The sequence below is a fragment of the Candidatus Enterovibrio escicola genome (assembly GCF_002464935.1).
Taxonomy (GTDB): domain Bacteria; phylum Pseudomonadota; class Gammaproteobacteria; order Enterobacterales; family Vibrionaceae; genus Enterovibrio; species Enterovibrio escicola.
On sequence record NZ_NBYY01000011.1, the window covers coordinates 115,343 to 173,013 of the forward strand.

Annotated in this window: 42 protein-coding genes and 18 pseudogenes (1 of these 60 cut by a window edge); 21 read left to right on the top strand and 39 right to left on the bottom strand. The window is 39.7% G+C overall.

All coding sequences use genetic code 11. From position 1 onward, the window contains the following. Positions 1–252: 252 nt before the first annotated feature. Positions 253–894 carry an orotate phosphoribosyltransferase gene (gene pyrE / locus BTN49_RS04625; RefSeq protein ID WP_097356206.1) on the top strand — a complete coding sequence of 214 codons (642 nt, stop codon included), beginning with the start codon at positions 253–255 and terminating at the stop codon, positions 892–894. Positions 895–1,075: 181 nt separating this feature from the next. Here the strand turns inward: pyrE and BTN49_RS04630 are convergent. The 5 genes and pseudogenes from BTN49_RS04630 to BTN49_RS17435 form a co-directional block, all read right to left on the bottom strand. Next, positions 1,076–1,949, bottom strand: a pseudogene (locus BTN49_RS04630) (IS5 family transposase); the annotation flags it as partial. Between the two features lie 422 nt (positions 1,950–2,371). Beyond that, positions 2,372–3,229, bottom strand: a pseudogene (locus tag BTN49_RS21985) (IS982 family transposase). Between the two features lie 722 nt (positions 3,230–3,951). After that, entirely contained in the window at positions 3,952–4,407 is a 456-nt protein-coding gene (gene dut / locus BTN49_RS04645) for a dUTP diphosphatase (RefSeq protein ID WP_097356208.1), read from the bottom strand. Positions 4,408–4,426: 19 nt separating this feature from the next. Further along, positions 4,427–5,653 carry a bifunctional phosphopantothenoylcysteine decarboxylase/phosphopantothenate--cysteine ligase CoaBC gene (gene coaBC / locus BTN49_RS04650; protein ID WP_097356209.1) on the bottom strand — a complete coding sequence of 409 codons (1,227 nt, stop codon included), beginning with the start codon at positions 5,651–5,653 and terminating at the stop codon, positions 4,427–4,429. A 323-nt stretch (positions 5,654–5,976) separates the two neighbouring features. Next, a pseudogene (locus tag BTN49_RS17435) lies at positions 5,977–6,311 on the bottom strand (IS5/IS1182 family transposase); the annotation flags it as partial. Between the two features lie 303 nt (positions 6,312–6,614). On the opposite strand from BTN49_RS17435, the pseudogene BTN49_RS15185 reads away from it, so the two are divergent. Further along, positions 6,615–6,904 (top strand): annotated as a pseudogene (locus BTN49_RS15185) (IS982 family transposase); the annotation flags it as partial. A 308-nt stretch (positions 6,905–7,212) separates the two neighbouring features. Here the strand turns inward: BTN49_RS15185 and rph are convergent. Then, positions 7,213–7,932, bottom strand: a complete 720-nt coding sequence (rph, locus tag BTN49_RS04665) for a ribonuclease PH (RefSeq protein WP_097356211.1) — start codon at positions 7,930–7,932, stop codon at positions 7,213–7,215. A gap of 178 nt (positions 7,933–8,110) precedes the next feature. On the opposite strand from rph, the gene BTN49_RS04670 reads away from it, so the two are divergent. After that, positions 8,111–8,974: a YicC/YloC family endoribonuclease gene (locus BTN49_RS04670; protein WP_097356212.1), complete on the top strand. Its 864-nt coding sequence runs from the start codon at positions 8,111–8,113 to the stop codon at positions 8,972–8,974. A 366-nt stretch (positions 8,975–9,340) separates the two neighbouring features. Beyond that, a pseudogene (locus BTN49_RS21990) lies at positions 9,341–10,221 on the top strand (IS982 family transposase). A 268-nt stretch (positions 10,222–10,489) separates the two neighbouring features. On the opposite strand, the gene nfuA reads toward BTN49_RS21990, so the two are convergent. Next, positions 10,490–11,074: a Fe-S biogenesis protein NfuA gene (nfuA, locus tag BTN49_RS04680; RefSeq protein ID WP_097356213.1), complete on the bottom strand. Its 585-nt coding sequence runs from the start codon at positions 11,072–11,074 to the stop codon at positions 10,490–10,492. 548 nt (positions 11,075–11,622) lie between these two features. On the opposite strand from nfuA, the gene BTN49_RS04685 reads away from it, so the two are divergent. The 4 genes and pseudogenes from BTN49_RS04685 (at position 11,623) to bioH (ending at position 14,520) form a co-directional block, all read left to right on the top strand. Then, positions 11,623–11,775 (top strand): transposase, encoded by a 153-nt coding sequence (locus BTN49_RS04685; RefSeq protein ID WP_097356214.1) that lies wholly within the window; start codon positions 11,623–11,625, stop codon positions 11,773–11,775. A gap of 352 nt (positions 11,776–12,127) precedes the next feature. Further along, a pseudogene (locus BTN49_RS21995) lies at positions 12,128–12,987 on the top strand (IS982 family transposase). A 182-nt stretch (positions 12,988–13,169) separates the two neighbouring features. Then, positions 13,170–13,382 carry a hypothetical protein gene (locus tag BTN49_RS04695; RefSeq protein WP_146679110.1) on the top strand — a complete coding sequence of 71 codons (213 nt, stop codon included), beginning with the start codon at positions 13,170–13,172 and terminating at the stop codon, positions 13,380–13,382. Positions 13,383–13,719: 337 nt separating this feature from the next. Continuing rightward, entirely contained in the window at positions 13,720–14,520 is an 801-nt protein-coding gene (gene bioH, locus BTN49_RS04700) for a pimeloyl-ACP methyl ester esterase BioH (protein ID WP_097356216.1), read from the top strand. A gap of 477 nt (positions 14,521–14,997) precedes the next feature. On the opposite strand, the pseudogene BTN49_RS17450 reads toward bioH, so the two are convergent. Continuing rightward, positions 14,998–15,093, bottom strand: a pseudogene (locus BTN49_RS17450) (IS5/IS1182 family transposase); the annotation flags it as partial. An 86-nt stretch (positions 15,094–15,179) separates the two neighbouring features. Here BTN49_RS17450 and BTN49_RS22000 point away from each other — a divergent pair. After that, positions 15,180–15,945, top strand: a pseudogene (locus BTN49_RS22000) (IS982 family transposase); the annotation flags it as partial. A 1,699-nt stretch (positions 15,946–17,644) separates the two neighbouring features. Here BTN49_RS22000 and BTN49_RS04715 read toward each other — a convergent pair. From BTN49_RS04715 to BTN49_RS04720, 3 genes are read right to left on the bottom strand one after another with little or no spacing between them, the layout of a single operon-like run. Continuing rightward, a complete protein-coding gene (locus BTN49_RS04715; RefSeq protein ID WP_146679114.1) occupies positions 17,645–17,908 on the bottom strand; it encodes a hypothetical protein in 264 nt (87 codons plus the stop codon). 51 nt (positions 17,909–17,959) lie between these two features. Continuing rightward, positions 17,960–18,226, bottom strand: a complete 267-nt coding sequence (locus BTN49_RS20425) for a transposase (protein ID WP_146679116.1) — start codon at positions 18,224–18,226, stop codon at positions 17,960–17,962. 36 nt (positions 18,227–18,262) lie between these two features. After that, complete coding sequence (locus tag BTN49_RS04720; protein ID WP_097356220.1) at positions 18,263–18,466, bottom strand: hypothetical protein; 204 nt, start codon at positions 18,464–18,466, stop codon at positions 18,263–18,265. 1,061 nt (positions 18,467–19,527) lie between these two features. On the opposite strand from BTN49_RS04720, the gene BTN49_RS18970 reads away from it, so the two are divergent. The 4 genes and pseudogenes from BTN49_RS18970 to envZ all read left to right on the top strand — a co-directional run bounded on the left by BTN49_RS18970 (position 19,528) and on the right by envZ (position 21,577). After that, positions 19,528–19,791, top strand: a complete 264-nt coding sequence (locus BTN49_RS18970) for a response regulator (protein ID WP_199399369.1) — start codon at positions 19,528–19,530, stop codon at positions 19,789–19,791. Then, positions 19,772–20,008, top strand: coding sequence for a response regulator transcription factor family protein (locus tag BTN49_RS18975; RefSeq protein ID WP_199399370.1), 237 nt, complete (start codon positions 19,772–19,774; stop codon positions 20,006–20,008). Before BTN49_RS18970 ends, BTN49_RS18975 begins: the two co-directional genes overlap by 20 nt. A 23-nt stretch (positions 20,009–20,031) precedes the next feature. Further along, complete coding sequence (locus tag BTN49_RS18980; RefSeq protein WP_274538467.1) at positions 20,032–20,247, top strand: winged helix-turn-helix domain-containing protein; 216 nt, start codon at positions 20,032–20,034, stop codon at positions 20,245–20,247. A 3-nt stretch (positions 20,248–20,250) separates the two neighbouring features. Next, positions 20,251–21,577 (top strand): annotated as a pseudogene (gene envZ, locus BTN49_RS04730) (two-component system sensor histidine kinase EnvZ). A 468-nt stretch (positions 21,578–22,045) separates the two neighbouring features. On the opposite strand, the gene BTN49_RS20430 reads toward envZ, so the two are convergent. The 6 genes and pseudogenes from BTN49_RS20430 to gmk form a co-directional block, all read right to left on the bottom strand. After that, positions 22,046–22,279: a hypothetical protein gene (locus BTN49_RS20430; RefSeq protein WP_146679120.1), complete on the bottom strand. Its 234-nt coding sequence runs from the start codon at positions 22,277–22,279 to the stop codon at positions 22,046–22,048. A gap of 47 nt (positions 22,280–22,326) precedes the next feature. After that, positions 22,327–22,469, bottom strand: a pseudogene (locus BTN49_RS20435) (transposase); the annotation flags it as partial. 603 nt (positions 22,470–23,072) lie between these two features. Then, positions 23,073–23,183 (bottom strand): IS1-like element transposase, encoded by a 111-nt coding sequence (locus BTN49_RS20440; RefSeq protein ID WP_369073694.1) that lies wholly within the window; start codon positions 23,181–23,183, stop codon positions 23,073–23,075. A 252-nt stretch (positions 23,184–23,435) separates the two neighbouring features. Further along, positions 23,436–25,547: a bifunctional GTP diphosphokinase/guanosine-3',5'-bis pyrophosphate 3'-pyrophosphohydrolase gene (gene spoT / locus BTN49_RS04735; RefSeq protein ID WP_097356221.1), complete on the bottom strand. Its 2,112-nt coding sequence runs from the start codon at positions 25,545–25,547 to the stop codon at positions 23,436–23,438. A 23-nt stretch (positions 25,548–25,570) separates the two neighbouring features. Beyond that, a complete protein-coding gene (gene rpoZ / locus BTN49_RS04740) occupies positions 25,571–25,846 on the bottom strand; it encodes a DNA-directed RNA polymerase subunit omega (protein WP_097356222.1) in 276 nt (91 codons plus the stop codon). Positions 25,847–25,901: 55 nt separating this feature from the next. Beyond that, positions 25,902–26,525, bottom strand: coding sequence for a guanylate kinase (gene gmk, locus BTN49_RS04745; RefSeq protein ID WP_097356223.1), 624 nt, complete (start codon positions 26,523–26,525; stop codon positions 25,902–25,904). Between the two features lie 670 nt (positions 26,526–27,195). Between gmk and BTN49_RS13865 the strand changes: the two genes are divergently transcribed. The 3 genes and pseudogenes from BTN49_RS13865 to BTN49_RS22005 all read left to right on the top strand — a co-directional run. Beyond that, positions 27,196–27,345, top strand: coding sequence for a hypothetical protein (locus BTN49_RS13865; RefSeq protein ID WP_158523620.1), 150 nt, complete (start codon positions 27,196–27,198; stop codon positions 27,343–27,345). A 382-nt stretch (positions 27,346–27,727) separates the two neighbouring features. Continuing rightward, positions 27,728–27,949 carry a transposase gene (locus BTN49_RS04750; RefSeq protein WP_097356224.1) on the top strand — a complete coding sequence of 74 codons (222 nt, stop codon included), beginning with the start codon at positions 27,728–27,730 and terminating at the stop codon, positions 27,947–27,949. A 615-nt stretch (positions 27,950–28,564) separates the two neighbouring features. Continuing rightward, positions 28,565–29,256 (top strand): annotated as a pseudogene (locus BTN49_RS22005) (IS982 family transposase); the annotation flags it as partial. 839 nt (positions 29,257–30,095) lie between these two features. Here the strand turns inward: BTN49_RS22005 and cyoE are convergent. The 12 genes and pseudogenes from cyoE to BTN49_RS04825 form a co-directional block, all read right to left on the bottom strand. Next, complete coding sequence (cyoE, locus tag BTN49_RS04775) at positions 30,096–30,971, bottom strand: heme o synthase (RefSeq protein WP_097356304.1); 876 nt, start codon at positions 30,969–30,971, stop codon at positions 30,096–30,098. A 40-nt stretch (positions 30,972–31,011) separates the two neighbouring features. Then, entirely contained in the window at positions 31,012–32,121 is a 1,110-nt protein-coding gene (locus BTN49_RS04780; RefSeq protein WP_097356228.1) for a COX15/CtaA family protein, read from the bottom strand. A 2-nt stretch (positions 32,122–32,123) separates the two neighbouring features. Further along, on the bottom strand, positions 32,124–32,648 hold the full coding sequence (locus BTN49_RS04785; protein WP_097356229.1) for a hypothetical protein: 525 nt from the start codon (positions 32,646–32,648) through the stop codon (positions 32,124–32,126). Next, positions 32,645–33,400, bottom strand: coding sequence for an SURF1 family protein (locus BTN49_RS04790; RefSeq protein ID WP_223823672.1), 756 nt, complete (start codon positions 33,398–33,400; stop codon positions 32,645–32,647). The genes BTN49_RS04785 and BTN49_RS04790 overlap by 4 nt, the downstream gene beginning before the upstream one ends. A gap of 276 nt (positions 33,401–33,676) precedes the next feature. After that, positions 33,677–34,573, bottom strand: coding sequence for a cytochrome c oxidase subunit 3 (locus tag BTN49_RS04795; protein ID WP_097356230.1), 897 nt, complete (start codon positions 34,571–34,573; stop codon positions 33,677–33,679). Between the two features lie 19 nt (positions 34,574–34,592). Then, positions 34,593–35,150 (bottom strand): cytochrome c oxidase assembly protein, encoded by a 558-nt coding sequence (locus BTN49_RS04800; RefSeq protein WP_097356231.1) that lies wholly within the window; start codon positions 35,148–35,150, stop codon positions 34,593–34,595. 9 nt (positions 35,151–35,159) lie between these two features. Beyond that, complete coding sequence (ctaD, locus tag BTN49_RS04805) at positions 35,160–36,737, bottom strand: cytochrome c oxidase subunit I (RefSeq protein WP_097356232.1); 1,578 nt, start codon at positions 36,735–36,737, stop codon at positions 35,160–35,162. A gap of 12 nt (positions 36,738–36,749) precedes the next feature. Beyond that, a complete protein-coding gene (coxB, locus tag BTN49_RS04810; protein WP_097356233.1) occupies positions 36,750–37,898 on the bottom strand; it encodes a cytochrome c oxidase subunit II in 1,149 nt (382 codons plus the stop codon). 267 nt (positions 37,899–38,165) lie between these two features. Then, the gene (locus BTN49_RS13870; RefSeq protein ID WP_158523622.1) at positions 38,166–38,318 is read right to left on the bottom strand and encodes a hypothetical protein; all 153 of its coding nucleotides are present in this window, start codon (positions 38,316–38,318) and stop codon (positions 38,166–38,168) included. 633 nt (positions 38,319–38,951) lie between these two features. Then, a complete protein-coding gene (locus BTN49_RS04815) occupies positions 38,952–39,203 on the bottom strand; it encodes a hypothetical protein (protein WP_097356234.1) in 252 nt (83 codons plus the stop codon). After that, positions 39,204–39,398, bottom strand: a pseudogene (locus BTN49_RS20445) (transposase); the annotation flags it as partial. A gap of 229 nt (positions 39,399–39,627) precedes the next feature. Then, positions 39,628–40,023 carry a transposase zinc-binding domain-containing protein gene (locus BTN49_RS04825; RefSeq protein WP_097356236.1) on the bottom strand — a complete coding sequence of 132 codons (396 nt, stop codon included), beginning with the start codon at positions 40,021–40,023 and terminating at the stop codon, positions 39,628–39,630. 225 nt (positions 40,024–40,248) lie between these two features. Between BTN49_RS04825 and BTN49_RS04830 the strand changes: the two are divergent. Beyond that, positions 40,249–40,483 (top strand): annotated as a pseudogene (locus BTN49_RS04830) (transposase); the annotation flags it as partial. 207 nt (positions 40,484–40,690) lie between these two features. On the opposite strand, the gene ubiA reads toward BTN49_RS04830, so the two are convergent. Together ubiA and BTN49_RS04840 are read right to left on the bottom strand one after the other, a co-directional pair. Further along, a complete protein-coding gene (ubiA, locus tag BTN49_RS04835) occupies positions 40,691–41,548 on the bottom strand; it encodes a 4-hydroxybenzoate octaprenyltransferase (RefSeq protein ID WP_097356238.1) in 858 nt (285 codons plus the stop codon). Then, entirely contained in the window at positions 41,549–42,085 is a 537-nt protein-coding gene (locus tag BTN49_RS04840) for a chorismate--pyruvate lyase family protein (protein ID WP_097356239.1), read from the bottom strand. Between the two features lie 152 nt (positions 42,086–42,237). On the opposite strand from BTN49_RS04840, the gene BTN49_RS04845 reads away from it, so the two are divergent. Then, positions 42,238–42,648 (top strand): flagellar basal body-associated FliL family protein, encoded by a 411-nt coding sequence (locus BTN49_RS04845; RefSeq protein WP_097356240.1) that lies wholly within the window; start codon positions 42,238–42,240, stop codon positions 42,646–42,648. A gap of 875 nt (positions 42,649–43,523) precedes the next feature. Here the strand turns inward: BTN49_RS04845 and BTN49_RS13875 are convergent. Continuing rightward, complete coding sequence (locus BTN49_RS13875; RefSeq protein WP_158523624.1) at positions 43,524–43,664, bottom strand: hypothetical protein; 141 nt, start codon at positions 43,662–43,664, stop codon at positions 43,524–43,526. Positions 43,665–43,707: 43 nt separating this feature from the next. Between BTN49_RS13875 and BTN49_RS17470 the strand changes: the two are divergent. Beyond that, a pseudogene (locus tag BTN49_RS17470) lies at positions 43,708–44,659 on the top strand (IS982 family transposase). On the opposite strand, the pseudogene BTN49_RS17475 reads toward BTN49_RS17470, so the two are convergent. The 4 genes and pseudogenes from BTN49_RS17475 to gorA form a co-directional block, all read right to left on the bottom strand. After that, positions 44,597–45,431 (bottom strand): annotated as a pseudogene (locus BTN49_RS17475) (IS5 family transposase); the annotation flags it as partial. The pseudogenes BTN49_RS17470 and BTN49_RS17475 sit on opposite strands and share 63 nt — an antisense overlap. Before the next feature lie 98 nt (positions 45,432–45,529). Beyond that, on the bottom strand, positions 45,530–47,593 hold the full coding sequence (gene glyS / locus BTN49_RS04865) for a glycine--tRNA ligase subunit beta (RefSeq protein ID WP_097356243.1): 2,064 nt from the start codon (positions 47,591–47,593) through the stop codon (positions 45,530–45,532). Between the two features lies 1 nt (position 47,594). Then, complete coding sequence (gene glyQ, locus BTN49_RS04870; RefSeq protein ID WP_394336639.1) at positions 47,595–48,530, bottom strand: glycine--tRNA ligase subunit alpha; 936 nt, start codon at positions 48,528–48,530, stop codon at positions 47,595–47,597. Between the two features lie 837 nt (positions 48,531–49,367). Beyond that, positions 49,368–50,726 carry a glutathione-disulfide reductase gene (gene gorA, locus BTN49_RS04875; protein ID WP_097356244.1) on the bottom strand — a complete coding sequence of 453 codons (1,359 nt, stop codon included), beginning with the start codon at positions 50,724–50,726 and terminating at the stop codon, positions 49,368–49,370. Between the two features lie 823 nt (positions 50,727–51,549). Between gorA and BTN49_RS22010 the strand changes: the two are divergent. Together BTN49_RS22010 and prlC are read left to right on the top strand one after the other, a co-directional pair. Continuing rightward, positions 51,550–52,017 (top strand): annotated as a pseudogene (locus BTN49_RS22010) (transposase); the annotation flags it as partial. A gap of 847 nt (positions 52,018–52,864) precedes the next feature. Next, the gene (prlC, locus tag BTN49_RS04890) at positions 52,865–54,910 is read left to right on the top strand and encodes an oligopeptidase A (protein ID WP_097356247.1); all 2,046 of its coding nucleotides are present in this window, start codon (positions 52,865–52,867) and stop codon (positions 54,908–54,910) included. 694 nt (positions 54,911–55,604) lie between these two features. Here prlC and BTN49_RS20450 read toward each other — a convergent pair. From BTN49_RS20450 to rhlB, 3 genes and pseudogenes are all read right to left on the bottom strand, one after another. Further along, positions 55,605–55,989, bottom strand: a pseudogene (locus tag BTN49_RS20450) (transposase); the annotation flags it as partial. A gap of 20 nt (positions 55,990–56,009) precedes the next feature. Beyond that, positions 56,010–56,872, bottom strand: a pseudogene (locus tag BTN49_RS22015) (IS982 family transposase). 359 nt (positions 56,873–57,231) lie between these two features. Continuing rightward, positions 57,232–57,671: the final stretch of an ATP-dependent RNA helicase RhlB gene (rhlB, locus tag BTN49_RS04900; protein ID WP_097356248.1), read on the bottom strand. Its footprint extends 814 nt past the window's final position; 440 of the gene's 1,254 nt are visible here — the last part of the coding sequence; its start codon lies beyond the right edge, outside the window; it ends in the stop codon at positions 57,232–57,234.

Genomic DNA, 57,671 nt, shown 5'->3' on the forward strand with positions numbered 1-57,671 from the left:
AAAAAATTTTTTGAGAAATAACTAAAGGAGAGGGAAACTTTTAATTCTTAAACGGGCTTAAAACGATTTAATTGGAGAGTGAACGAATATTTGAAATCGATGGAAATATGTGACAAGTTTATCGCTACTTGCATAAAAAGTAAGTATTCCTTTGAAAGTAACCTATTGAACAAATGATTAATTCGAGAGAGAAAGGATGCCTAAATACGTGGTGTGATTAGCAATCAACCGATTGAGAACGACAGGAGAATAATGAAAGCCTATCAGCGTCAATTTATTGAATTTGCATTGGAAAAACAGGTTCTGAAGTTCGGGGAGTTCACCCTGAAGTCTGGTCGCAAAAGCCCATACTTTTTTAATGCGGGTTTGTTTAATACGGGGCGGGAATTATCACGTTTAGGGCATTTCTATGCTGAAGCGTTGATAAATTCAAAAATTGATTATGATTTGCTGTTTGGTCCAGCATATAAGGGAATCCCCATTGTGACTACTACCGCAGTGGTGTTAGCAGAGTACTACGATGTAGATAAACCATATTGTTTTAATCGTAAAGAAACCAAAGACCATGGTGAAGGTGGCAGTTTGGTGGGGAGTGCACTTAAAGGTCGTGTTATGCTGGTTGATGACGTGATTACTGTGGGCACAGCGATCCGTGAGGCGATGGCAATCATCCAAGCAAATGGTGCCGATTTGGTTGGTGTGTTGGTCGCAATTGATCGCCAAGAAAATACAAAGGGTGCATTATCGGCAATTCAAGAACTGGAACATGACTTTGGATGCAAGGTGATATCGATTGTGAGCCTTAGTGATTTGGTGGTCTACCTTCAAGAAATAGGCGGTAACCCTGAGCAGTTGGAGGCAATAAAGGTGTATCGTACAGCGTACGGTATATAAAATTGTCTAAACTTAGACGATGATTATAAAAATGACAGTGTTGAATGTATGCTTATACCAAAATAACTTGAAGATGCAGGTCTCAGCTAATTTTGCTGATCTCCTTATCAAGGTATCATTTTAAGAGGCGTTGTTGATTAAATCAGGCCTATAACGCACTGATCCCAATATTTTTACAGTCTTAATTTGTCTGTTGGCGAATAGGCAGACCTTGTCTTAGAACTTTGTTCATTGCTTTCACATTTACCAGCGCTTCACCGACTTAGGCATTGTAATAACGAAAAGTGGGTTTAGGGCTGAGCAATTGTTTAGAGAAAAACATTGCTGTTTCTGCTAATGAGCGTTTATGATAACTCCTGTCTTTTTCCATTCCGCCAATTTATCTTCTTCTAACGCCTTTACAGCTTCATTTCTAGCATGCCCTTCCTCCTAGTACCCAGAATTACTTCGAAGTGGAATACTGGGCATTATTCCTTTGTTCTTTAGTACGTGGCGACATGCTCTTGTGTCATAAGATCCATCAGCACCAACTTGCTGTATCTTTCGTCATAATAGGTTAAGAAATATAGGTAAAACCTCAGTGTCACCCACAGAAGCCAGGTTAACTTCTGCAGCAATAACCTTATAAATAGATATATCAACGGCAAGATGAAGTTTACGCCAGATACACCCCGTCTCCTTACCGTATTTACGCGTTTTCCATTGATATTTGTCGTATACGTTTAGGTCTGTGGCATAAATAACGAAGTGGAAGACAGCTCCTTGATTCGGCAAACGGTACTTAACTTTTACGGTCTTCGAACGCATTACTAAGGTAGGTGTATGTAGAGGGATTTATCAGTGTAAAAACCGAATTGAGAAAGCTTTTTAATCTATGAAGTGGGCGTTTGAAAATACCTTTCACCATCAGTACCTTTTTAATTGAGGTATCCGAGAATATAAACTCATGGTCACGAGAACCGTGATATTGTAAACAAGGCCATTCGTTTAATAGAAGCAACGTCTATCTAACAAATAACTGATCCACGGTTTACTCATGCTTGATTATATTGTTTTCAGTTGCTGATCTTGTGCTTGATCGTTCTCATCATCACCTCCTCTAAACTCCATGATGATCTAATCGTAGAAATTGCGATTAATTTAGATATTTAGGAAACAACACTGCGTTAGTTTGGCAGGTAATAGTAAAGCATTGGTATCCACCCTTACAGGTACTCCTATTTTTAATATGGCTTATTTATATGAAATAAAAAGGAATTTTCATAAAAGCCTACTTATTGAATACAAAACCGTCATGAGACGTATCCGGGCGAGGATCCTTAACCAAATACTAAAAGTAGCTAAAGGTATAAGACGAAGTCGGATAGTGATATCTTTTTCTTCATTGAAGATACAGTTAATTCAGGTTATGAGAGATTTTTCTATAAACTCAATTAAACCTTCAACCATGTGTTCCTTACTTAAGAAATAGTTAACCTCAGATCTGCATAAGCGCTTGCTTATCAAACTTGGTCATCTTTATGCTCGGCTTCTTTGGTTGAAATAAATACGCTATAAGCCCCGCCAGCAAGTTAACCATAAAGCTGATACAACGGCGGTGTCGGAACTGCTTGATTTGTAATATATTTTTTAGTTGGTCAAAAACGGTTTCAATAATAAATCGTTTCCGGAGCATCAGGCAGTTCCAAAGTTTTATCACTTTAGGTTTCATATTTTTTTCATACCCGTTATCAGTGTCACTCCCTTGTTTGCACGTTCCCGCTACAATGGATCAGCGATATAGCCTTTATCTCCGTATAAACACCCTAAAGCTCGTCAACCATTTCCAATACAGGCTTTCTATCATCCACGTGATCCGTCATCAATTTGACTGAGATAATGCCACCTTGGTCATTAATAATAGGGTGTAATTTAAACCCGTAGAACAACCACATCGTTCCTTTTCCTCGCTTCTCGATATCTTTAAAAACCTGATGTTTGAGAATGCGTAGGTTGTGACAAACCTGTAACTTGAACGAATCCACGAAGGCAATCCCTATCGGTGAGTGAGGTAAGAGCACAGCAGAACTAGAAGTTTTTGCATGAACGTGAGCATCCTCGTGTAGCTAACTAATTCAGGAAATTCGTTGGAGAGGTAACAACAAACAAAGTGGATGTAATAGGTTTTGAAGTTTCGACACTCCGATTGATGAAAAGTTATCACTTCGCTAACTGAGAGGTAAGAAGACTTATTTCTTTGTTTGATACCGGAGAAAATTAGGTGCTTTTTCCATGTAGGGAGGAAAGTCTGGCAGATGTCGTCGACATCGACGACAACAGCGTCTAAGTTATTCATACACAAGTCCTTGTGCAATCAATAGTTTATTTCAAACGATCGGATCGCGACTTAGGCATTTAGTTCATTTCTTATGCGCAGCTCAGGTTAGTTATATATTTAATAAATTAAATGGTGCATTAGTATAACTTGCCGCCTAGTTGTCTACTATTGCAGATATCATGTGTCTTAACAGGATTTGTAACTATAAAAGAATTTATTTCTTAGATAGAAATCAACTTATTGGACATACGACCTAGAAGATTTCGATACAGTGCAGCTTTAAAAACTCTTACTTGTGCTGCAAGTTTTACGGTGTTAATGTTTTGGTTGCCCTGTGTAGATTTTAATATTCGAACCAGTGCCTAGCGAATTGCCTCGCGTCGGTTATATTTTTTCCTGTTATGTACAGATAGTTGTTTTTTTGATCACCAACCAAAATATATTAACGATCCGCACCGTCTATTTTAATAAAAATTAACCAATCGTCAATCTTTGCTAACTAAAAATATCAAGCCATGAGTATGGCTGTAAGAAAAACACACTCTCAGGTGGCATCCTTATGGAGTATTATCACGTTAATGCCGTTATTGTAGATCATGTATTCAATAAGTTGAATTATTCGTTTAGTATGACGTGTAACCCTGTTGTCTATTACTGCAAATATCATGTTTCCTGACAGGATGTATAACTATTAAACAATTCATTCTTTAGACGGCAATTAACTTATTAAATGCAGGATCTTATTTTGTGCCTGAGTGCCCAAAACCACGAACACCACGTTCTGTGGTGTAAAAGTCCTCTACAATATTAAATTCAACTTGAATCACGGGAACAAAAACCATCTGAGCAATACGCTCGCCTGGTTCAATAACAAAGATGTCTTTGCCTCGGTTCCAGCAAGAAACCATTAATTGACCTTGATAGTCTGAATCAATTAGACCGACTAAGTTACCTAGAACAACACCATGTTTATGACCAAGGCCTGATCGAGGAAGAATGATAGCAGTTATTGAAGGGTCTTCAATATAGATTGCCAAACCCGTTGGAATTAATTGTGTTTCCCCTGGATTTAGCGTCTTGGTTTCATTCAAGCACGCGCAGAGATCGAGACCTGCAGATCCTTCGGTAGCATAGGCAGGTATAGGAAATTTGTTTCCGATCTGTGGGTTGATGACTTTTAGGTTGATTATTTTCATGGCGGGTTCTACTAACTTTTTATTTGTTTTTATTAAACAGCGTTACTATTTCGCTGACGAGTTGATGTCCGATGTCGATCTTACTCGCCAATGGCAGAAGTTTGTCGCCATTGGCCCAATATAGATGCAGGGCATTTTGGTCACTGTTGAAGCCTTGATTTTTGCGTGAAACATCATTAGCACAGATAAGATCAAGGTTCTTCTTAGTTAGTTTACTACGTGCATATTGTTCAATATCTTGCGTTTCAGCGGCAAAGCCGATAGTAAAGGGTCGATTATTTGTCATCGCGGTAACGGATGCTATAATATCTTTAGTTTTTACTAATGAAAGAGTTATTTTATCGCACCCAGTTTTCTTCTTGATTTTGTGATCGGCAACCTGTACTGGTGTAAAATCTGACACAGCTGCACAGGCAACAAAAATTTGATGTTGTCCTGCGTGTCTCTGTACTTCGTTATGCATGTCTTCAGCGCTTTGCACATTGATACGCTCAACGTTGGTAGGTGTCGCTAACTGTATAGGGCCACTCACCAATGTGACTTTTGCGCCTCGTTTTGCAGCGGCATCAGCAATAGCGTATCCCATTTTACCTGAACTTTTGTTGGTAAGGTATCGAATAGGATCAATTGCTTCTCGTGTTGGACCCGCGGTAATAAGAAACGACATACCGTCAAGGTCGTTATCTGAAAAATGTTCTTCAATCAACGCTACTAACTTCAGGGGTTCAAGCATACGTCCTAGGCCAATGTCACCACAGACTTGTTCCCCAGAGGCTGGACCCCAGATAAGGTGACCACGACGTGTCAGTGTGGCTAGATTTTCTTGTGTCACGGTCGCATGATACATTTGCTGATTCATGGCGGGGACTACAGCAATAGGCGCACCTGTAGCCAAGCTGACGGAAGTGAGTAAGTCGTTGCCCATGCCAGCAGTTACACGTGCGATTAAATCCGCTGTTGCAGGGGCAAGAAGCATTAAATCAGCCCATTTTGCTATTTTTATATGCCCCATTGAAGCTTCGGCTGTTGGATCGAGCAAACTGTCGAAAACGGGGTGCCTTGATATGGCTTGCATTGTTAATGGGGTGATAAATTTTTTTGCAGCCTCTGTCATCACAACTTTCACTTCCGCTCCGCGCTCAATCAATCGACGAGTGAGATCTGCACACTTATAGGCAGCGATACCACCACCGATCCCCAACACAATACGTTTTCCAGATAAAGCTTGCACATTTTTTTGAACCATAATCACATTACACAATGGGTGACGGAGTCAAAATATATCATAAATACAAATCAATCACCTGCTATGCGCAACTGTATTGTGATAATGGATGTATCACTACAAGCGATATAATAAAGCAATTGCTCAATTTTGTTACTTTACTGGAAGATGTTTCGAGTAGTGTGGATTATTCAGGTTGCATTTCTCCATGTTGGTATTTGGTTAGCTATTTTTTACAAGGGTTTGAATACCAATTAGATTAGCAGGTTATTTTCTTGACAATTTTAAATTGTATTATTGATTAAATCAGGCCTATAATGCAATGATCTCTATATTTTACAGTCTTAATTTATCTGCAGGTAAACAGGCATATCAAATCTTATAACTTTGTTTATCGCTTTCATATTTGCCATCGCTTCACCAACTTGAGCATTGTAATCACGAAGAGTGAGTTTAGGGCTTAGAAACTGTTTATAGCGAAACATTGCTGTCTCTGTTAATGGACGTTTGTGAGAACCCCTGTCCTTTTCCACTCCGTCCATTTATCTTTTTTCACCTCTTTTATAGCTTCATATCTAGGATGGCCTCCCTCCCAGTACCAAGAATTACTTCTAGGTAGAATACTGGGTGTTATTACTTTGTTTATCAGTGCGTGGTGACATGATCTTGTATCATAGGCTCATGTGTCTACTCATGAGGTTATTGCTGCAGAAGTTAGCCTAGTTTCTGTAAGTGATAATGAGATCTTACCTATATCCATTCACCTTCGCCGTATACCCTTAGGCCTGTGGCGTCAATAACGACGTGGGAACTTGAAAATACCTTTCACCATCAGTTCCGTTTCAATCTTGGTATCCAACAAGTGACTGGCCTTGGTTTATTAATGCTTGATTAACCTGATCTACGCATAAGAAATGAACTACATGCCCAAGTCGCGATCTGATTTTTTGAAACAAACTATTAACTGCATAATGACTTGGGCATGAATAACCTAGACACTGTTTTCGGCGATATCGACAACTTCTGCCAGACTTTCCCCCCTGCATGGGAAAAATACCTAATTTCTGTCGGTGTCAAACAAAGAAAAAAGCCTTCTCGCCTCTCAGTTAGCGAAGTAATGACAATAGTGATAACTTTCCATCAATCAGGGTATCGAGACTTCAAAACCTATTACATCCACTTTACTCTTACCTCACTCACCATCAGGCAAGGCCGACAGAGATTGCCTTCGTTGATTCATCCAAGCTATATGTTTATCACAATTTACGCATTTTCTGAGATCAGTTTCCCAGTTCTTGATGTGGCGTAAAACAGTTGTTTCATAGATGCGCAGTGCTTGAAAACTCATCGCAATATACCAACCTTCAGATACAATCTGTACCACTCTTATTGCGATCGCAGACTCAACCCTGCACGCGTTGTATCATGCAGGGTTGAGAGTGTTTATTTTTACTTCTTGGTAAAAAGCCCTGTCACAGTGCGTTGCTTGATCCTAATTTTATTAAAAATCAAGTCTCTTCAATGATCAGGGTTATAAAATGACGGAAGAGAGCAATCCACTCGGACTAGAAGCCCCTTATTTATCCATTTACTAATGATGCTTTCTGAATAAAGATGATATCTTCAATGCCTTTCATAGCCATAGACAACATCACATTTAATTCTTCTATCGTGAACGGTTTACCTTCGGCAGTGCCTTGAACTTCAACCATTCGACCATTTTCCAGCATCACCACATTCATGTCGGTTTCTGCTGCAGAATCTTCAACATATTCAAGATCACAGATTGGTGTACCATTAAGAATACCAACAGACACCGCAGCAACATGACCTTTCATTGGATTCATAGCCAGTTTTCCTTCTACAACTAGCTTGTTCAGTGCATCAGCCAATGCCACGCTAGCACCAGAAATAGACGCGGTGCGCGTACCTCCATCAGCTTGAATTACATCACAGTCAACAGTAATGGTGAAGTTTCCAAGTTTATCCAAATTGACCGCTGCGCGCAAACTACGTGCAATAAGACGTTGAATTTCTAGGGTACGGCCACCTTGTTTCCCGTTTACCGCTTCACGGCTGTTGCGGGTATGAGTAGCACGCGGTAACATGCCGTACTCAGCAGTTATCCAGCCTTGTCCTTTACCTTTAAGAAAGCGAGGTACACCCTCCTCAACGCTTGCAGTACAAATAATTTTAGTGTCTCCAAACCTAACTAGTACTGAACCTTCCGCATGAATGGTAAAATGACGGGTAATGATAACCGGTCGAATTTGATCAACTTCCCTTCCGCTTGGACGCATAGGATTCCTCCTGTCTTAAACTACTGAATTTCGTTAACCCAACATTATAGTTATTTTGATCAAATCACGCTAATACTAACCACCCCCTCCGTTTTTTCTTACAATTTGTACTAGGTGCTGACACACCGGCTAGTATCTGCGTATAATGAAAATCACTTTGATAAAAGAGTGTACATTAATGATCTACAGTATGACTGCCTATTCCAGACAGGAAATAAAGAACACATGGGGTTCCGCCATTTGGGAAATCCATTCGGTGAATCACCGTTACCTCGAAACCTGTATCCGAATGCCAGAACAGTTCCGTGGTCTTGAACACATCCTTCGTGAACGCTTACGTCAGCGGCTTTCTCGCGGTAAGGTAGAATGCAGTCTACGTTTTGAAGCCAATTCGTCTTCGAACACACAACTCTGTATCAATGAAGAATTAGCAAAGAAAGTGATTCATGCAGCTAAGTGGATAAAAAAACTATCAGGTGAAGGTAACATCGAGCCATTCCAAGTCCTGCAATGGCCAGGCGTGATGGAGGATATAGGACAAAACAGGGATTCTATAAACAAAGAGTTAATAGAGAACTTCGATGAAACCGTGGTCAACCTCATAGCAGCACGCGCCCGTGAAGGTAACAATATGAGAATACTAATTGAACAGCGCTTAATGGCGATCAATGTGGAAGTAATCAAAATCCGTACTAAAATACCAGAAATTCTAAACTGGCAACGCCAACGTCTAATCCAAAAATTGGAAGAGGTAAAACTAAAATTAGACGCGCATCGTATCGAACAGGAAATGATTCTTATGGCACAAAAAACGGATGTCGCAGAAGAGCTAGAGCGACTAGATTCACATGTATCGGAGACGAAGAAAATCTTGGCTCAAGGAGGAGCCTGTGGCCGACGTTTAGATTTCATGATGCAGGAATTAAACCGTGAATCAAACACATTGGCATCTAAATCCATCAGCACCGAGGTTACTACATCTGGGATCGAATTAAAAGTTCTTATCGAACAGATACGTGAACAAATCCAGAATATAGAATAATAAATTCCTGCCACCTCCATTATAAACACACATGAAGCGCATCATCAATGACTTTATTATATATGCCCCTATAACATCCAACCTTGTCAAGTAATATCCCAAACTATTTGTGTTGTGATATGGGAAGTATTCCAGATTATAAAATCTTAGTTAGAAATTGCAAATTTACACTTGATGTAAAAAACCTTGTATGGAACAACTAGGGAATGTTGATCTTTGATAAGTTATCTTTAAACAGCAGGGTTACACATTATAATCACTTTATCAGAAAGACCATAACCTGAGTTACACATAAGAAATGAACTAAATGACTAAGTCTCGATCTGATCGTTTGAAATAACCTATTGATTGTACAATGCCTTGGGCATGAATAACTTAGAGACTGTTTTCGTCGATGTCGACGACTTCTACCAGACTTTCTTCCCTACATGGAAAAAACACCTCATTTCTTCCGGTATCAAACAAAGAAACCATCCTTCTCACCTCTCAGTTAGCAAAGTCATGATGATAGTGATAACTTTCCATCAATCTTAGTATCTCGACTTCAAAACCTATTACATCCACTTTATTTGTCGCTACCTCACCAACGAATTTCCTAAATTAGTTAGCTACATGAGGATGCTTAAACTCATGCAAGGTGTTCTGATTCAGTTTTATTCTTACCTAACTCACCGTCATGCAAGGCTGACAGAGATTGCCTTCGTTGATTCGTCCAAGCTACAGGTCTATCACAACCTACGCATTCTCAGACATCAGTTTTTTAAATATACCGCGAAGCAAGGAAAATTAACTAGGGGGTGGATCTACGGTTTTAAATTACACCTTATTATCAATGACCGAGGTAGCATTATCTCAGTCAAAGTGACGACGGATTACGTGGATGATAGAAAGCCTATATCGGAAAGGGTTGACGAGCTTTGGGGTGTTTATACGGAGATAAAGGTTATATCGCTGATCCATTGGAACAGGAACTTGTAAACAAGGAAATGACAATGATAACGGGTGTCAAAAAACATTAAACCTAAAGTGATAAAACTTTGGAACCACCTGATGCTCCGGAATCTATTTATTATTGAACCCGTTTTTGACCAACTAAAAAATATATTCCAAATCGTACATCTCGGCACCGCCGTTGTATCAGCTTTATGATCAACTTTCTGGCGGGGCTTATCACGTATTCATTTCAACTAAAAAAGCAGAACATCAAGATGGATAAGTTTGATAAGCACGCGCTTATGCAGATCTGAGGTTAATTAAATCAGACCGTTTATCAGGTGTAATACGATATCATTTTCAATGGCTGCTACCTGTTATATTGTGGCTGTTAAACTGTTATGAGGGTTTGCAGGGGTAGTGATCTTTTCTACTGTCTCAATTACACTCAAACTGATTAGAGTTAATAGGTAAGAACTTAAACGAGTGCATACCTTAATAGTGGAAAGTCCATGTGGTTTTAGATACCTCCACTTATAATGTGATACGCGTTACAAAGAAGGAGTATCTAATATCAAGTAATCAGTAGAAGGAATGCTTACCGTGAGAGTGTTCTGTGATATCACGCACAGAGGTGAGTTCGTCTCGGAACTCTTCGAGTAGTTGCTTTTCAATACCATTTTTCAATGTTAAATCTACCATTGAGCAACCGTTACAACCGCCACCAAATTGGATCACAGCGATGCCTTCTTCAGTGATTTCTATCAGCTGAATGTTGCCTCCATGACCAACTAACTGCGGATTAATTAGCGTTTGAATGACATATTCAACACGCTCAATTAACAAGGCGTCATCAGCCAATTTGCGTATTTTGGCATTTGGCGCTTTAAGCGTCAACTGAGAGCCAATTTTATCGGTAACAAGATCAATCTCTGCTTCTTCCAGAAAGGGGAAACTAAGCTCGTCAACATATGCTAAGAATCCGTCAAGAATTAACTCAGTATCGCTAGCTTCAATTGCATCCTCTGGGCAATAAGAAACACCACACTCAGCATTTTGAGTGCCAGGATTAACTACGAATACGCGGATATTGGTACCTTGTGGTTGCTGCGCCAACAATTTTACGAAATGATTTTGCGCACTTTTTGTAATTGTAATTTTAAACATAACGTCCTACCTAAATAGTCCAGTACTGTTTTTATAGTTTACGCTTTCTTTTCTGTACTATCACCCCTATATAAACAAAGATACTTATTTCATGAATGTATCCTCAAAAAGGCGTGGAACAAACAGTTAACGCTAATGACTTGATCTCATTTGTTTAAGTAATAAGCCAAACCTTGTAAGATAGCATCTATAATGAACACATCATGGTTTAAAACTACAGGATCAGGAACAGGGTCAATTGGAATAAAAAATCTGGGAAATTGGACAGTCGGTACTGGAACATAATTCTCTGTTGCTGAAGGATGTAAATGTGTAGCTCGCCCTATTTACTTGTTGAGGATACGCGCTAATGCATCAACCAGATAAAAATGAGTCTTGGCTCTGCCACTTATGGAGTAAGATAGACGTTGTTTTAATAATATCTTAACTAATCGCAATTCCTATGATCAGATCATCCCAGAGTTAAGCGGGAGGTTATAATGGGAAAGGGAAAGCACAAGATCAGCAACTGGAAACAATATAATTAAGCATTAGTAAACCGTGGCTCAGTGATTCTTTGGATAGACGTCGCTTCTATTAAGGCATGGCCTTGTCTAAAACATCACGGTTCTCGTGATTGTGGGTTTATATTCTCGGATACCTCAATTGAAACGGCACTGATGGTGAAAGGTATTTTTAAACTCCCCCTTCGTAGATTATAAAGTTTTCTCAATTCAGTTTTTATGTTGATGAATATCTCGCTGCCCCCCTACATACACCTGCATTAGTAATGCGTTCGAAGACCGTAAAAGTTAAGTACTGTTTGCCGAGTTGAGGAACTCTCGACCACGTCATTATTGATGCCACAAACCTAAAGGTACACGACGAAGATCAATGGAAAACGCATAAACACGATAAGGTGAAGTGATGTATCTAGCGCAAACTTCATCTTGCCGTTGATGTGTCTAGTCATGAAGTTTTACCTAACCTAAGCTGCGCTTAAAAAATGAACTAAATATCAAAGTCTCGATCTGATCGTTTGAAATAAACTATTGACTGCACAAAGACTTGAGCATGAATAACTTAGATGCTGTTTTCGTGGATGTCGACGACATCTACCAGACTTTCCTCCCTACATGGAAAAAACACCTAATTTCTTCCGGTATCAAACAATGAAATAAGTCCTCTCGCCTCTCAGTTAGCGAAGTGATAACTTTCCATCAATTGGGGTATCAAAACTTCAAAACCTATTACATCCACTTTGTTTGTCGCTACCTCACCAATAAATTTCCTGAATTAGTTAGCTACACGAGGATGCTCACGCTCATGCAAGATATTCTGGTTCAGCTTTGCTCTTACTTCACTCATAGACAGGGATTGCCTTCGTTGATTCGTTCAAGTTACAGATTTGTCATAACCTACGCATTCTCAAACTTCAGGTTTTTAAAGATACCGATAAGCGAGGAGAAGGAACGATGTGATTGTTCTACGATTCCAAATTACACTTTATTATCAATGAGTAAGGTAGTATGATCTCAGTCAAAGTGAGGACGGATAACGTGGATGATAGAAAGCCTGTATTGGAAATAGTTAACAAGCTTTTGGGGTGGTTCTACGGAGATAAAAGTTATATGTCTGGTCCATTGGAGCGGAAACTTATAGATAAGGGAGTGAAACTGATAACGAGTATGAAAAAAACATGAAACCCAAAGTTATGAAACTTTGGAACCACCTGATGCTCCGGAATCGATTTATTATTAAAACCGTTTTTGACCAACTAAAAAAAATATCCTACATCGCACATCTCGGCACCGCCGTTGTATCAGCTTTATGATCAAATTGCTGGCGGGGGGCTTATCGCATATTCATTTCAACTCAAGGAGCCGAACATCAAGATGACTAGGTTTGATAAGCAAGCGCTTATGCAGATCTGAGGTTACCTATATTGCTTAATCCATTACAACGAAAGATATAGCAAGTCAGTGCTGATGGAGCCTATGACACAAGATCATGTCACCACGTACTGAAGAACAAAAGAATAACGCCTACTATTCCATCTCTAAGCACCGCGGAATACTGGGAGGAAGGCTATCCTAGAAATCAAGCCGTGAAGGCGTTGAAAAAAGACAAACTGGCGGAGTTGGAAAAGGACTGGGGTTATCACAAACACTTATTAGCAAAGACAGCAATGTTTCGCTATAAACAGTTGCTCGACCCTAAACGCACGCTTCGTAATTACAATGATCAAGTTAGTGAGGCGCTAATAAATGTGAAAGAGATAAACAAAGTTGTAAGACTCAGTATGCCTGTTCGACAGAAGACAAATTAAGACTGTAAAAATATTGTGATCCGTGCATTATAGGCCTCATTTAATCAGTAACACCAGTAAGATATAGTAAGGAAAGATATAATCACCAAAGCAGTTCCAATTATCCCATGGCTATAAATTTTTCAGGCTACAGCATAATTATTTATTGGATGGGGTGTTTACAATCTGTACGGCATACAGCGATGAGTAGAGAAAAATATTTATGGCACATATTGAACTCAAGACAATAATGATCTCTATGCTGTGAAACACATAGCGACACATCAGTATAAGAACACGTAAGATAGTGCAGAAAATAAAGGATACCATTGTCCAGTAATACGTTTAGGCAGTGTAAATGACCACTTCACTTCATTGGTATAGATCAGGCCAAGGTTCTGACATGATTTTTATTCATGGATGGGGGATGAATAGTGCCGTTTGGCAACATCTGCTCCCGTTTCTCACTGCACACTATCGTGTGCATTGTGTCGATCTGCCTGGCTACGGTTATAGTCAACCCTCAGATGCACTTTCTTTAAAGGATATGGTACAGTGCTTGTTGGAAAATTCAGACCAACCAGCTATTTGGGTTGGTTGGTCCCTAGGAGGGATAGTAGCCACACAGGTCGCACTTCTTGCACCTGAACGTGTCCAAGGTTTAGTTACCGTAGCAAGCTCCCCTAGATTTCTAGAAAAACAGGGATGGAGAGGAACAAAACTTCAAGTGCTAGAAGCATTCTTGCAGCAACTAAGCGAGGACTTTATAGGTACAGTTGAGAGATTTATAGAGTTTCAGGCAATGGGAACCCTAACGGCTCGTCAAGATATAGAATGGTTGAAGAAAGTGGTAGTAGCGCATCCACCACCTCAAACTGAATCTCTAAAAGCTGGATTCTATATCCTCGGTCACACTGATTTACGTCCACGATTACATGAATTATCAATGCCTTGGTTACAGATCTACGGCCTACTAGATGCCATAGTTCCAGTGAGGGTAGCGCAAGCAGTTAATATATTGGTACCTCAATCTCAACAGAAAATCTTTGATAATTCAGCACATGCGCCATTTATCTCTCATCCTGAAGATTTTTCACAGGTATTATTGTCATTCTGTGGGCAATGCTTACCGGATTTTCACGAGAAAGTATCACAATAAGGCAGAATGCTGTTAAATTGTAAACTTATACTGCTGATATTCCATATGCCTGTTATTTATGGGGATTATGAAAGACTCCATATGAATATAGGGGACTCTGGATCTTATTGGTATATTGTACACTAAACACATATCTAATGACTAATAAATATGCGTCTCAAACATAGCATTTAGAGAGTGAAAAACAGTCTTCTGCGTAATTAACAACCAAGAAAGAGTTAAATGGTGCTGTCATAAGGAAATGAAAAGAGTTGGAGGTAAGATACCATCTTCTGGTTGCGTTGAGGCATTCACTTACGATATTTTAGTATGGATTACCCCAATGCAGTAAAGACCAACGAAGATACTGCGTACACAGCTTGTCAGCTGATATCCAAGTGGGGTAGTACTGGTATGATGTTGTTATTTTGCTGTAGAGATAGGCGGTGTTGATTAAATTAGAACTGTAACACACTGATCTCAATCTTTTCTACAGTCTTAATTTATCTTCTGGCGAGCAAGCATACCCAGTCTTATAACTTTGTTCATCTCTTCCACATTTGCCAGCGCTTCACTCACTTGAGCATTGTAATTAACCTGAGTTGCGCATAAGAAATAAACTAAATACCTTAGTCGAGATCTGATCGTTAGAAAACTATTGCCTTTATAAGGACTTGAGCATGAATAACTTAGACGCTGTTTTCGTCGATGTCGACTACTTCTGCCAAATTTCTTCCCCTGCATAGAAAAAACACCTAATTTCTTCTGGGATCAAACGAAGAAACAGACCGTCTCGCCTCTTAGTTAGCAAAATAATGACGACAGTTATAACTTTTCATCAATCGGGGTATAGAAACCTCAAAACCTATTACATCCATTTTGTTTGCCTCTTCCTCACCAACGAATTTCCTGAACTAGTCAGCCACATGAGAATGCTCAAACTCATGTAAGGTGTTTTGGTTTCGATTTGCTCTTACCTCACTCATTGTCAGGCAAAACCAACAGGAATTACCTTCAGTGATTCGTTTACGATACAGATTTGTCACAATCTACGCATTGTTAGATATCAGGTTTTTAAAAGTACTTCGAAGCGAGAAAAAGGAACGATGGGGTGGTTCTATGGTTTCAAATTAAACCTTATTATCAATGACCAAAGTGGCATTATCTCAGTTAAAGTGACGACGACTAACGTGGATAATAGAAAACCTGTGGCAGAAAGGGCCAACGAGCTTTAGGGTGTTTATACGGAGATAAAGGTTATATATCTCTGGTCCATTGGAGCGAGAACTTGCAGAAAAGGGAGTGACACTTATAACGGGTGTGCAAAATAATATGCAACCAAGAGTGATGAAACGTTGGGACCTTCTGATGCTCCGGAAACGATTTATTATTAAAATCGTTCTTGAGCAACTAAAAAACATATCCCAAATCAAGCATTCTTGGCACTGAAATGGGGTAAGTTTTATTGTCACCCTTATTCCTAGAGTCATTGCTTATTATTGCTTATATAGATCTAAGGTTATATTAGCCTTGGTGGGATCCACCAAAACACACTGAGCACGTTGATATGACGACAAATCAACAAGAATTTAATAGCGAGAAATTTCACGCATATGACACCTTAAGTTACTTTCCATTTCTATTATCGGAAAAGTTATTATGCCCCGAGTAATGAAACTGGATATGCGATGCAAATTAGGTTTCTAAACGAAATCTACGATAAAATTGAAGAGCTGAAAAGCTCGAAGCGAACGGATTTTATGGTGACCATACGTTATCAGCAAACTACAGTGGTGAATGTACCTCCGAGGTTATGCCATACAAAAAATATATCCATACGATTACGGTAGATAATTGTCGAGAGTTAGCTCATAACGAAATGATAGAAAAAGATTTGGATGTTGAAATTTACTTTGCACGCCCTTATTCGTTCATCGAAACGATGAAAAAATAAAACATGGGTTTTTGAGACAATATGAAAAAAGATAAACTTAAAAATACTCACGGATGGAGATTACCTTTACTCAAATAAGTATTAATCACCGGCTTAAAAAGTATTTATGGGTTAAACAGCCGGCCGTTCTTTTTAACGAAATGGCATTAGTCACTTGATTGGAAAGTATCGCACTCCAGCCTTAAATTCAGATTCAATGATATATAAAAATAATTTGAAGATACGGTCATATATTCAATAAATCTTTCTTTATATAAAACACCTGCTTTTACAAGGTAATCCTCAACGCTATCGCTGCCAGTAATGTTACCGGATCTTCGACCTGCTATCTTGAAGATACAAACACGACTTATCAGGCGGGGATAAAAGAGCAGTTTGTTGAACTTACTATGAACAATGCGGATATCCTCAACTCCTTTCTAGGACTACACATCAGCATTAAATTAAGTTGTCTAGATTGTATAAAACTTACACCCATCTGTGTAACCATATTCCCTATTGATGAACAAAAAGTTATGCTTATCTGCGAAGTAGATGAGCACTAGTATTTCATGGGTAACAAAAATAACCAGCATTGCATAGTATGCTTAAGAGTCTTGATTGAAGAAAATCATTACGCATGTATTGGTTTGTCTTAGAAGAAAATATTCAATCTAATTTTCAATCAATTATCAACATTTAATGTTACGTTTTGGTACAAGGACTCTTTCAATGTATACAATATCTCTTCCCGAGAATAAAAAACATTTTTGAACAGTTCTATAACGCAACGCATTGAGAGGGAGAATTTTACCCTCCGTATACGATTGAAATGATTCATTCAGAAAACGATTAAATACTCAACTCAACGGAAATGCACGACAAAGTAATCGGTACATTCATTGAACGTGAGTATTATCTTTAAAGTATAATCAACTTATTGAATACATAACCTGCTGATGCAGGTTTCAACAAGCTTTACTAATGTCATGATCAAGGTATCCTTTTTAGGTGTAAAGATACCGTTGTTTCCAAAATATCTGAACTAATCGCAATTCCTACGATCAGATCATCATGGAGTTAAGCGGAGATAATGCTATGATCGTAGGAATTGCGATTAGTTCAGATATTTTGGAAACAACACCCTTCTTAATTACAATGCTCAAGTTAGTGAAGCGTTGGCAAATGTGAAAGCGATAAACAAAAACCATATCAATTAACCACTATAAGGAAGCAAATTAAATCGAAGAATATACCATGCTTTGAGTGGAAGAGCCGAACCAATTCCATCCCTCGCCCAAAAAACACACATTTTAAGGGATTACGACCTGCTACCTCTTCGAAAAGATCTACATAGCTATAGCTGATACGTTTGGTGTAACTCATCATTTCATCCACCAAATTTCCTACTGCCCTCGCTATTACTTCATACCACTTCCTAAAATTCGCTGTCGCTTGATGGCTATAATATCTCACTCGTTAAAATTCTTTAGGAAAAATGTGCTGAACCAGCCTGCCAACAAATACCTAAGCATCCACTGTCTCATACATTTTCAACTTCGTCTTATATGATTGATAGTAATACCTGACTTGATGACCATCATACCCCACTATCCTAGATAAGCCTATCGGCGAGGATGACAAATATTTGGTTAGGTATCGTATTAACCCTCGGTATCTTTTGCTTGCAACTTTATTTTTATGACCCTTGCTAGGGTAAGTATAGAAACCATCAGGATAATTAGCCCATAAGGTTCTTATCACATATTGACGAACCGCAAACTCAATCTCCATTAACTTTAGTAAATGTTTTTGCCAAAATTAGCGTAGCTAAGATAACGATAAATTCTGAAATCTTTTCCAATCTTGGTTTGAAGGAAACAATGCACCTTCAACCAGTATCACTGGTAACTGCGGATTGTAGTTGCCATTACGACTATGGGTATGGATGAAAACAATGACGGCGATTTCACACGCATCAGACTTAAAGTGCGCCTGAATCAACTCTAATAAGCAGGTTTCCGCCAAGACCATAAACTCAAAATATAAACGCTTCTGATTGAAGTTATAATAGAAAGGAATACGAAGTTATTCAGGAAATGTTGAGACAACTTGCCCGATAACTCACCCTAGGAAATAACCGGACGCCTCTTTTGACCATACTCTCCCGTGCATAACGCTTTCCACATTGCAGACACGCTTTTCCCTTATAACTAAAGTTAACTTTGTATTGCCCTTCAGCGCAAACAAAGTTTTAGTAAGTGGAAAAGCCATTTTCTGAGCTACCACACTTCAGCATCTTGGCGCTTTCTAAATCATCATAGTCTGTGTCATGGCGGGGATTACTGAATATAAATATAGCTCGATTCGTAGTAAAAATACGTTTAAAGCGAAGCAGCTTCGATTTGATACCTTTAAAATTCATTCATGCCTTTTATCTGTTCAATCGTGCTAAATGTTATCACAGAAAGGGACATGCCTTAAGCCATACCACATATAGTTTCTGAAGGGGGAATTTCTAGGTGAAAAAACAAAATTATAAGACTCGGTATGCCTGTTTACCAGAGGACTAATTAAGACTGTAAAAAAGATTGAGATCAGTTCATTGTAGACTTAATTTAATCAACAACACCTGTAAAGATCTCCATAAAAAGAGTTAATACTAAGCATGTCATCATCACATTCGCCCTACTGGAAGGGTATGGTTATACCTATTTTTTTGTTAAATCCCCGTAAAACAAACTACTTATTCCTATAAAATTACCTCGAACTGAACACCATGATGACTTCTAAAATCGAGTATCTTCAAATTGTTTTTATATAAGCTCTTTATAATTACCTTGAAGCATATAGAAAAAGAAATTCTCCCTCGGAGATTAAATGTCAGGAGAAATAGTTTGTCGTATCCTAAATTTGTGAACAAAAAACGGGAGAGTCGTAATACCTGTAACAGTTTTTCTCTCTCCAAAGCTGTACGTTGATGTTTCATATGCAAGTCAGGCTATACAATCTACGGGATATCTAAGTAACGTTATGGTCTTCTCGATCAGAGGTGGCTGATCAATATTACTACCACCGGAATAGAAAGGGGTGTTATGCAAGACAATTACAAAATCCTAGTCGTTGATGATGATATGAGATTGCGCGCGCTGCTTAAACGCTATTTATCTGAACAAGGTTTTCAAGTACGTAGTGTAGCCAATTCTGAACAGATGGATCGCTTGTTGTTTCGTGAAAATTTTCATCTTATGGTCTTGGATTTAATGCTACCTGGCGAGGATGGTTTATCTATTTGTCGTCGTTTGCGTCAAGCTAACAATAAGCTTCCAATCCTGATTGTTGACAGCAAAAATCGATGAAATCGATCGCATTGTAGGGTTGGAAGTGGGTGCAGATGATTATCTGCCGAAACCGTTCAATCCACGGGAACTGTTAGCGCGTATTCGTGCCGTGTTACGTCGACAGACAACTGAAGCACCTGGTGCACCCTCTAGTGAAGAAAAAATTATCACTTTTGGCCAATTCAAATTAAATTTAGGTACTCGAGAAATGTTCCGCACCGATGAGAACCCCTGACGCTGACATCTGGTGAATTTGCGGTGCTGAAAGCACTGGTAATAAATGCACGTGAGCCGATGTCTCGTGACAAACTAATGAATATGGCTCGGGGGCGTGAATACTCGGCAATGGAGCGCTCGATTGATGTACAAATCTCCCGTCTTCGTCGAATGATCGAAAAAGATCCGAGTAAACCTCGTTACATTCAGACAGTTTGGGGTTTTGGTTATGTATTCGTGCCCGAGGGAGAATCGTAAGTCATGCACTTTCTTCCCAGAAGAAAGTGTTCATACACACTCTTGGTATTGGTTTTCCTCTTGATTACCAGTCAGATTGTTTTTTACTTCACTCTCTTAAACTATGCATTACTACCTAGTGTAGAACAATTCAACAGCTTACTGGCACACAAAATTTCAGTAATACTGGGAAATGATGTTTTTCTAGATGACTATGAAACCTCCGACCTAGATAATCTTCTAAGGAGACCACTCTTAGCTGAGTTGGGTATGACGTTGCACGATAGGTCAGAGCCGGAAATAATGTATAAGTTTCATCGGGCTGCACCCATTCACTTTGTCGGTAAGGACATGTTTCATAAACTCAATGCAACGATAGAAACGCGGATTAGTCTTGAACCAACAAGCTCTGTGCTTTGGCTGTCAAGCGAAACGTTCTTCGGTTACGTGATGCAAATTCCGCTTTTGCGGCTAGAACGAGATGATTTCCAGTTGTTACTGACCTATGCGATGGTAATCACTTTATTGGTGATGAGTGGTGGATGGCTGTTTATTAAAATGCTAAATCGACCTCTTGTCATACTTGCAAAAGCGGCTATTGATGTTGACCAAGGTCGCTTTACACTGCCCTTACCAGAATGTGGTGTATCAGATATACGTGCCGTGACACGGGCGTTTAACCAAATGAGTGAAGGAATACGAAAGCTCGAAGAGGATCGAGCTTTACTCATGGCAGGCGTAAGTCACGATCTTCGTATACCACTAACCCGTATCCGGTTGGCAATTGAAATGATGTCTACAGAAGACAACAACTTAGTTGACAGCATGATTAAAGATACGGAAGAATGCAACGAAATTATTAATCAATTTATGGATTACTTACGCTCGGTACAGTTGCAGGACATGACGGATATTGAGCTCAACTCTCTGGTTGATGGTTTGTCGGTAGCGTATGGTGCAACTGGGCATAAATTCGATGTTGAAAAGGGCGAGTTAATTGGCCGTCTTGATGCGAACAAAGTGGCGATTCGTCGTGCTGTGACGAATTTAGTAGATAATGCAGTACGTTACGGTGGTGGTTGGGTAAAAATTAGCACGAGTAATACTGATGATCTTCGTTATCAGTGGATTATGGTAGAAGATAATGGTCTGGGTATTGCCCCTAATTAGGTGGAGACGGTGTTGCAACCGTTTACACGCGGTGATACATCACAAGGCAGTGGAAGCCACAGGGTTGGGTCTTACTATCGTTCAACGTATCATTGAACAACACAACGGGGTGCTTCATCTGACACCAAGATCTAGTAGTGGGTTGTGTGCGCAAATTTTATTACCAGTAGTCCTAAATTAACTTGTAACGAGCACCCTTAAGGTAAATGCTGATCTGTTGAAGCAATACAAAAAAGTTATCCATTGTTTGTGTCTTTTATTTTTTGAGCCTTCCTATCATCTTTCCTGTAACACTCATTTGTTATCTCTATTACTGTAATGATGTGTCAATACAGTAAGGATAGAAAAATGAAGATTTTTATTGATCCTCAAGATCTGTTGCCAGAATTTCGATAATTGCTGTCTCAGATCCACTGGAAAATTGTAGGTGGAGCGCTCCATCTAAGTGATCGAATTTTATTCGTCAGAAAGTTAGCCTCTGAATTAAATATCAATTTTTTGACAATTTCTCGCTGCTTTTAATTGATAAAAGACAAATGCTGATTAAAACAAAAATCATATCAATTAACCGGAGCAACGCACAAGAAATGAACTAAATTCCCTCCCTTCTAGTCTTCGCATTGCTTCTAGGTGAAATACTGGGCGTTATTCATTTATTTTTCAGTACGTGATGACATGCTCTTATGTCATAGGCTCCATTAGCACTAACTTTCTGTATCTTTTGTCGTAATGGGTTAAGCAATATAGGTAAAACCTCATTATCACCCACAGAAACTGTGGCTAACTTATGCAGCAATAATTTCATGATTAGACATACTAACAAGATGAAGTTTTCGCCAGATACGCCGTTTCTCCTTCCCGTGTTTACACGGTTTCCATTCACCTTCGTCGTTATTTATAGCTGTGGCCTAAATAACGACGTCGGAACTTAAAAATACCTTTCACTATCAGTTCCGTTGCAATCGCGGCATCCGAAAATATAAACCCACGGCCACGATGACCATGATGCTTTAGACAAAGCTAAGCCTTGATGGCAACATCGTCTATCCAAAAAGTGACTAGCCTCGGTTTATTAATGCTTGATTATATTATTTCCAGTTACTGATCATGTGTTTGGTGTTTGGCCTTTCCCTTTCCCATCATCATCTCCCGCCTAACTCCATGACGATCTAATTGTAGGAATTGCGATGAGTTCAGATATTTTGGAAACAACGCCATTTTGAACGGGTACCTGTTAGATTAGATTGGGATGAAATTACTTTCTACCCACTCTTTATATCATTAATTGATGTTTTAATCCTGCATAGGGCTTGTGCATTTCCGTTGATGTTTAGTATCCAATCATTTTCAGATTAAATCATTTCAAACGTGTACGAAAGACCAAATATCACCTCTTAATACGTTGGGTATCTAGTTTGATAATAATATGCTTATCCTATACAATGCTATCATACATATGAAAATCGACCGTGCACATAAATGCAATCTTGAATATATATAACAGATTGAAAAACAATTGAATGTCTTTCTTGCACGACGACTGAAATACTTTTCTTCAATCTAAGCTCGCACGTATACTAGAACCCGTGATGGCTATTTTTGTTATCCACGAAAAACCATTTCTAATCTGCGTCGTAGATAAATACTTATTCCTTTTATATTAAAAGTGAATAGAATTACACTGAGGGGTGTAAATTGTTTAAAACCCTGACAACCGAATTAATGGTGATGTGTAGCACTCGAGAGGAGTCGCGAATACTAGCCTTATTCATCGCAAGTTCAGCAATTTACTCTTTTATACCCCACCTGATAAACCGTGTTTGTAGATCTAAATTGGAAGATTCGGCAATATTACAGGTAACAATAATGTTGTTGGACAACACAGCCGATACCTTGATTGTTAACCATTTTTGTGTACTAGAAAAAAACATTTAACGTCAACAGTAGTTAATCTGAGCTACCTGAAAAAATAGGCTTATTACACGAAGAGAAACGCACCCTTAGGGTAGAAAATTATTCTTTTATTCTGCAATTGAGATTTAGTTCTTCTGACGACTTACCTTCACCATATGTTTCATGATGCGAATACGACGCATAATATTAGCCAAGTGGACGCGGTTCTTGGTGGTTAACTTGATATAAACAGTATATAAGCGACCATCACGGTCTTCTGTCGTTAACCCTAAAATATTTGAGCCAGTCGAAGCAATCGTGTGGGTCAGATCGGCCAACGCACCTTGATGGTTGAGCATGTCAACGCGAAGCCTAGAGAAAAACTCTTGATCAATATCCTCATCCCATTCTACAGGCATGTACTTATCCGGTTCTTGGCGGTAACCTCTAATATTGGCACACTCTTCACGGTGAATGACCAGACCTTTGCCAGGGCTAACGTGTGCAATCACAGGATCGCCTGGAATTGGGCGGCAACAGTTGGCGTAAGTTAGCAGAATACCGTCTGCGCCACGAATCGGCAAAAAGCCATTTTGTTGCTCAAGATCATCGGCATTACCTAACAGACGTTTGGCAATCACTACGCTCATTAACTCACCAAGACCAATTTCCGCTAATAGATCTTCCATTGACTCCAGTTTCAAATCATGCAGCACTTTGTCGAGATTGGTGCTATTAACATCTTGCATGTTGACATCGGCCAATGCATGTTTAAGTAGGCGCCGACCTAAAATTACAGACTCTTTACGACGCTTTGTTTTCAAAACCTGTCTAATTTTAGTACGTGCACGCGACGTTACGACATAGTTCAACCACGCTGCATTTGGATGAGCGCCCAATGCGGTAATAATTTCGATGGTTTGCCCATTTTCTAACGGTTGGCTTAGTGGATACGATTGTCGATTTACTCTTGCACCAACACAGGAGTTACCAATATTGGTGTGTACTGCGTAAGCAAAATCTACAGCAGTAGCAGCCACTGGTAACTCGACGATCCTACCTTTTGGTGTAAAAACGAAAAGCTCATCTGGAAATAAATCAGACTTGACGCTTTCGATGAATTCGAAGGAGTTTCCAGCACTTTGCTGTAGTTCAAGCAGACTCTGCATCCATCGATGTGCTCGAACTTGTGCTGTTGAGCCTCCTGTTCCTGGTGTGTGCACTTCACCCTCTTTACAAGCCCAATGTGCAGCGACACCTTTATCTGCCATCTGATCCATATCTTCAGTACGTATTTGTACCTCCACAGGCACGCCGCGTGGCCCAATCATCGATGTGTGCAAAGATTGATAGCCATTCGCTTTGGGTACGGCAATGTAATCTTTCATGCGTCCAGGACGAGGTTTATATAGATTGTGCATCTGTCCCAACACTCGGTAACAGGTATCTAAATCATCAACAATCACACGAAATGCATATAAATCCATAATGGTGTGGAAACGTTGTTCTTTGTTCTTCATCTTGTTGTAGATGGAATAGAGATTCTTTTCGCGACCCAGTACCATCGCTTTGATGCTCGCGTCTTCAAGACGGCCTTCAATCTCAGCGTGGATTTTTTCGATCATTTCTTTACGGTTACCACGTGCCTGCACCACTACTTTTCTCAATACACGATAACGGGTCGGATATAATGCTTCGAAGCCAAGTTCTTCCAGCTCAACCTTGATGTTGTGTATACCGAGACGATGTGCCAAAGGAGAGAAAATCTCAAGGGTTTCACTGGCAATACGTCGACGTTTGTCTGGACGAAGTGCGCCTAGTGTACGCATGTTGTGCGTGCGGTCTGCCAATTTAATCAGAATAACTCGAATGTCATGAGCCATTGCCATGATCATTTTTCGGAAGTTTTCTGCCTTGGCTTCTCTGCGGTCACGAAACTTAAGTTTATCGAGTTTAGATACGCCATCAACAAGATCGGCAACATTATCCCCAAATCGTTGTTGCAAGTCTTCTTTTGTTACTTCGGTGTCTTCAATCACGTCATGAAGCAAGGCTGCCATTAATGTTTCTTGATCAAGTCGCATTTCTGCAAGAATTTGAGCTACGGCAATAGGGTGGATAATGTACGGTTCACCACTAGATCTATTTTGTCCCTCGTGGGCATCACGTGCTACCAAATATGCCTGTCGGAGAGCTTCTAAGTGCGACTTAGGTAAGTATTGTGCAGCAATTCCTTTTAGATTATCAAATAGATACAAACACCTTCTTCCCTGAAGTTAGATTAACGAAGTGATCCAGGAATAGTGTTTACTGCAGCCATTTCAGCAGCTTCTTGTTCTTTTTGCTCTTGACGTTGACGAGCATCTAGAACTTCTCTGGTAATGAGTCCTTCTTCTATTTCTCGTAGAGCGATAACAGTTGGTTTGTCGTTTTCTTCCTGAACGAGTGAATCTTTTCCACCAGTTTGCATCTGGCGTGCACGCCGAGATGCGACTAATATTAGATCGAAACGATTGCCAATTTTTTCAACAGCATCTTGAATAGTTACTCGTGCCATGGAGGTCTCCAGTTAGTAAAAATCAGAATAAGTTTGAATTGTACAAAAGCAGAGGTTATTGTGCCAGCAATCTATTGATTGTATCGTGATATTTACTGGCCTGCTTGTCCTGTTTCATCCTCTCGGCGCGAAGAATGGCTTTAATATCCATTAAAGCCACGTCAAAATCATCATTCACAATAACGTAGTCATATTCATTAAAATGAGAAATTTCAGACTGAGCTTCTTCCATACGTTTGGTGAGCACTTCAGAGGAATCCTTGTCACGTACATTTAGGCGGCGCGCCAATTCCTCTCGGCTTAGTGGTAAAATGAATATGCTTTTTGCCTTTGGCATTTTCTGGCGAACTTGCTGAGCACCTTGCCAGTCAATTTCCAAAAAAATATCGATGCCTTTTTTTAAGGTATCTTCAATCCACTGACATGAAGTTCCGTAAAGATTCCCAAATACCCTCGCATGTTCTAAAAAAATATTTTTCTCGATTAGCGCCTTAAATTCATCAACAGATACGAAATGGTAGTGAACATTATTTTCTTCTCCTAAACGCATTGCGCGAGTTGTATGGGAAACAGACACGGTCATGTCGTAACGAGGGTTATTGTTCAACAGTGCCGAAATTAGACTTGACTTACCAGCACCACTTGGTGCTGAAACGATGTAAAGCGTACCTTGGTTCATGGTTTTGATCACCAACAGGTTATACGGCGCACAGCCTACTATATGACCGCACAGGAATTGAATTCGCCTTTTAATATAACTTAAAGGGTTCATATTCAGGATGAGTTTAAAAAGCCTGCGTTAAGATCATAACTACGACGCTTATGATCCCACATAGAATATACCAAAATTTAATCATGTATCCAATAGCAGGGTCTCCGTACAAAACGTATCTTTAATTCATGATACAATTTATGCTAATACACCTTGATGTCTGCATTGGTGGATACCTGAGCTACCGAGTTGTCTATTGTGCTGACCACCTTCTCACTTATATGAGATACATCATCTAAAGGCTTGGTAAGAAACACAATCTGTTACTACAGAAATAGACAAAAAGGTATGTGATATTTTTATCGAACTCGAGGTTTATTACTAAGGATTGTTGATCTTTGCTGTACAAAACTCGTTCAACAATACACCAACAGACACATTAACATAAATGCAAAGGATAAAATCCTAACGTAATTTACCTCAGATCTGTATAAGCTCGGCTTTTTCAAACCGAGTAATTTTAAAGTTAGTTTTTTAGTTGGAACGAATAAGCAATGAGTACAGCAACCAGGTTGATCATAAAACATACCCCCCCTACTTCGGTGCAAAGAATACTCTATTTGGGATATTTATGTAGTTGGTCAAAGAATATCTCGATGATAAACGCCCTCCATCAGGTGAAATGCACAAACTAGCGGAAAGTCAACCAGATCAAAGTACACCCACCGCATCCTCTTTTGGTTTCGAGATCTACATGGCTCATAAACAGTTAAATGACACTGACTGATTTTATATTGAGCAGCGATTGACTAAGGGTGCTTCCTTTAACCAAAGTGCCCGAACACTTGGCTGTAAACACTCTTCTATAAAGTCAAGAAATAAAACGCCATATCCCAAACAATTTTTACGGTATATACCGTTGTCTTTTTACATCAAACTAGGCTAAAGAAACCTGCTTCAACGCTCAGAACTGGCTGAATTATAATTGTATTTCAGAGATAACCAATACATTCATTCATGAGCGTATCAGCACAAATACCTCACTCGGTGTGATTAGTGACAAACTAGATCAAAAGCACGATTTATCGGTATATATGGGCGTTATTTCACAAATATTTGAACTAATCGCAATTCCTACGATCAGATCCTCATGGAGTTAAAAGGAGGTGATGATGGGAAAGACTCAGCACAAGATTAGTAACTGGAAACAATATAATCAAGCATTAGTAAACCGTGGCTCAGTGACTTTTTGGATAGACATCGCTGCCATTAAAGCATGCCATTATCTAAAGCATCACAGGCACCATTGCCGTGGGTTTATATTTCCGGATATCATGATTCAAACGGCACTGATGGTAAGAGGTATTTTAAGCTCCCACTTTGTGGATTAGCAGGCTTCTCAATTCAGTTTTTACGTTGATGAATATCCCGCTGAGATCTCATATATACACCTACATTAGTAATACGTTCGAAAACCGTAAAAGTTAAGTATCGTTTGCCGAGTTGAGGAGCGGTCACTCACGTCGCTATTGATGTCACAGGCATAAAAGTATACAATGAAGGTAAATGGAAAACGCGTAAACACGAACGGTGTCTCTAGCGCAAACTTCATATTGCCGTTGATGTATCTACTCATGAGGTTATTATTGCAGAAGTTAGCCTAGTTTTTGTGGGTGACAAAGAGGTCTTACCTATATTGCTTAACGCATTACGATGAAAGATATAGTAAGTCAGTACTGATGGGTTTTATGACACAAGATCATGTCCCCACGTACTGAAAAAATAAAGGAATAACGCCTAATATTTCACCTTGAAGCAACACGGAGTACTAGGGGAAAGGGCATTCTAAGAATAAAGCTGTGAAAGCATTACATGAGGACAAACTGATGGAGTAGAGAAATGACAGGGGTTATCACAAATGCTCATTAGCAGAGATAGCAATGTTTCGCTATAAACAGTTGATCAACCCTAAAGTAACTCTTCGTAATTAACCTAAGTTGCGCTTAAGAAATAAACCTTCACGCCTCTCCGTTAATGAAGTGATAACTTTCCATTAATAGGGATATCGAGACTTCAAAACCTATTACTTCCACTTTATTTGATTCTACCTCACCAACAAATTTCCTAAAGTAGTCAGCTACACGCGAATGCTCAATCTCATGCAAGGTGTTCTGGTTCCGTTTTGCTCTTAACTCACTCACCGTCAGGCAAGGCCTGACAGGGATTGCTTTCGTTGATTCGTCTAAGCTACTGGTTTGTCACAACCTACGCATTCTCAGATATCAGTTTTTTAAAGGTACAGTGAAACGAGGAAAAGGAACTATGAGGTAGTTCTACGGTTTCAAATTATACTTTATTATCAATGACCAAAGTGGCATTATCTCAGTCAAAGTGACGACAGCTAACGTAGCTGATAGAAAGTCTTTGGCGTAAATGGTTGACGAGCTTTGGGGTGTTTATACGGAAACAAAGGTTATATCTCTGATCCATTGGAGTAAGAACGTGAAGACAAGGGAGTGATACTGATAACGGGTGTGAAAAAAACATAAAATCTAAAGTGATGAAACTTTTGGACAGCTTGATACTCCGAAAACGATTTATTATCGAAACCATTTTTAACCAACTAAGAAATATATTCCAAATCGAGCATTCTCAGTACCGTAGTTATATCAACTGTATGGTCAACTTGCTGGCGGGACGCTACACAAGGATCTTCCACATTATGGCAAACCCTACAAAATTAAGATGAGCATCGGCGATAAGGCAATGATAAAGAACCGTGGTGGCATTGAGAAAAGGCCTTACATTGCAGACGCGAAGACCCAGTTTAGTCATTTCGAAATTGACTCTGTATCTGGACTGGGCACAAATATTTTCTTCTTCCATCTGTGGATAAAACCAATAAACTCTGCTGCATCAGAAAGATACAAATAAGCAGGTAGGTATAAGAAACGTTTTTTGATACTATAAATCCAACCTTCCATGACTTCAAAACTTTCGCATCAGAAAACGGTACAGCGTTAGCCGGTCATGAAAAGGTTGCTGAAATCATAGACGCTGATTTCTATTCAGCCAGACTTTATCGGTCAAGTAATTACAAACTGAATAAGTAGACCAATGATCTGATAAGATTATTTTTATCCAAGGTAACTGACTTCAACGAAATTAGTCATGAGGAAATCTTCAAGATAGAACACATCTTCAATACACGTGGTAGAGCGAGTTTTTAGTATCGCTTTCCTAACGATGTTTTTTAAAGTATGTTGTAACGGCTTAAAAGGTAACAGCTGTGCATTTCAGATGACGGAAGGTGTACACATTAACCAACATAAACAATTACCTCTATCCAAGATAGGTTTAACCTCAGGTGCTTCACATCTGAGTCAGAGTTGTTGTCACTCTAACAGTAAACAACTAAGCATATATTTCTAACAGAATTTAATAAAACAACAATAACCGTCGGTAACAACAACGCTGTAAAAGCTATGTAATCAATAAGGTATCCTTTTGTACTTAATAATTAATAAATCAATACCTTCATACTAATGAATACCAAGAATGATCAACTAACAAAGCCACAAATAAGCCAAAGATATACCAGATAGAATACTTAAACGTTTGCCTCGCTAAGCCTTTTTTATCCGAAAATTTTAACTTTAATGCATACCATACAAATCCTAAATTTAATACTAAACTACCTAGTAGATATATCACCCCGTTCATATCCACTAACCAAGGAAGCAAACTCACGATAACCAATAACATTGTATAAAAAACAATCATGGTCTTGGTTAATGCTATACCATGAGTTACTGGTAACATGGGTACGCCAGCCTTGGCATAATCTTTTTGGCGATGAATGGCAAGCGCCCAGAAATGTGGTGGTGTCCAAGTAAAAACTAACATCACCAACAACAAGGCATCTGGATCAAAATGACCCGTTACTGCCACCCAACCCAATAATGGAGGCATCGCACCAGCAAGGCCACCAATCACGATGTTTTGTGGTGTTGAATATTTCAACCAGACTGTGTAAATCAATGCATAACCAATCAAGCTAGCAAATGTTAACCATGCCACCAACGCGTTTAATATCCACAGCACACTGAATCCAGCCACCATTAACATCACACCAAATGCTAGCGCGTGATTGACCGTCACCCGACCTTTAGCAAGTGGTCGATGACTCGTACGTTGCATCTGACGATCAATACGTAGATCAATTACATGATTAAACACAGCCGCTGCGCCAGATTGCATACCAATTCCGAGTAAACCCAAGAGTACAGATTTCACCGGTGGAAGAGTTGGAACGGCTAAACACATACCCACCATAGCGGTCAACAATAACATCGCCACTACCTTCGGTTTCGTCAATTCAAGATAATCACACCACCTAGCTGTTTCAGCCATAATCAAGATGTCACTGCTCAGTGATGATATTGAAAATTTATTAGCCACGATTTAATCTCCCTGTTTTTTTCACAGAAACATGCACTGCTGATGTTGGAGCCATGAAAATCCTGACTGTTATTCTGAGCATCACCAGCAATAGTAACATTCCACAAAGGTTATGTGCCACGGCAACAGACAGTGGCAACTGTGCTACAACATTAGTAACACCCAGAAGAATCTGGAGTAATAATGATGCACTAAGTCCAAGTGCAGCTCTGATTCCAAGAGAATGACGAACAGCCATTGCTAATAGCAAAACGAGCATGGATACGATCATTGAACCGATGCAATGTGTGGCATGAATGGTAACCCGTTGTTCGAAATTCAGTACCCCATATTGATAAGTTTCCTTGGTGGGACTAACTGGGTGAAAGGCCGATATATCATATTTACTAACCCAGTCAACCTCACATACAGGTAATTGTGTGCACACACTTGACGCGTAATTAGCGGATGTCCAACCGCCTAATACAATTTGCAGTACCACAGCAATTAACGCCGAAATAGCCAATACTTTAATACTAAAGGTAGTAGTTAATTTACGAACAACATTTTCGATTGAAAAAGATTTCATAGTACTAACCGTCTTTAAATTGGTCATTGATAACAAGTACTGTGTAGTCTTACTGATACGCTGATTTTCCACAATAGCTAACAAGAAAAGTAAAGAGACAGTGATAAACCCACCCAATAAATGTCCCATCACCACGATGGGCATTAAATTCATGGTTACCGTCAACATACCTAATACTGCTTGGAGCAAAACAACAACCAAAAGTACACTTGGCAAGACTTTATTACGCTCAGATTTTCGCCAAGCAAGAAACGTTATCGCGGCAATCAACAACCCAAGCAGGCCTGCCATATAGCGGTGAACCATTTCATTCCACGCTTTTTGTATATCCACGAAAATATCAGGAAATACCACAGCTACCTGTGATAATCTTTCTTGTGATTGAGGAACGGTAAGAAAACCAAAGCACCCCGGCCAGTCTGGGCAGCCTAAGCCAGCTTCAGTTAGACGTGTGAAGACACCTAACCCTACCACCAAAACGGCGAGAATAAACACACTATAGATCAGTGTCTGATAATATTTATTTCTTGCCATACTCACCTTAACTTCGATAACTTCATAAGTACGCGAAGATCGGATAACAGCCCTTTTCCTTGGGTGATTTGTGCTACTTTTCCTTGAGGAACAGGATACGCCATAATTAAGTTATTGAATGGATCAACAATATAAATTGCATTCTCACTATAAGGGAGTGCCGACAGAAAAGCATGTTGCAGTGAACTTATGTTTTGGTAACCAATCTTGATATCGTCAATAGATTGCTCAGTAGGCATCAACACGATGCTAGAAACACGATCTCGCTCTGTTCCAACGGCTATTAGACTTTGGGTCAGCTGAAACAGTGCGCTTTCACATTGAGCATCACAAAATGATGGAAAAGTATATACCAATCGCCATTGCCCACTTTGTTGCAACCAGCCTACCTTCTCTGAGGGATACAATAGGATACCATTATTCATGACACCCTTGTTATACCAGCCAAATTCAAGTACCAACTGAGCCAACACCACAGGTAAAATAAAGAGAGTTCCTACCAGTATGAGTGTTTTTTTTCTGGTCATACCCACCCTCTGTTCCACCACACTAGAAAGCCAATTAATACAACAAAAGTCAACCCAAACCATTGCATTGCATAGGCATAATGTTTTTGTGGCGGTATTCCTACAGGTCGCCAAACAGGCACTGTATTCCATTCCACCCCCAAATATTCACCTTCATCATTGCTCACTGTATCTGCACGAACAATCCACGGTAGAAAGATCTTTCCTGTCACTTTCGCTATCTTATCGATATCCACAGCCTGTACCCGCCAAGGCCAACTCACTAATTCAATCTCATCGCTGAGTACCATGCGCCTAGATGGAAGGTCTAGCACACCCTTGACCTGATATAGTCCGTTAACTTCGGGTAGTACTGGTAATTCATCACGCCTAGCTGGCGCTGCAATCCACCCTAATTCAACCAATAACCATTGCCCATTCACCTGAAATGGCATTATCCATCGGTAACCAACACGTTTCTGATAGATTTGATTATCCAGCAATAAGCTGTTAACAACATCGAACTGCCCTAATACATCAATACGGTAGCCCTTTCTATCATCAGATAGATTAGCTAGTTTCTTAATGGTTTGCTGTTGACGAGACTGCAATTTTTCGAGCAAATCCTCTTTTTCCAAGGCACGTGAGATTTGCCACATCCCTAACTTGATTAATAACACCGTCATCACGAGAATAAAGAGTAGAAACCCAAATCGTCTTACTGAGTGATTAGGAGAAGAAGTAAATACTAATGCGTGTTTATAATTACCCATGGAATCACCGTTCTGATTCGATGGAGGCACTCTTTTGTTCAAAATAAACCTAGGTGGTCTGCTCATATTTATTTATTGTGTTCAACCTGTTTTAGGCACTCCAGATTATAGTGAGGGATGAATCCCAAACGCCTCTGTGGTGCCACATAGGCAGATGTTTATTATTGTCAGCGATAGTATATGTGATTTTATTGACTGCGATATCAACCGATGCAATCCGCAGAATAGTTGCCATTATATAATCCACTTTATAATTTACGTGACAACATCACTCCACTACAAAATGTACACGAACATGAACAAGAAAAGCCAAACTATATCCACAAAGTGCCAATACAAAGAACCGGCTTGAATTGCAAAATGGTGATTTGACGTCATGTGCCCTTTTAGCACCCTCAACCAGACAATAAATAAGATAATTGAGCCCAAAAACACATGTACACTATGGAAACCAGTTAGTAGAAAAAACGTACTTCCATAAATACCTGAATCGATTCGAAGATTGATCTCTTGGTAGGCATAAGTATATTCTTCCCCTTGAAAAAAAAGAAAAATCCAACCTAGTAATACTGTCAGCAATAGGAATACTATCAAATAATTACGATTACCTTTAACCAACGCCACTTGGGCGATATATATCGTAATAGATGAAGTTAAAAGAATAACTGTGTTCATTAGTGGCAATCCCCATGCAGATATCGCTGTCGTTTCATGACCATCAGGGGTTTTGATGAGGGGCCATTCTGGAATAAATTCTGGCCATAACACAGCTGCCGTCATTACATTGTTACTTGCTCCTCCTAGCCAAGGAACCGAAATAAATCTGGCATAGAACAACACACCAAAAAGAACAGCAAAAAACATAACTTCAGAGAAGATAAACCAGTTCATACCTTGTCGGAACGAACGATCCAACTGGTGCGAATACAATCCGCTCATAGATTCACTAATCACATCTCGAAACCAGCCTATAAGCATGAATATAATTAACCCAAATCCTACAAACAACAACCAAGTGCCATTCCTACTGGACAATCCTGATACCGTCAATCCTAATCCCATTGCAATGAGATAAAGTGCTAATGCTCCCATGATAGGCCACTTACTCTGAGCAGGAACGTAATAGCTTTCATACTCCTGAGGGACGTCATTATCGGTATGTGCTGTTGACATGATGAACTCACTGCGATTATTAAGTAACTGGTTTGGATTTGGCTTTGAACATGGTATAGGACAATGTCAGTGTTTTAATATCATTAGGGATCGCCGGATCGACGTAAAAGACCAGCGTTAATTCGGTATCTTTTCCAGCCGCTAGGTACTGATGATTAAAACAAAAGCACTCAGTTTTATTCAAATATTTCGCAGCAGAACCCGGTGTTACAGACGGAATAGCCTGACCAATAGAATCAACTGAAGTATTGTTTGTAGCCTTGTAGGTAATGGTGCGTGTTTCACCTGGATACACCGTCAACCGCTTTATCTCTGTATCAAATTTCCACCCGATCTTAGGATTAACATAAGTCACGAACTCCACCTTCACCGTACGATCTTCATCCACAAAAAAACTTTGGTGTGCAATTTTTTTGTCGGTTTTTCCATTGATACCTGTGATATCACAAAACACGTCGTAAAGAGGTACTAGTGCAAAAGTAAAACAAAACATTAAGATAGCCAATACTACCAGTTTGATCGCAGTGTAGGCAGACCTGTTTCTATGTTGATTTTGCCGGTGGTAAAAGTTTCTCATTTGCTACCCTCAGTCTATTTTCGGTGGCCTTGAAAAGGTGTGATATGGCGCTGGAGATGCAATTTCCCACTCTAACCCTTCTGCACCTTCCCACGGTTTTGCTAGTGCAGGCACACCACCACGGACACATTTAACGACAACCACCAAGAAAAATAATTGTGAAAAGCCAAAAAGAAAAGCACCAACACTAACAATGGCGTTAATATCTGCAAATTGCAACGCATAGTCAGGGATCCGACGTGGCATCCCAGCCAGTCCCAAAAAATGCATAGGGAAAAAAAGGATATTGACGGAAATCAGCGAACACCAGAAATGCCACGAAGCCAGATTGGTGTCATACATGTACCCAGTCCACTTGGGTATCCAGTAATAAACCGCCGCAATAATGGAAAAAACAGCGCCAGTTACCAGAACATAATGGAAATGAGCCACCACAAAATAGGTATCGTGGTATTGAAAATCTGCTGGAATTATTGCCAACATTAAGCCGGAAAAACCACCTATCGTAAACAGTATGATGAACGTAAGTGCAAACAACATTGGTGTTTCAAAGGTCAACGCACCTCGCCACATGGTTGCCACCCAGTTAAATATTTTCACACCCGTCGGTACCGAGATTAACATGGTACAATACATAAAGAACAATTCAGCGAACACTGGCATGCCTGTAGTAAACATATGGTGTGCCCACACGACAAAGCTCAACCCCGCAATGGATGCAGTGGCATATACCATTGATACGTACCCAAATAGTTTCTTACGAGAAAACGCAGGAACAATAGCAGATACAATACCAAAACTTGGCAAAATCATAATATATACTTCTGGATGACCAAAAAACCAAAAAATATGTTGAAACATCACTGGATCACCGCCACCAGCGGCCTCAAAAAATGAGGTATCAAAATATTTATCGGTTAAAACCATGGTAACGGTACCTGCCAACACTGGCATAACGGCAATCAGTAAAAATGCAGTAATAAACCAAGTCCAAACGAATAACGGCATTTTCATATACGTCAAACTAGGAGCTCGTAGGTTCATAATGGTCACAATAATATTGATTGCACCCATGATTGAACTCATCCCCATGATATGAATACTGAATACAAACAATGCGGTGCTGTCCGGTGAATATACAGTAGAAAGTGGCGCATAAAAGGTCCAACCGAAGTTGGGACCACCCCCTTCCATAAACAGAGAGCCCAAGAGTATCAGGAAGGCAAACGGTAGAATCCAAAAACTCCAGTTATTCATTCTCGGAAATGCCATATCAGGTGCACCGATCATCATTGGCACCATCCAGTTTGCTAGGCCAGTAAAAGCAGGCATCACCGCACCAAAGACCATGATAAGACCATGCACCGTTGTCATTTGGTTAAAGAAATTAGGTTCTATCAATTGTAATCCTGGCTGAAACAATTCAGCACGAATGATTAGAGCCATCACGCCACCAATTAGGAACATGACGAAACTGAAAACTAAATACAGAGTACCAATATCTTTATGGTTGGTGGTAAACAGCCAACGCACCCAGCCGTTGAACTTACAATCGTGTTCAACCTCAACTGGTATCACTTCTGTCATTAAAGTTTCTCCTTAAAGACCGCTACCCTTTAGAATTGCATTGATGTCAGCAATTTGAATTGTATCATTCGTGTTATTCCCCCAAGCATTTCGTTCATACGTGATCACAGCTGCCAATTCTTTCAATCCTAACTGTGAACCAAATGCTTGCATGGCTGTGCCCTCTTTACCGAATATGACAATATTAAGATGATCCATCAAGCGGTCTGGATTGACTACAATGTCTGAATTAGCTAACGCTGGGAACATACTTGATAAACCAAGACCGTTAACTTGGTGACATCCTGAACAATGGCTTTTATATACTTCTTCTCCTAACGCCATCAGTTCATTCATTCCCATGTCTATTCCCAGTGACTTTTGTTCTTCTTCACGAATCCTTGCTTGAACCGATACCGTTTCCTTCACCCAGACATCAAACTCTTCGGAAGACTTCGCAATTACTACAATCGGCATAAAACCATGAGCCTTCCCACACAATTCCGCGCACTGACCACGATAGATACCTGGCTTATCGATTTTGGTCCACGCTTCATTAATAAAGCCTGGGTTTGCATCTTTCTTTACAGCAAAGGCAGGAACCCACCACGAATGAATCACATCTTCAGATGTGATAAGGAAACGAATTTTTTTTCCAATAGGAAGTACCAGAGGACGATCAACTTCTAGCAAGTAATTTTCGCGTTTTTTATGTTTACCATAGATTTGCGCAGGAGAAGATGCTAACAGTGAAAAATAATTAATGTCCTGATCGAAATAGCGATAATGCCACTTCCACTGAGAACCCGTCACTTGCACTGTGATATCAGGCTCTGAGGTGTCTTCCATAGCCAACAATACTCGAGATGCAGGTATTGCCATCCCAACCAAGATAACAATCGGAATAAGCGTCCAAATAACTTCTACTTTGGTACTTTCGTGGAAGTTAGCGGCAACCGCACCTCTAGATTTTCTATGATAAATTATCACCCACAACATGGCACCAAACACCACAATACCGATGACAATACATATATAAAGAATCATCATGTGAAGATCATAAACTTGACCACTGATGTTAGTCACACCTTTGGTGAGATTTAATGACAATGAACTTTCTGATGCAAAACCAATGGAGGATGGAAATAAAACGAGTGTAAGTAGAAGTTTTCGAATTATCACCGGAACCCTCTCAAAATAACCACATATGACATTACGTCATATAAAAGCGATCAATAAGCAAATAGCAATTATCAGTTCGTACATACATAAAGCTAGGCAATGAATCCCAAAAGAACAAAAAATGTACAGTTAAATACGTCGAAACTTGGAACCCACCACGAAATCAGAGGTAAAATAAGAGTAGATTATAGGGTCAGTACAAAATAAAAAGAGATGCTACATTAGCATCAAGAGGTATGAATAGCGGGTTGATAGCACGATACTTGCCTACTTAACTTGGGTTGTACACAAGAAATGAACTAAATGCCAACGTCGCAATCTGAGAGCTATAGTGATTTCTAGTGTATGGGTAGGAAATAATGCGGTGTAGCCTGTTGATTGATCTTGCCAGATCAACAACCAACAAGGAATATACTGCATGAACAATAATCATAACGTTACTGAGCTTTATAAACTATAAAACCCGCTTAATGAACTGCTGAAACAAAGCGCACAGCAGTTGTTGCTTCAAGCTATAGAAGCCTAGGTTCAATCCTAGATTGATAATTTTACATCACTCCAAGCTAACGGAAAGCAGAGAGTGGTTCGCAATGGCTATTTGCCTGTGCGGTACCTACAAACTAGATTCGGCGACATTACCGTCAAAGTTCTAAAGGTTCGAGATATAAAATCAATCATATTTCCACTTCCACTGACCACGCGTTTTATAGCCATGAATGCTAGGATGACATCTTTAATATTCCACATCGAAATACAGTCGATTCGCGTCTATCACGTCAAGCATTTTTGATGCGAGTCGTTCCTTCGTTTTGTTGCTATAGTGAATTATAATGGCTTCTAAGGGGTGATTAGCGTATATCCAATCTCAAACACCCAAACCAATACCCGTGGTATCAATACCGATGTGCGTCACATTATATCGCATACAAACAGCATCTATCTAGCTCAATTGATATGGAAAATTGAGTCCTCACCAATAGTGTTTTTCTAGAATCCTAGAACAGTCAGATTCTGCAAAAAGCGGAGCGATAATAAGAACAAAAAACATATCAATTAACCCCTATCGGAAGCAAATAATTCGAAGAATACACCATGCTTGACGTGGGTGAACTGAACCAATGCCATCCCTCTCCCACAAAATACACATTTTAAGGGATTACGAGCTGCTACCTCTTCGAAAAGCTCTACATAACTAATACGTTTGGTCCCGCTAATCATTCCATCCACAAAGTCTCCTGCTGCCATCGCTATCACTTCATACCACTGATTAAAGCTCGCTGGCGCTTGAAGGCCATCATATCTCATTCATTGAAATCCTTTAGGAAAAATGTACCAAACTAACCTGCCAACAAATACCTGAGCATCCACTCTCTTATACGTTTTCAACTTCGTTTTATGTGATTGATAGTAATAGCTGACTTGATGACGGTCATACCCAACTATTCTAGATAAGCCTATCAGCGGGAATGACAAATAGTTGGTTAGGTATCGTATTAACCCTTGGTAGCTTTTACGTGGAACTTTATTTTACGACCATTGTCAAGATGGTCATAAAAACCATCAGGGTAATTAGCCCATAAGATTCTAATCACATATTGACTCGCCGAAAACTCCATCTCCATTAACTTCAGTAAGTATTTTTGCCAAAGTAATCGTAGCTGAGATAACAATAAATGTTGAAACCCTTTCCAGTCCTAGTTTGAAGGAAAAAATGCACCTTCAGCCAGTATCACATGTAAATGCGAGGATAGTTGCCATTACAACTATAGGTCTGGATGAAAACCATGCCGGTAATTTCACACGAATCTATCTTAAAGTGCGCCTGAATAAACTCTGATAAGCAGGCTTCCGCCAAGAGCATAAACCCAGAGTACAAACGTTTCTTATTGGAGTGATTATGGAAATGAATACGAAATTGCTTAGGAAATATTAAGACAACTTGCCGATAGCTCACTTTAAGCAACAAGCAGACATTTTTTTTGATCATACTCTCCCGTGCATAACTCTTTCCACATTGCAGACAAGCTTTCCCTTTACAACTAAAGTTAACTTTATGTTGCTCTTGACCGAAACTCAAGCATTGGTAAGTGCCAAAGCCATGTTCTGAGCTTCCACACTTTAGCATCTTAGCGATTTATAAATGATAATAATCAGTTTTATATCTGGGATGATCGGATACTAATATAGCCCAATGCGTAGTGAAAATACGTTTAAAGCGAAGCAGCTTCGATTTGATACCTTGAAATGCATTCATACCTTTTATTTGTTTAATCGTGCTCTGTATATCACAGAAAGGGAAATGCCTTAAACCCCTCCACATATAGTTTCTGGGAGGAAATTCCTAGGTAAAATGAAATCCAAAGTGATGAAACGTTGGGAGCTCTTGATGCTCCGAAAACGATTTATTATTAAAACTGTTTTTGACCAACTAGAAAATATATCCCAAATCAAGCATTCTCAGCACCGTAATTCTATCAGAATTATGGTCAACTTGTTGGCTAAACACTCATCGCGTATTCATTTCAACCAAAGAAATGAGTATTAAGATGACTCGGATTTATAAACAAGCTCTTACGCAGATCTGAGATTATCATAGGGATCTTCTTGGACTCGTTACAAAGCACTTCTCATATAAAGAATTCACGGTACCAAAATCTTATTGACTTTATGAGCAACCTGCTTGCAAGGGTTTTCCAGTTGATCCTTACTTTCTATTTCAATGTCTTGGGTTTCGACGATTAATTCTTCGATGAGATCTGTTGTAAATGCTCGGTTCCTTCACTACTCAAGCATCACAATAAAACACTTACACACACACCAATAGAAATCCACATACCAACATAGTTGTTGTTCAAGAAGGCTTGGAAACACACATCACGGTCTCGACTTCGAACCAACCATTGCTGGTAGACAAACAAAGAAGATACCATCAATAAGCAACAATAGTAGAAGATGGCCAGATCACTCAGGTACCCTACCAAGACAAGCAATAGTACCGTCACTAGCTGTAGTACCCCGATCGCCACTTTATCAAAACGCCCAAATAATATTGCCGAAGATTTAACACCAACTTTTACATCATCATCAGAATCGACCATAGCATAAAGAGTATCGTACGCGACAGTCCATGCCACATTGGCCAAGAATAAAATCCAAGAGACTGGTGATACTTCACCTGTTTGCGCGGCATACGCCATCGGGATTACCCAACTAAATGACATCCCAAGCATCAACTGTGGCATATGAGTATAGCGTTTCATGTAAGGATAGACAGCCACAAAGATAAGAGCAATGACTGAGAGCTGAATAGTTAGCGGATCCAGCGTCAATACCAGTAAGAATGAGCATAAAACCAAAAAGGAAAACAACCACAACGCCTCTTTAGTCGTCACTTTACCTGACGGAAATGGACGGGACTTAGTTCGTTTTACATGTTTATCGAAGTCACGGTCCGCAAAATCATTGATGACACAGCCAGCCGCTCGCATCATCACCACACCAAGTAAAAACACAACCAACACATGCGGATTAGGGAATCCATCTGCCGCGAAAAACAAAGCCCACATCGTAGGCCACAGCAGCAAAAAGCTGCCAATGGGTCGATCCATTCTCATCAATTGCCAAAACACTCTTACCTTCGCCATATCCATCTAGCAATTTCCATGATAGATTGGTGCCTGAGGTAAGAATAGTTCAGATACCAACATAGGTTTATTATTGGCCCAAAGTCTAGAGCGACGCGCCAGCAGTGTTTTTCCCTCAATCACTACGGTTGCTACTTCAATTTCATCACGACGCGCATTAGTCCGGCTAAAAACTCGCTGACCCAGTGGTACAGCACCCAAATACACAATGTCTTCTTCTTGTTCTGTCAGAGTTGACATAGGTACCAAGGTGCGAGCATATAACCATGGCATATTATCGCCAGAGAGCAAAACTTCACGCACAAAACACGCTTCATTGCCCAACAAACTACGTTCACTCTCCGTCAGTACATTCACTTCACATTGATGCAACCCCAGCACATTTACATCCAGTGTTACGCAGCAACATTTCAAACGATCAGTCATTGAATGAAGCTCCCGCAACCATTCACTTTGTGTTGTTGTTTCCAGTTGTTGCCGATCCAAGGCTTTCCAATTTGCACTCATCAAGGCTGACATGTGTAGTAGTCTGAAATTTAACATTTTTTCCTGACAAATAGCAGAAAATATAAAATTTCGTCAAACTTACGAATAATGAGTAAAATTACTAATGTGCTATTTTACAGAGTTGTTCATTATTACATGTAAGTAAACGAGCAGAAGAGATTTAATTAATCTGGAGTATATCAAGAATCATGCATAAAAATAGGATCGCACTTTTCACATTACTCATGGCACTGTTAGTCTCTTTTCCTTCTACAGCAAAGAGTGATGAAGAAGTTATACCATACAGCTACTTTACCCTTGAGCCTGAAATCACTACCAACTTTATTACAGGAAATCAGAAGCTCGGATTTATCAACGTGAGGATTAATCTGATGGTCGATGACCCTTCACTCATACAGTTACTTAAATACCACCAACCATTAATACGCGACACAATTATAGGCTTGCTAAGTCAAGAACATATGGCGCAAATACAATCTCTATCAGGACGTGAAGCAATTCGTAATAACTGTTTGGAAAAAGTTAACGCATTGCTATTAGCAGAAACAAATCAAAAGGTATTAATAGACTTACTTTTTACAAAATACTTGTACCAATAAGCACATCATTCTAAAAAAGCGTACTCTTGTATTTGTACGCCTTTTCCTGTTTTCGTATCTCAATCACTCTAACTCTATACTTATACATTGAGCTTATCTATTCAGTAATTTCTGTATAATGCATTTGAATACACCACGTTGCCACTTTTAGCACAGTTAAAGCCACAAAATAATTATAGATACATAGAAAACTCTTCATCTAAATCCAATATTCCTTGGTCACCAAATATTCAACTGCTCCTTGCATCAAACCTGTATCAAAGTCATGACTGAAGTAGGTATATACATTGGGATACGCAAGCCATATTCTGTTCATTTACCATAGATCGGCACTATACCTAATCAACCTGAAGACTAAGGTTTAAATGTCTGAAATTTATCGTTTATTCGAGATATCAAAGAGTTTCCAATATCTGAAAAAAGTACAGTGTAAAATTGATCAAGGGCTTCTTTCAGATTGCGTTTATTGTTAAAGTAGACACCATTCATCACCTTCCCCTGAATTCAGATAATAACTTCGACACCTATCATCTCGTTTAGAAGAGGAAACAAAACACTGAAAACGATACGCTCTTCTCTTCCAAGAAACAAGCAAGACTACCCTGAATTATAAACAGTTTACCACTGGTGGAAGAGATTTCATTGTGATCAATTTGGAACAAATAATTCCAGTATCAAATATCGCAGAGACAATTAAGTTCCATTTTTCCTCAGTCTAACTAAGACTGAGATGATACCATCATAACAGCGCTTATTACCCTAAAATTGCTTAAGATCTATCGACGGATAATCGCAAGCAAGCAAAAACAAGATACCAACGATATTATTGATTAAATCAGGCCTATCACGCACTGATACCAAGCTTCTTTACAGTCTTAATTTGTCTGCTGGTAAACAGGAATACCAAGTCTTATAACTTTGTTCATCGATTTTTCATTTGCCCACGCTTCACTAATTTGAGCATTGTAATTAACCTGAGCTACGCATAAGAAAAAAACTAAATCCCAAAGTTGCAATCTGATCGTTTAAAAAAACTATTGATTGCACAAGGACTTGTGCATGAATAACTTAGACGTTGTTTTCAGCGATGTCTACAACTTCTGTCAGACTTTCCTCTTTGTATGGGAAAACAGTTGATTTCTTCTGGTATCAAACAAAGAAACAAGCCTTCTCGCCTCTCAGTTAGCGAAGTGATGACGATAGTGATAGCTTTCCATCAATCGGGGTATCGAGACTGCAAAACCTATTAAATCCACTTTGTTTATCGCTATCTTACCAACGAATTTCCTGAATTATTTTGCTATACGAGGGTGCTGAAGCTCATACAAGATGTTCTGGTTTCGCTTTGCTCTTACCTCACTCATCATCAGGCAATGCTGACAGAGATTTACCTTCGTTGATTCGTCCAAGCTACAGGCTTGTCACAACCTACGCATTCTCAGACATCAGGTGTTTAAAGGTACCGCGAAGCGAGGAAAAGGAACGATGGGGTGGTTCATACGGTTACAAATTAGACCTTATTATCAATGATCAAGGTAGCATTATCTCAGTCAAAGTGACGACGGCTAACGTGGATGATAGAAAGCCTATATCGTAAATGGTTGATGAGATTTTTGGGTGTTTATACTGAGATAAAGGTTATATCTCTAATCCATTGGAATGGGAGCTTGTAGACAAGGGAGTGACACTGATAACGGGTATAAAAAACATGAAACCCAAAGTGATGAAACTTTGGAACCACCCGATACTCCCGAAACAATTTATTATTGAAACCGTTTTTGACCAACTAAAAAACATATCCCAAATCAAGCATTCTCGGCACCGTAATTATATCAGCTTTATGGTTAACTTGCTGGCGGGGCTTATTGCGTATTGATTTCAACCAAAGAAACCGAGCTTGAAGATGACTAGGTTTGATAAGCAAGCGTTTATGCAGATCTGGAGGTTAATTACGAAGAGTGAGTTTAGAGCTGAGCAACTGTTTATAGCAAAACATTGCTGTTTCTGCTAATGAGAGTGTATTATAATCACTGTTCTTTTTCCACTCCGATAGTCTATCCTCTTTCAACGCCTTTACAGCATCCATTTCTAGGATGCCCTTCCGCCCTTCCTACCAGTACTCCGCTTTACTTCTCGGTGGAATAGTAGGCGTTATTCATTTGTTCTTCAATACGTGGTGACATGCTCTTGTATCATAAATTCCATCAGCACTGACTTGCTGTATCTTTCGTCGTAATGGGTTAAGCAATACAGGTAAGACCTTATTATCACCCACAAAAACTAGGCTAACTTCTGCAGCAATAAGTTCATAAGTAGACAAATCAACGGCAAGATGAAGTTTGTGCCAGATACGCCGCTTCTCCTTACAGTGTTTACAAATTTTCCAGTCACCTTCGTCGTATACCTTTAGGCTTGTGGCATCAATAACGACATGAGCGACAGCTTCTCAACTCGGAAAACGGTACTTAACTTTTACGGTCTTCGAATACATTACTCATGCAGGTGTATGTAGGAGATTTCAGTGGAACATTCATCAACGGAAAAAACGAATTGAGAAAATCTTCTAATCCATGAAGAGGGAGCTTAAAAATACCTCTTACCATCAGTGCCGTTTCAATCATGATATCCGGAAATATAAACCCAAGGCCATGATGACCATGATGCTTTAGACAATACCATGCCTTAATGGCCACGTCGTTTATCCAAACAGTTACTGAGCCTCAGTTTACTAATACTTGATTATATCGTTTCCAGTTGCTAATCTTGTGCTTGGCCTTTCCCATCATCACCTCCCGCTTAACTCCATGCTGATATGAATCGTAGGAATTGCAATTAATTTAGATATTTGGAAAACAACGCCCTTCGTAAATATAAATCAGTTTTATTTTTGGAGCAGAGAAATATCAGCGACATTCATAAATTGGCTACGCAGGAGATGTAGAAGTGCGAGGCGGTTTGCCTTTAATGTTTCATCTTCAACCATAACCATGACATTATTAAAGAATGTATCGACAGGCTCACGCAAACCAGCTAATTGTATTAGTATCGTTTTGTAATCGCCTGCTACAAGTAGAGGTGCAAGTCTTTCGACTAGTGCCGTCACTTTTCCAGCTAGAGCTATTTCAGCATCTTCTATTAGCAGTGATGTATTGATATATACTGGGAGTATACCGTCGAATTTAGCTAGAATATTAGCGACTCGTTTATTGGCAGCGGCTAGAGATTTAGCTGCATCTAATGAACGGAAGTGTGAAACTGCTTGTACTCGTTGGTTAAAATCTGCCGGTTTGGTAGGGCGACGCGCTAGCACCGCTTGAATGACATCGACACTGTGCCCTTCATCCTGATGCCAAGCAAGGAAGCGACCTAGTATAAACTCGATAACATCAGGCTCAATGTTGTTTGTCAAACGGTCACCAAACAAAGATTGAGATTTCGCAACCAAAGAAACCAAGTCTAAGTCATAACCATATTCAACGATGATACGAAGCACACCTAAAGATGCCCGACGCAATGCGAAGGGATCGGAACCTTTAGGGGCTTGTCCAATACCAAAAATACCTACGATCGTGTCCAGTTTATCAGCTAATGCTATAACCGCTGAAACACCCTTGCTTGGTAACTTGTCACCTGAGAAACGTGGCATATATTGCTCGCTTAAAGCAAGGCTGACTTCTTTGTCTTCGCCATCACGACGTGCATAATGCATACCCATAATACCTTGGGTATCTGTAAACTCAAATACCATTGATGTCATCAGGTCGCATTTAGAAAGCAGAGCGGCACGTTTTGATTTCTCGACGTCTGCTTCAATTTTATCAGCGATATAGCCTGCCAATTGAGTAATGCGATCGGTTTTGTCTTTAATGGTACCTAGCTGTTCATGAAATATAGCTGTTTCCAGTTGGGGTAAGCGATCAACTAAGGGACATGTCAAGTCTGTATTAAAAAAGAATTCTGCATCGGCAAAACGTGCACGTACAACTTTTTCATTACCTTCAATAACGTGGCATGGTTCTTTAGACTCAATATTTGATACAAAAATGAAGTTAGGAAGTAGTCGCTTGTCCTCACTATAAATAGGGAAGCACTTCTGATCCCCCTTCATGGTATAAACAAGGGCTTCTGAAGGTACTTTTAAAAATTTTTCTTCAAAGGTTGCAGTTAGTATAACTGGCCATTCAACCAATGAGGTGACTTCTTCGACTAAAATATCATCTATATCGGCGATGCCGTTAACTAGGAATGCCGCTCTCTGTATAGCTGCGATGATTAACGTTTTACGCTCATCATAATCTGCTATAACTTTACCTCGTTCTTTTAAAATAGAGGGATATTGATCGGCATGGTCGATGATAAATTCGGCTTCACCCATAAAGCGGTGACCACGGATAGTGCGGCTTGAAGCAGCACCTAAAATACTACCTTTAATAAGCTCTTCACCCATAAGTACGGTCAAAGTTTTTACTGGACGGATAAATAGGATGTCTTTATCACCCCACCGCATTGGTTTTGTAATTGGAAGATTAACTAATGCATTATTAGCTAGAGAAACTATTATGTTTTTGGTTATTTTGCCTTTTACTTCCTGCTTGAAGAACAACCATTTTCCTTGGTCTGTTACAAGACGTTCCGCTTGTTCAATAGTAATACCGTTCATGAGTGCCCAGCTTTTTGCCGCCTTAGTCGGTTTGTCATTAGCATCAAATGCAATAATTATTGAGGGACCACGCTTCTCAACCAACTTGTCTGGTTGCTGTTCAGCCAATGCTATTACCTTTAATGCGAGACGGCGAGGTGTTGCATACCAAGTAATATATTCATGCGTAAGTTCTGCATTTATTAATTCTTGTTTGAAGTTTGCTGCGAACGATTCTGCCAGAGTACGCAGATGTTTTGGTGGTAGTTCTTCCGTACCTAACTCTATCAGAAAATTCTTAGCCATCTTACTTATTTTCATCCTTTTTAGGTACGCGGTTCTTCAACATTGGGAAACCAAGGGCTTCACGTGATGCATAGTAGGCTTCAGCAACTAACTTGGTCAGTTTACGAATACGCAAAATATAGCGTTGACGCTCAGTCGTAGAGACAGCTTTACGTGCTGTCAAAAGGTTAAAAGCATGACTCGCTTTTAGAATGCGTTCATAGGCGGGCAATGGGAGCCTATTTTCAAGGTTAAGTAGATATATACATTCTTTCTCACACTGATCGAAATAGCTGAACAAAAAGTTCACGTCAGCATGCTTGAAGTTGTACATCGAGTGTTCAACCTCATTTTGGTGGAAGATGTCACCATAGGTAATTTTACCTAATACACCATCAGACCACACCAGATCATATACAGAGTCAACTCCCTGGATGTATAGAGCCAGACGTTCAAGACCGTAGGTTATTTCTCCAGTTATTGGGTTACATTCAATACCACCAACTTGTTGGAAATAAGTGAACTGGGTCACTTCCATTCCATTCAACCACACTTCCCAACCAAGACCCCAAGCACCAAGTGTTGGATTTTCCCAGTTATCTTCTACGAAGCGTACATCATGTACTTTTGGATCGATACCCAATACCAACAGTGAATTCAGATACAATTCTTGAATGTTGTCTGGTGATGGCTTGATAATAGTTTGGAACTGGTAGTAATGTTGCAGCCGATTAGGGTTTTCTCCATAACGCCCATCAGTCGGGCGACGTGACGGTTGAACATAAGCTACTGCGATTGGCTCAGGGCCGATTGCTCGCAAACACGTCATAGGGTGAGATGTGCCAGCCCCTACCTCCATGTCAAGCGGTTGTACGATAGCGCAACCTTGTTGCGCCCAGTAATCCTGTAGTGAGATGATTATATCCTGAAACGTTCTAACGTTAACTTTATGTATCATTGGGTTCGTGCGATCTTTTTATGTAAAATGGTTGACGATTATAACGCGCTAGACGAGGGATAAGTAGTGCTGGTAGCTGTTATCTGTTTATTGAGATAAAAGGAGAGCTAACATTGTTATTATAATATTCATAAAGGGTATGAATTCTAATATGTATTCAGGAAAAATGAATCGTATCAGGGGAGTAGATGATGCGTCATCGAGTATATTATCAACGTAATTGTTACTTAATTTTATCAAATATCTGTAAACATAACTTCATAGAAAGGATGACTTATATTTAGGGGAGTTATCGAATCCAGTGACACATCCAGTGACACATTAAACTTTGAATTCAGATAATAACTGCCAAGACTATTAGTCTAATGTATAAAATGAAGAAAACTACCTAAAATAGTAGGCTCTTCTCTCCAAAGGAACAAGTAGTACTACCATTAATTATCAGTGCTTGCTATCTGGAAGATAGCTACCAAATTGCAACTATTTTAGAATGTGTAATTCCATATTTTTAATATTACAAAAGATAATCAATTTTCATCATTTTTTAGTTTGTAGGAACTGAAAAGTATTGCAATACTGGTATTATTACCCTAAAGTTGCTTAAGCTCTATCGACGAATAATCACAAGAAAGCAAGCAGATATAAGATACCTACAGATCAAATATCTTTGGTTTATTTCTTGTGTGCAGCTCAAGTTAAATTACATAGAATAAAGAATGCCCAAAACTTAGAATAAAGTTATAAGACTCTATATAACTATTCGACAGAAGACAAATTAAGATCATAAAAAGATTTAGATCAGTGCGTTATGGGAATGATTTGATTAACCATGCCATACTAACACGTAAGAGTCACGAATTCCTCGGAGCCTGTTGGATGAATCGCAACGACACTGTCGAAGTCTGCTTTTTTTGCACCCATCTTCATGGCAACGCCAAAGCCTTGGATCATCTCATCGACTGCAAAACCTATACCATGTAGACCTACTATGATCTCTTCTCTACCTATGCAAACCAGCTTCATTCTGCAGGGCTGGCGATGCCTAGTGATAGCAGTATACATAGCGGTAAAGTCTGTTGTATATACAGTCACATTCTTATCACCATATTGCACTTTAGCTTCTGGCTCAGTCATGCCAATGGTGCCGATAGGCGGGTGGCTGAATACAACCGTTGGAATAAGGCTATAATCCATTTTCGCATTAGTTTTTCCGTTGAATAAACGCTCAGATAATTGCCGACCCGCTTTCACGGCTACAGGCGTAAGTTCAACACCGCCTGCCATGCTATCACCGATACAGTAAATGCCCACTACATTAGTGTTCTGAAATTCATCGACTTTGATGTAATCGCGATCCGTTGTTTCGACACCCGTTGCTTCTAAATTGATTTTTAGGGTGCTTGGCTTACGCCCAATCGCCCATATGAGTATGTCAGTGTTGTGAGTTTCACGGTTTTTAAAGTGTAGGGTCACGCTTCCGTCCTTCTCTTTCAGCACTTTCTTAGGGGTTGAATGTGTGTGTAACTGAGGACCTTCTTTTTTCATTACTTCAACTAGGGTATTAATTATCATTGGGTCGAAGTTGCGGATCGGTGAATCTTTACGCACGAATAGGTGTGTTTCAGTTCCAAGGGCATTGAGAACCCCAGCAATTTCAGTCGCAATGTATCCAGCGCCCACAACAGCTACACGCTTAGGTTGCTCATTCAGCGCAAAAAAACCGTTTGAATCGATACCGTTCTTTGCACCGAGAATTGACGGAATTATGGGTTCACCTCCAACCGCGATTAAAATGTGATCAGCAGTAAATATTTCACCGTTAACTTCAACACTTTTGGCATCAACGAAAGTAGCGAAACCTTGAATCACTTCGATGTTGTTTTTGTTGAATATATTTTTGTAAGAGGTATGGATCCGCTTAATATAGGCTTCTCTATTTGTAACCAGTTTCGCCCAATCAAATTTATTAATTGTAAGGTCAAAGCCGTAATCAGAGCTATATAGCTTGATTGCTTCTGCGACTTGTGCCCCATACCACATTATTTTCTTCGGTACACAGCCTACGTTGACACAGGTTCCACCAAGATGGCGAGCCTCAATAATTGCTACCTTTACGCCATACATTGCAGCGCGGTTTGCTGATGCAATACCGCCGCTTCCCGCACCAATACAAATATAATCAAAGTGCTTTGCCATTTTTTCTCCTGTAACCTATATAATGCATAGTCAAGGCTCTTATCAGATCCGACATATTTTGCCTCCTATCTTCAGTTTTTCGTATTTAATAGATTGTTATTCTCGTAGCATGTTTATTGTTACAGAGTGTATCATTATAGCTATCTTTGATGTTAAACGTTCTTTTTTATCACACAAAAACGGTCAAAATCAAGGTATCAGCTTGGGTGGACACCTAAGCTACCGTTGCAGATCATGTTGACGAACCTTCCAGCTTGAATATACCTACACGACTTATTAGGAGGGAAGAACAAAAGCCATATCAATTAACCACTATTGGAAGCAAATAAATCGAAGAATACACCATGCTTTGGGTCGGAGAGACGAACCAACTCCATCCCTCTCCCACAAAACACACATTTCAAGAAATTACGACCTGCTACCTCTTCGAAAAGTTTTACTATAGCTGATACGTTTGGTGTAGCTCATCATTGCATCCACCAAATCTCCTGCTGCCTTCGCTATCACTTCATACCACTTATTAAAGCTCGCTGTCTCTTGAATGCTATAACATCTAACTCATTGAAATATATTGTGAAAATCGTGATAAACTGACTTGACAATAAATACACAAGCATCCCCATTTCATACATTTTTAACTTAGTTTTATGTGATTGATAGTAATACCTGACTTGATGACCGTCATATCCAACTATCCTAGATAAGCCTATCTGGGGGATAAAAAAGATTTGCTTAATTTGAGCTGCGCATAAGAAATGAACTAAATGCCAAAGCCGCGATCTGATCGTTTGAAAAAAACTATTGCCTGCATAAGGACTTGGGCATGAATAACTTAGACGCTATTTTCATCGATGTTTATGACTTCTGCCAGATTTTCCTCCCTGCATGGGGAAAATCTCCTTTCTTCCGGTATCCCATAAAAAACAAGCCTTCTCGCCTCTCAGTTAGCGAAGTGATGACAATAGTGATCGCTTTCCATCAATCGATGGAATCGCGACTTTAAAACTTATTACATCCACTTTATTTGCCACTACCTCACCATCAGGTAAGGCCGACAGGGATTTCCTTCGTTGATTCGTCCAAACTACAGGTTTGTCACAACCTACGCATTCTCAAACATCAAGTTTTTAAAGGTACTGCGAAGCGAGGAAAAGGAAAGATGGAGTGGTTCTACGGCTTCAAATTATACCTTATTATCAATGACCAAGGTGGCATTATTTCAGTCAAAGTGACAACGGCTAACGTTGATGATAAACAGCCTGTTTCAGAAATGGCTGACGAGCTTTGGGGGTTATCGCTTATTCATTTCAACCAAAGAAGCCGAACATCAAGATGACTAGGTTTGATAAGTAAACACTTATGCATATCTGAGGTTAAAAAATGATCCCTATTAATGCATTATTCACCGAGCAAAATGGTGCATTTTTCTCAGGTGCAATGCCGAAGTGCAACCATGGCAAACTGTCTTACATTTCACTTTTTAATATCTACGGTAGGTTGATAAGAAACATGTCAAAGGGTGTTTATGCAACGCTTCTTCAGAATCTTGGCAACACCATCTCGCTTTGACGAATTTCACGAAAATCTAATGTAACCTTAGATCTTCATAAGAGAAATTTTTTCAAAAAGAATAATTCAAATTACCAGCTAGTGTGGTTGGGTGCATACCCAAACAACTTAAACATTCAGGTTTCAGAGAGCATTACTAATGTTATAATCAAGGTACCGATTTGTAGGGTGTAGTAAGCTTCTTAAAAGGGCGATCACTCCGAGCATGACGTTAGCAAACTCGCATTACAAGAGAGCATGGTTATGCCAATTCCGTCGTAAAGTCCCCATGAAATGGCCTGATTATCCCTATGAGCATTGACCTCGAACTGAATGTACTGATAGGCTCTGAAATTTAGTCGCTTGTATTGCTTAAGCCATTCAATGATCAAGTTTTAAACAATATTCTTGACGACATTAGCGTGGTTTCTAGTGTGAAATCTATACCGATAACTGAGCATGGTATGCTCTGATAAAAATAAAGAAAATAGCGAACATTATTGCGGATTGTGAGATAAAACACAGTATCAACCTTGAAAATCTATCTATTTGCCTTCATAAATAAAAGAAACAATGAAAGGATAAGTGTGATGTATAATCCACTGTTGTCGTGGAGTGATTTGCCGTCATTTTCTAAAATTAAGGCAGAGCATGTACAACCTGCGGTTGAAAAGACCATTCTTGCTTGCCGTACAGCAATTAAGGAGGTGTTAGAAAATAACATCGATCCAAGCTGGGATTCAGTTTGCGTACCTCTAGCAGAAAGTGATGATATTTTGAGCCGTATTTGGTCGCCAATCGAGCATATGAATGCGGTGGTTAATAGCAGAGTGTTACGTGATGCATATGAAGTATGTCTGTCACTGTTGTCAGATTACACTACATGGGTAGGCCAGTATAAGCCACTTTATGACGCATACAAAGCAATCAAAGTACGTGATGATTTCCAATCGTTGTCTGTTGCTCAGCAGAAAAGTGTTATTGACGCGTTACGGGACTTTGAGCTTTCTGGTATTACCCTAGGGTTGAAAGAACAACACCGTTTTGGAGAAGCCAGTAAGCGCTTATCGGAGCTTTCATCGACGTTCTCTAACAATGTACTCGATGCTACTATGGGCTGGAATAAACACATTACAGATAAAAATATGCTGGTTGGTATACCTGAATCGTCGTTATCGGCGTTAGCTGCCCAAGCAAAAACCAAAAAACTGGATGGTTGGTTACTAACGTTAGATTTTCCGTCTTATTTACCTGTAATGACCTATTGTGACAATCGTCAATTACGTAAAGAAATGTATAAAGCCTACTATACGAGGGCGTCTGATCGTGGTCCAAATGCGGGGAAGTGGGATAATACAGATCTCATCAATGAAATATTACAATTGTCGCATGAAATCGCTCACTTACTAGGTTATGCGAGCTATAGTGAACTGTCGTTGTCGACTAAAATGGCGTCGACAACTGATCAAGTACTGACATTCTTGAATGAAATGGTAGAAAAGGTACATCCACAAGGTGTTCAAGAATTCGAAGAGCTGCGACAGTTCGCCAACGATAACTTTGGTGTAAACAAACTTGAAATGTGGGATATGACGTTCTATTCAGAGAAACTCAAACAGCATCAATACACTATTTCTGACGAAGAGATACGACCCTATTTCCCTGAAAAGAAAGTGGTCGCCGGTCTATTTGAAGTGGTGAAGCGCGTGTTTGGTGTGGTAGTAAAACGTCGATATGGTGTGGAAGTGTGGAATGAATCAGTGTCTTTTTATGACATTTTTGATGATGCTGGCAGTCTACGTGGAAGTTTTTATCTTGATCTTTACGCACGTGAACATAAGCGGGGGGGAGCATGGATGAATGAGTGCCGTGTGCGTCGCGTGACGGCATCTGGGGATTTGCAAAAACCAGTTGCCTATCTAACCTGCAACTTCAACATACCCATTGATGGTAAACCTGCGCTATTTACCCATGATGAAGTGGTCACTTTATTCCATGAATTTGGTCATGGTCTTCACCACATACTGACACAAGTGGATGTGTCTTCGGTATCTGGTATCAATGGTGTCCCATGGGATGCGGTTGAGGTGCCAAGTCAGTTTCTTGAAAACTGGTGTTGGGAAAAAGACGCACTGGCGTTTATCTCTGGTCACTACGAGACAGGTGAGCCTTTACCGCAAGATATGCTGGATAATATGTTGTCGGCGAAGAACTTTCAATCTGCAATGGGCTTATTACATCAATTGGAATTAAGCTTGTTTGACTTTTCATTGTTTACCCAATTTGATCCAGAAGAAGGAGCAAACGTATTGGAAACATTGGCAAACGTGAGAAGTCGTGTAGCCGTGATGACTTCGCCTGAGTGGAAGCGCTTCCCACACTCGTTCAGCCATATATTCGCGGGTGGTTATAGCGCAGGCTATTACAGTTATCTATGGGCAGAAGTATTATCATCTGATGCATTTAATCGCTTCGAGGAAGAGGGTATCTTCAATACTGAAACAGGTCTGTCGTTTCTAGAAAACATTTTAGAACGTGGTGCCAGCGAAGAACCGATGGTGCTATTCCAACGTTTCCGTGGTCGAGAACCTTCACCTGATACACTACTTCGTCATCGTGGTATCACAGAGAAATAATCCGCGCTGCAATAAAAAATAGCAAGTAACATGTTGTTTTTTATTTATTAAAAAATATAACGCCCCGTTGAGTGGGCGTATCTCGACGTTGTGCTTATTAAAGCCAGCTCAGCGGTCATCAGTGGGTTTTCTAAGTATCCACCAGAGTGCGCCAAGTGTCATTTCTATAGAGGGCTTCATGCTTTCACGCAATTCTGCTTCTGTTCTAAGTATATATCCCTATTACAGACTAGGTAAACTAGGGAAAGATCACTAAGATTTACTGTGTCATTAAAACCTTAGTTTTTCATTCAAAAGACGATTCTGATCTTAGTACTATTATTGGTTAAAGTTGTTGCCAATGATCGTGATGATCATGTTTGAACACTTCTCTGTTATTAAGAACTTACGTAAAACATGAAAAATAAACTACAAATTCTCCTGTTAACCGTTTGTTGTATTATTAAGAGCAGTAAGGGTTGGAAAAAAATAAAAGAGTTCAGTGCCGATTATCTCGATCGGCCTCAAGAGGTATGGCGCTTTTCATTGTGGTAACCCTTTTCACGATATAATCGCACGTATTACTAGCCAAATACATCCTCGCCAGTTTTATGGCTGCCTTATCGATTGGATTGATGAGTTGTCAGGGCATTATTGGTTAAATTAGGCCTATAACGAACTGATCCCAACATTTATTACAGTCTTAATTTATTTGCTAGCGAACAGGCATACCGAATCTTATAACTTTGTTCCTAGCTTTCACATTTGCCAGCGCTTCACTAACTTGAGTATCCTAATTATGAAGAATGAGTTTAGGGTTGAGCAACTGTTTATAGCGAAATATTACTGTCTCTGCTAATTAGGATTTGTTATAACCCTTGCCCTTGCTCTTTTCCACTCCTCGAATTTATCCTCTTTCAACGCCAGCACAGCTTTATTTCTAGGATGCAATTCTTCCCAGTACCCCGCATTGCTTTGAGGTGGAATACTTGGCGTTATATTTTGTTTTTAAGTACGTGGTGACACGCTCTTGTATCATAGGCTATATCAGCACTCACTTGCTGTATCTTTCGTCGTAATGGGTTAAGCAAGGTAGGTAACCTCAGATCTGCATAAGCGCTTACTTATCAAACCTAATCATCTTGATGCTCAACTTCTTTGGTTGAAATCAATACGCGATGAGCTCAGCCAGCAAGTTGCCCATAAAGCGGATACAACTACGGTGCCGTAGAATGCTCTATTTGGGAGTATGTTTTTTAGTTGTTCAAAAACAGTTTAAATAATAAATCGTTTCCAGAAGATCAGGCGGTCCTAAAGTTTCATAACTTTGGGTTTCATATTCTTTTTCACACCCATTATCAGTATCACTCCCTTGTCTACGAGTTCCTGCTCTAATGGACTAAAGAGATAACCTTTGTCTCTGTGTAAACACCCCCAAAGATCGTCAGCCATTTCCGGTAAAATCTTTTATCATCCACGTTAGCCGTCATCACTTATGACTAAAATAATACCGATCATTGATAATAAGGTATAATTTGAAGCCATAGAACCAGCACATCGTTCCTTTTGCTCGTTTCTCGGCACCTTTAAAAAACGGATACCTGAGAATGCATAGGTTCTGTTAAATCTGTAGCGTGGACGAATAAATGAAGGCAATCCCTGTCGGCCTTGACTGACGGTGAGTGAGGTAAGAGCAAAGCGGAACCAGAACACATTGCATGCGTTTTAGCATTCTCGTGTAGCTGACTAATTCAGGAAATTTGTTGGTGAGGTAGCGGCAAATAAAGTGGATGTAATAGATTTTGAAGTCTTGATATTAAGATTGATGGAAAGCTATAACTATCGACATCACTTCGCTAACTGAGAGGCGATAAATCTTGTTTTTTATTTAATACCGGAAGGAATTAGGTATTTTTCCCATGCAGGAAGGTAAGTCTAGCAGAAATCGTCGACATCAACGAAAATAGCGTCTAAGTTATTCATGCCCAAGTCTTTCTGCAGTCAATAGTTTATTTCAAACAATCAGATCACGACTTTAGCGTTTAGTTCATTTCTTATGCGCAGCTCAGCTTAAATACATGACCGATGTTGAGTTCAACAATTCTCACATGCTGATTATTTTTTAAGTTGCGCTCAATGTGCAAATAGAGGTAACAATAAAACGCAATAAACACCGTATCGCAGATATGAAATAACAAATATCACCTAAGTCATGAGGTAATGCAATGTGGTTAGTATTGCTCAACCCTCTTTTAGCAGAGGGTTTGTAGTACAGTGGCAACATCCATATTATCGCATTCCTTAATGCTTTATTCGTTGTTGTCTGAGTTAATATAACGTGGTTATCTTCGAGTTTTACCTGTTGTGTTACGAGGACCATTTACTTTACGTGACCGATTTATTTTAAGTGGCGCCGGTAGTTCTGTGAGCAACGCCTTTTTATCATATTCTGATACTGGAATAGAGTGCTGAATGTACTCCTCAATGCTAGGCAGGTTTACCGCATAATCTTCACATGCAAGGCTGATGGAAGAGCCACTGGATCCTGCACGACCTGTACGGCCAATACGGTGTACATAGTCCTCAGAGTCCTCAGGCAAATCATAGTTGAATACGTGGGTTACTTTAGGAATATGTAGGCCACGTGCGGCGATGTCTGTCGCAACTAAAACGTCGACATTACCTTTCGTGAATTCTTCTAGGATCTTAACACGCTTTTTTTGTGGTACGTCACCTGTCAACAAGCCCGCACGGATGTTGTCTGCTGCTAAATGCCCCCAGA

Coding starts and splice junctions, on each gene's coding strand:
- BTN49_RS04750 (WP_097356224.1), top strand. CDS start 27,728: ATGATGGGAAAGACTCAGCACAAGATTAGTAACTGGAAACAATATAAT.
- gmk (WP_097356223.1), bottom strand. CDS start 26,525: ATGAACCAAGGTACGCTTTACATCGTTTCAGCACCAAGTGGTGCTGGT.
- pyrE (WP_097356206.1), top strand. CDS start 253: ATGAAAGCCTATCAGCGTCAATTTATTGAATTTGCATTGGAAAAACAG.
- BTN49_RS04825 (WP_097356236.1), bottom strand. CDS start 40,023: ATGCTAAAGTGTGGAAGCTCAGAACATGGCTTTGGCACTTACCAATGC.
- ctaD (WP_097356232.1), bottom strand. CDS start 36,737: ATGACAGAAGTGATACCAGTTGAGGTTGAACACGATTGTAAGTTCAAC.
- BTN49_RS04670 (WP_097356212.1), top strand. CDS start 8,111: ATGATCTACAGTATGACTGCCTATTCCAGACAGGAAATAAAGAACACA.
- prlC (WP_097356247.1), top strand. CDS start 52,865: ATGTATAATCCACTGTTGTCGTGGAGTGATTTGCCGTCATTTTCTAAA.
- BTN49_RS04800 (WP_097356231.1), bottom strand. CDS start 35,150: ATGAGAAACTTTTACCACCGGCAAAATCAACATAGAAACAGGTCTGCC.
- rpoZ (WP_097356222.1), bottom strand. CDS start 25,846: ATGGCACGAGTAACTATTCAAGATGCTGTTGAAAAAATTGGCAATCGT.
- BTN49_RS04840 (WP_097356239.1), bottom strand. CDS start 42,085: ATGTTAAATTTCAGACTACTACACATGTCAGCCTTGATGAGTGCAAAT.
- BTN49_RS04795 (WP_097356230.1), bottom strand. CDS start 34,573: ATGTCAACAGCACATACCGATAATGACGTCCCTCAGGAGTATGAAAGC.
- nfuA (WP_097356213.1), bottom strand. CDS start 11,074: ATGTTTAAAATTACAATTACAAAAAGTGCGCAAAATCATTTCGTAAAA.
- dut (WP_097356208.1), bottom strand. CDS start 4,407: ATGAAAATAATCAACCTAAAAGTCATCAACCCACAGATCGGAAACAAA.
- BTN49_RS18970 (WP_199399369.1), top strand. CDS start 19,528: ATGCAAGACAATTACAAAATCCTAGTCGTTGATGATGATATGAGATTG.
- glyS (WP_097356243.1), bottom strand. CDS start 47,593: ATGGCTAAGAATTTTCTGATAGAGTTAGGTACGGAAGAACTACCACCA.
- BTN49_RS04815 (WP_097356234.1), bottom strand. CDS start 39,203: ATGAGATATGATGGCCTTCAAGCGCCAGCGAGCTTTAATCAGTGGTAT.
- rph (WP_097356211.1), bottom strand. CDS start 7,932: ATGCGTCCAAGCGGAAGGGAAGTTGATCAAATTCGACCGGTTATCATT.
- ubiA (WP_097356238.1), bottom strand. CDS start 41,548: ATGGATATGGCGAAGGTAAGAGTGTTTTGGCAATTGATGAGAATGGAT.
- bioH (WP_097356216.1), top strand. CDS start 13,720: ATGACCACTTCACTTCATTGGTATAGATCAGGCCAAGGTTCTGACATG.
- BTN49_RS04790 (WP_223823672.1), bottom strand. CDS start 33,400: ATGGGTAATTATAAACACGCATTAGTATTTACTTCTTCTCCTAATCAC.
- BTN49_RS04845 (WP_097356240.1), top strand. CDS start 42,238: ATGCATAAAAATAGGATCGCACTTTTCACATTACTCATGGCACTGTTA.
- gorA (WP_097356244.1), bottom strand. CDS start 50,726: ATGGCAAAGCACTTTGATTATATTTGTATTGGTGCGGGAAGCGGCGGT.
- BTN49_RS04720 (WP_097356220.1), bottom strand. CDS start 18,466: ATGGTCTTGGCGGAAACCTGCTTATTAGAGTTGATTCAGGCGCACTTT.
- cyoE (WP_097356304.1), bottom strand. CDS start 30,971: ATGGCTGAAACAGCTAGGTGGTGTGATTATCTTGAATTGACGAAACCG.
- BTN49_RS20425 (WP_146679116.1), bottom strand. CDS start 18,226: ATGGAGATTGAGTTTGCGGTTCGTCAATATGTGATAAGAACCTTATGG.
- BTN49_RS04785 (WP_097356229.1), bottom strand. CDS start 32,648: ATGACCAGAAAAAAAACACTCATACTGGTAGGAACTCTCTTTATTTTA.
- BTN49_RS13870 (WP_158523622.1), bottom strand. CDS start 38,318: ATGCAGTATATTCCTTGTTGGTTGTTGATCTGGCAAGATCAATCAACA.
- coaBC (WP_097356209.1), bottom strand. CDS start 5,653: ATGGTTCAAAAAAATGTGCAAGCTTTATCTGGAAAACGTATTGTGTTG.
- BTN49_RS04780 (WP_097356228.1), bottom strand. CDS start 32,121: ATGGCAAGAAATAAATATTATCAGACACTGATCTATAGTGTGTTTATT.
- glyQ (WP_394336639.1), bottom strand. CDS start 48,530: ATGATACATAAAGTTAACGTTAGAACGTTTCAGGATATAATCATCTCA.